General features: G+C 49.4%; 49 protein-coding genes, 1 tRNA gene and 1 riboswitch. Of the genes, 32 read left to right on the plus strand and 18 right to left on the minus strand.

The window, feature by feature from the left end:
• Positions 1-6 precede the first annotated feature (6 nt).
• Both PXY01_RS11565 and PXY01_RS11570 read left to right on the plus strand, forming a co-directional pair.
• A tRNA-Met gene (locus tag PXY01_RS11565) sits at positions 7-83 on the plus strand.
• Positions 84-239: 156 nt separating this feature from the next.
• Entirely contained in the window at positions 240-1,502 is a 1,263-nt protein-coding gene (locus PXY01_RS11570; protein ID WP_127570034.1) for an MFS transporter, read from the plus strand.
• 79 nt (positions 1,503-1,581) lie between these two features.
• Here PXY01_RS11570 and lplA read toward each other — a convergent pair whose 3' ends face one another.
• Together lplA and PXY01_RS11580 are read right to left on the minus strand one after the other, a co-directional pair.
• Entirely contained in the window at positions 1,582-2,595 is a 1,014-nt protein-coding gene (gene lplA / locus PXY01_RS11575) for a lipoate--protein ligase (RefSeq protein ID WP_127570036.1), read from the minus strand.
• A gap of 84 nt (positions 2,596-2,679) precedes the next feature.
• A complete protein-coding gene (locus PXY01_RS11580) occupies positions 2,680-3,588 on the minus strand; it encodes an ArsR/SmtB family transcription factor (RefSeq protein ID WP_127570037.1) in 909 nt (302 codons plus the stop codon).
• A 216-nt stretch (positions 3,589-3,804) separates the two neighbouring features.
• On the opposite strand from PXY01_RS11580, the gene arfA reads away from it, so the two are divergent.
• From arfA to PXY01_RS11645, 13 genes are all read left to right on the plus strand, one after another.
• Positions 3,805-5,310 (plus strand): arabinosylfuranosidase ArfA, encoded by a 1,506-nt coding sequence (arfA, locus tag PXY01_RS11585; RefSeq protein ID WP_127570039.1) that lies wholly within the window; start codon positions 3,805-3,807, stop codon positions 5,308-5,310.
• A gap of 200 nt (positions 5,311-5,510) precedes the next feature.
• Positions 5,511-6,386 (plus strand): AraC family transcriptional regulator, encoded by an 876-nt coding sequence (locus tag PXY01_RS11590; protein ID WP_164744390.1) that lies wholly within the window; start codon positions 5,511-5,513, stop codon positions 6,384-6,386.
• Between the two features lie 67 nt (positions 6,387-6,453).
• Positions 6,454-8,256, plus strand: coding sequence for a sensor histidine kinase (locus tag PXY01_RS11595; RefSeq protein WP_164744391.1), 1,803 nt, complete (start codon positions 6,454-6,456; stop codon positions 8,254-8,256).
• Positions 8,249-9,796 (plus strand): response regulator transcription factor, encoded by a 1,548-nt coding sequence (locus PXY01_RS11600; RefSeq protein WP_127570042.1) that lies wholly within the window; start codon positions 8,249-8,251, stop codon positions 9,794-9,796. The genes PXY01_RS11595 and PXY01_RS11600 overlap by 8 nt, the downstream gene beginning before the upstream one ends.
• 298 nt (positions 9,797-10,094) lie before the next feature.
• The gene (locus PXY01_RS11605) at positions 10,095-11,051 is read left to right on the plus strand and encodes an ABC transporter permease (RefSeq protein WP_127570044.1); all 957 of its coding nucleotides are present in this window, start codon (positions 10,095-10,097) and stop codon (positions 11,049-11,051) included.
• A gap of 15 nt (positions 11,052-11,066) precedes the next feature.
• A complete protein-coding gene (locus tag PXY01_RS11610) occupies positions 11,067-11,972 on the plus strand; it encodes a carbohydrate ABC transporter permease (RefSeq protein ID WP_127570046.1) in 906 nt (301 codons plus the stop codon).
• A gap of 88 nt (positions 11,973-12,060) precedes the next feature.
• On the plus strand, positions 12,061-13,776 hold the full coding sequence (locus PXY01_RS11615; RefSeq protein WP_127570048.1) for an ABC transporter substrate-binding protein: 1,716 nt from the start codon (positions 12,061-12,063) through the stop codon (positions 13,774-13,776).
• Between the two features lie 209 nt (positions 13,777-13,985).
• Positions 13,986-14,573 (plus strand): TetR/AcrR family transcriptional regulator, encoded by a 588-nt coding sequence (locus tag PXY01_RS11620; RefSeq protein WP_127570050.1) that lies wholly within the window; start codon positions 13,986-13,988, stop codon positions 14,571-14,573.
• Between the two features lie 29 nt (positions 14,574-14,602).
• Positions 14,603-15,463: an aminoglycoside phosphotransferase family protein gene (locus PXY01_RS11625; protein WP_127570052.1), complete on the plus strand. Its 861-nt coding sequence runs from the start codon at positions 14,603-14,605 to the stop codon at positions 15,461-15,463.
• 22 nt (positions 15,464-15,485) lie between these two features.
• Positions 15,486-17,267, plus strand: a complete 1,782-nt coding sequence (locus PXY01_RS11630) for an ABC transporter ATP-binding protein (RefSeq protein WP_127570054.1) — start codon at positions 15,486-15,488, stop codon at positions 17,265-17,267.
• Positions 17,264-18,976, plus strand: a complete 1,713-nt coding sequence (locus PXY01_RS11635; RefSeq protein WP_127570056.1) for an ABC transporter ATP-binding protein — start codon at positions 17,264-17,266, stop codon at positions 18,974-18,976. The genes PXY01_RS11630 and PXY01_RS11635 overlap by 4 nt, the downstream gene beginning before the upstream one ends.
• Positions 18,977-19,194: 218 nt before the next feature.
• Positions 19,195-21,024 carry a UbiD family decarboxylase gene (locus tag PXY01_RS11640; RefSeq protein ID WP_127570058.1) on the plus strand — a complete coding sequence of 610 codons (1,830 nt, stop codon included), beginning with the start codon at positions 19,195-19,197 and terminating at the stop codon, positions 21,022-21,024.
• 375 nt (positions 21,025-21,399) lie between these two features.
• Complete coding sequence (locus tag PXY01_RS11645) at positions 21,400-22,713, plus strand: homocysteine synthase (RefSeq protein ID WP_127570060.1); 1,314 nt, start codon at positions 21,400-21,402, stop codon at positions 22,711-22,713.
• A gap of 93 nt (positions 22,714-22,806) precedes the next feature.
• Here PXY01_RS11645 and PXY01_RS11650 read toward each other — a convergent pair whose 3' ends face one another.
• The 4 genes from PXY01_RS11650 to PXY01_RS11665 all read right to left on the minus strand — a co-directional run bounded on the left by PXY01_RS11650 (position 22,807) and on the right by PXY01_RS11665 (position 25,660).
• A complete protein-coding gene (locus PXY01_RS11650) occupies positions 22,807-23,568 on the minus strand; it encodes an SGNH/GDSL hydrolase family protein (RefSeq protein WP_127570061.1) in 762 nt (253 codons plus the stop codon).
• A gap of 246 nt (positions 23,569-23,814) precedes the next feature.
• Positions 23,815-24,399, minus strand: a complete 585-nt coding sequence (locus PXY01_RS11655) for a thioredoxin family protein (RefSeq protein WP_127570063.1) — start codon at positions 24,397-24,399, stop codon at positions 23,815-23,817.
• Between the two features lie 122 nt (positions 24,400-24,521).
• Entirely contained in the window at positions 24,522-25,211 is a 690-nt protein-coding gene (locus PXY01_RS11660) for an AIM24 family protein (RefSeq protein WP_127570065.1), read from the minus strand.
• Positions 25,208-25,660 carry a hypothetical protein gene (locus tag PXY01_RS11665; protein ID WP_127570067.1) on the minus strand — a complete coding sequence of 151 codons (453 nt, stop codon included), beginning with the start codon at positions 25,658-25,660 and terminating at the stop codon, positions 25,208-25,210. The genes PXY01_RS11660 and PXY01_RS11665 overlap by 4 nt, the downstream gene beginning before the upstream one ends.
• Before the next feature lie 261 nt (positions 25,661-25,921).
• On the opposite strand from PXY01_RS11665, the gene PXY01_RS11670 reads away from it, so the two are divergent.
• The 6 genes from PXY01_RS11670 (at position 25,922) to PXY01_RS11695 (ending at position 32,772) form a co-directional block, all read left to right on the plus strand.
• Positions 25,922-26,395: a hypothetical protein gene (locus PXY01_RS11670; RefSeq protein ID WP_127570069.1), complete on the plus strand. Its 474-nt coding sequence runs from the start codon at positions 25,922-25,924 to the stop codon at positions 26,393-26,395.
• Positions 26,396-26,838: 443 nt separating this feature from the next.
• Positions 26,839-27,345: a MauE/DoxX family redox-associated membrane protein gene (locus PXY01_RS11675; RefSeq protein WP_127570071.1), complete on the plus strand. Its 507-nt coding sequence runs from the start codon at positions 26,839-26,841 to the stop codon at positions 27,343-27,345.
• A 398-nt stretch (positions 27,346-27,743) separates the two neighbouring features.
• Complete coding sequence (locus PXY01_RS11680) at positions 27,744-28,148, plus strand: hypothetical protein (RefSeq protein ID WP_127570073.1); 405 nt, start codon at positions 27,744-27,746, stop codon at positions 28,146-28,148.
• A 1,030-nt stretch (positions 28,149-29,178) separates the two neighbouring features.
• Positions 29,179-29,949: an ATP-binding cassette domain-containing protein gene (locus PXY01_RS23445; RefSeq protein ID WP_444980859.1), complete on the plus strand. Its 771-nt coding sequence runs from the start codon at positions 29,179-29,181 to the stop codon at positions 29,947-29,949.
• A 384-nt stretch (positions 29,950-30,333) separates the two neighbouring features.
• A complete protein-coding gene (locus tag PXY01_RS11690) occupies positions 30,334-31,530 on the plus strand; it encodes an ABC transporter substrate-binding protein (RefSeq protein WP_164744392.1) in 1,197 nt (398 codons plus the stop codon).
• Positions 31,531-31,653: 123 nt separating this feature from the next.
• Entirely contained in the window at positions 31,654-32,772 is a 1,119-nt protein-coding gene (locus PXY01_RS11695) for an HNH endonuclease (RefSeq protein WP_127570079.1), read from the plus strand.
• A gap of 208 nt (positions 32,773-32,980) precedes the next feature.
• Here the strand turns inward: PXY01_RS11695 and PXY01_RS11700 are convergent, their stop codons facing one another.
• Both PXY01_RS11700 and PXY01_RS11705 read right to left on the minus strand, forming a co-directional pair.
• Entirely contained in the window at positions 32,981-33,730 is a 750-nt protein-coding gene (locus PXY01_RS11700; protein ID WP_127570081.1) for a beta-1,6-N-acetylglucosaminyltransferase, read from the minus strand.
• Between the two features lie 216 nt (positions 33,731-33,946).
• Positions 33,947-34,921, minus strand: coding sequence for an aldo/keto reductase (locus PXY01_RS11705; protein ID WP_127570083.1), 975 nt, complete (start codon positions 34,919-34,921; stop codon positions 33,947-33,949).
• A gap of 235 nt (positions 34,922-35,156) precedes the next feature.
• On the opposite strand from PXY01_RS11705, the gene PXY01_RS11710 reads away from it, so the two are divergent.
• Genes PXY01_RS11710 through PXY01_RS11720 form a run of 3 tightly spaced genes read left to right on the plus strand, consistent with a single transcriptional unit; the run spans position 35,157 to position 38,879 of the window.
• Positions 35,157-36,839, plus strand: a complete 1,683-nt coding sequence (locus tag PXY01_RS11710; protein ID WP_127570085.1) for an ABC transporter ATP-binding protein — start codon at positions 35,157-35,159, stop codon at positions 36,837-36,839.
• A gap of 2 nt (positions 36,840-36,841) precedes the next feature.
• Positions 36,842-37,948 carry an ABC transporter permease gene (locus PXY01_RS11715; protein ID WP_127570087.1) on the plus strand — a complete coding sequence of 369 codons (1,107 nt, stop codon included), beginning with the start codon at positions 36,842-36,844 and terminating at the stop codon, positions 37,946-37,948.
• A gap of 1 nt (position 37,949) precedes the next feature.
• Positions 37,950-38,879, plus strand: a complete 930-nt coding sequence (locus PXY01_RS11720; protein ID WP_127570089.1) for an ABC transporter permease — start codon at positions 37,950-37,952, stop codon at positions 38,877-38,879.
• 102 nt (positions 38,880-38,981) lie between these two features.
• Here the strand turns inward: PXY01_RS11720 and PXY01_RS11725 are convergent, their stop codons facing one another.
• Positions 38,982-39,608, minus strand: a complete 627-nt coding sequence (locus PXY01_RS11725; RefSeq protein WP_127570091.1) for a DUF1796 family putative cysteine peptidase — start codon at positions 39,606-39,608, stop codon at positions 38,982-38,984.
• 130 nt (positions 39,609-39,738) lie between these two features.
• On the opposite strand from PXY01_RS11725, the gene PXY01_RS11730 reads away from it, so the two are divergent.
• The 3 genes from PXY01_RS11730 to PXY01_RS11740 all read left to right on the plus strand — a co-directional run bounded on the left by PXY01_RS11730 (position 39,739) and on the right by PXY01_RS11740 (position 41,814).
• Complete coding sequence (locus PXY01_RS11730; protein WP_127570093.1) at positions 39,739-40,131, plus strand: hypothetical protein; 393 nt, start codon at positions 39,739-39,741, stop codon at positions 40,129-40,131.
• A gap of 46 nt (positions 40,132-40,177) precedes the next feature.
• Positions 40,178-40,957, plus strand: coding sequence for an FkbM family methyltransferase (locus PXY01_RS11735; RefSeq protein ID WP_127570095.1), 780 nt, complete (start codon positions 40,178-40,180; stop codon positions 40,955-40,957).
• A gap of 167 nt (positions 40,958-41,124) precedes the next feature.
• The gene (locus PXY01_RS11740; protein WP_164744393.1) at positions 41,125-41,814 is read left to right on the plus strand and encodes a CAP domain-containing protein; all 690 of its coding nucleotides are present in this window, start codon (positions 41,125-41,127) and stop codon (positions 41,812-41,814) included.
• Positions 41,815-41,935: 121 nt separating this feature from the next.
• Here the strand turns inward: PXY01_RS11740 and PXY01_RS11745 are convergent, their stop codons facing one another.
• From PXY01_RS11745 to PXY01_RS11775, 7 genes are all read right to left on the minus strand, one after another.
• Entirely contained in the window at positions 41,936-43,072 is a 1,137-nt protein-coding gene (locus PXY01_RS11745; protein ID WP_127570096.1) for a Ger(x)C family spore germination protein, read from the minus strand.
• Complete coding sequence (locus PXY01_RS11750) at positions 43,069-44,595, minus strand: spore germination protein (RefSeq protein ID WP_127570098.1); 1,527 nt, start codon at positions 44,593-44,595, stop codon at positions 43,069-43,071. The genes PXY01_RS11745 and PXY01_RS11750 overlap by 4 nt, the downstream gene beginning before the upstream one ends.
• The gene (locus PXY01_RS11755; RefSeq protein ID WP_127570100.1) at positions 44,592-45,674 is read right to left on the minus strand and encodes a GerAB/ArcD/ProY family transporter; all 1,083 of its coding nucleotides are present in this window, start codon (positions 45,672-45,674) and stop codon (positions 44,592-44,594) included. The genes PXY01_RS11750 and PXY01_RS11755 overlap by 4 nt, the downstream gene beginning before the upstream one ends.
• A gap of 237 nt (positions 45,675-45,911) precedes the next feature.
• On the minus strand, positions 45,912-47,177 hold the full coding sequence (locus PXY01_RS11760; RefSeq protein ID WP_164744394.1) for a glycosyltransferase: 1,266 nt from the start codon (positions 47,175-47,177) through the stop codon (positions 45,912-45,914).
• A complete protein-coding gene (locus PXY01_RS11765) occupies positions 47,174-49,336 on the minus strand; it encodes a glycosyltransferase (RefSeq protein ID WP_127570104.1) in 2,163 nt (720 codons plus the stop codon). The genes PXY01_RS11760 and PXY01_RS11765 overlap by 4 nt, the downstream gene beginning before the upstream one ends.
• 46 nt (positions 49,337-49,382) lie before the next feature.
• The gene (locus PXY01_RS11770; RefSeq protein ID WP_127570106.1) at positions 49,383-50,342 is read right to left on the minus strand and encodes a GDP-mannose 4,6-dehydratase; all 960 of its coding nucleotides are present in this window, start codon (positions 50,340-50,342) and stop codon (positions 49,383-49,385) included.
• Positions 50,343-50,350: 8 nt separating this feature from the next.
• Entirely contained in the window at positions 50,351-51,385 is a 1,035-nt protein-coding gene (locus PXY01_RS11775) for a mannose-1-phosphate guanylyltransferase (protein WP_127570108.1), read from the minus strand.
• Positions 51,386-51,591: 206 nt separating this feature from the next.
• Positions 51,592-51,770: riboswitch (cyclic di-AMP (ydaO/yuaA leader) on the plus strand.
• A 6-nt stretch (positions 51,771-51,776) separates the two neighbouring features.
• Here PXY01_RS11775 and PXY01_RS11780 point away from each other — a divergent pair.
• Entirely contained in the window at positions 51,777-52,433 is a 657-nt protein-coding gene (locus PXY01_RS11780; protein ID WP_127570110.1) for a 3D domain-containing protein, read from the plus strand.
• A gap of 133 nt (positions 52,434-52,566) precedes the next feature.
• Here the strand turns inward: PXY01_RS11780 and PXY01_RS11785 are convergent, their stop codons facing one another.
• Entirely contained in the window at positions 52,567-53,454 is an 888-nt protein-coding gene (locus tag PXY01_RS11785) for a polysaccharide deacetylase family protein (RefSeq protein ID WP_246027896.1), read from the minus strand.
• A gap of 153 nt (positions 53,455-53,607) precedes the next feature.
• Here PXY01_RS11785 and PXY01_RS22350 point away from each other — a divergent pair, with 153 nt between their 5' ends.
• From PXY01_RS22350 to PXY01_RS11800, 4 genes are all read left to right on the plus strand, one after another.
• Complete coding sequence (locus PXY01_RS22350; protein ID WP_164744395.1) at positions 53,608-53,781, plus strand: hypothetical protein; 174 nt, start codon at positions 53,608-53,610, stop codon at positions 53,779-53,781.
• A 79-nt stretch (positions 53,782-53,860) separates the two neighbouring features.
• Positions 53,861-54,889: a glutathionylspermidine synthase family protein gene (locus PXY01_RS11790; protein WP_127570112.1), complete on the plus strand. Its 1,029-nt coding sequence runs from the start codon at positions 53,861-53,863 to the stop codon at positions 54,887-54,889.
• Complete coding sequence (locus PXY01_RS11795; RefSeq protein ID WP_246027897.1) at positions 54,852-55,031, plus strand: DUF350 domain-containing protein; 180 nt, start codon at positions 54,852-54,854, stop codon at positions 55,029-55,031. The genes PXY01_RS11790 and PXY01_RS11795 overlap by 38 nt, the downstream gene beginning before the upstream one ends.
• Positions 55,032-55,484: 453 nt before the next feature.
• Positions 55,485-56,144: an SGNH/GDSL hydrolase family protein gene (locus PXY01_RS11800; protein ID WP_127570116.1), complete on the plus strand. Its 660-nt coding sequence runs from the start codon at positions 55,485-55,487 to the stop codon at positions 56,142-56,144.
• A 52-nt stretch (positions 56,145-56,196) separates the two neighbouring features.
• Here the strand turns inward: PXY01_RS11800 and PXY01_RS11805 are convergent, their stop codons facing one another.
• Positions 56,197-57,453 (minus strand): methyl-accepting chemotaxis protein, encoded by a 1,257-nt coding sequence (locus PXY01_RS11805; protein WP_127570118.1) that lies wholly within the window; start codon positions 57,451-57,453, stop codon positions 56,197-56,199.
• Positions 57,454-57,671 lie beyond the last annotated feature (218 nt).

Consider the following 57,671-nt stretch of genomic DNA (forward strand, 5'->3'; position numbering starts at 1 on the left):
TATTGTCGCGGGGTGGAGCAGCTCGGTAGCTCGTCGGGCTCATAACCCGAAGGCCGCAGGTTCAAATCCTGCCCCCGCAACCAAATTTAACAGTTAGAAGCCACCAAACATGGTGGCTTTTTTGACGTTTCAACATGAATACGTTCAATATCTTCTATTGACTGTGGTCATGATGGAATACTACACTAACGAGAGATAGGATACAAGCTGAGCTGGGACTCGGGAAGGGATATACAGCCATGGATCAACAACGTTTACACCGACGTCATCATGATGTCATGAAGCTGGGAATTGCGATGAGTCCTCGCGTATGGTTCAATGCGCGGATCGATATTATGGCGACGATGTTGTTCTCGTTGTTTAATGTTGTGATGAATCAGTTTTTTATGCCGTTCGCAATTCGCGAAGGGGCGAGCAATCTTCAGGTCGGCTTGCTGTCGGCAGCGCCTGCAATTGGACTTATTTTCTCGCCTTTATGGGCGGGGTTGATCGAACGGACTCGCAAGCCATGGCCATTTTATTTTATACCCAATTATATTGGAAGATTGCTGCTAATTTTTCCAGCATTATATTCTCATCCGACCGTATATGTCGCTACTGCTATTGGATATCAATTATTAATGGGCATTCAAGCTCCTGCCTATGCCTCGCTCGTATCCCGAATGTATCCGGGAGATGTACGAGGACGATTAATGGGTTATGTTCGGGTAGCGATGGGGGCTTTAATGATACCACTCGCGTACATCGTCGGCAGCTGGTCAGATGCAGCTGGGCCTATGGGGCCGCTCCTAACGGCTGCGGTATTCGGAATCGTGTCGCTTGCATTGTTCAACACGATGCGGCTTGGCAAACAGCCTTCTGCTGCAAAGCCCGAGTATCAGAAGGTGAAGCGTTCCGTTAAGGCAACATTGCGAGAACAATGGGAGCTGGTGAAAGGGAATCGTATACTGGTCGTATTTTTGCTGGCTACGACCTTCTCTGGTTTTGGCAACATGCTGTCAAATCCGTTATATCAAATTATTCAAGTTGATGTGCTAGAACTGTCGAATGTCCAGATTGGGATGGGACGGATTTCGTATTATTCGATTCTTCTTCTTACATATTTATTCGCAGGCTGGATGATCGATCGTTTTGACATTCGCTATACTTTGATGGCCGGAATAGGCGCATATGCGGTCGTACCGATGATCTATGGCTTGTGGGGGACATATGGAGCCGTTATTATTGGCAATGGCATTCAAGGGCTGGGAGAGGCAATATGGGATCTCGGGATTCTGTCGTTTGTATCGCGCTTAGTGCCTGGGCGAGAGGCAACTGTATTCGGGATGCATCTGATGCTGTTCGGTTTCCGCGGAACGCTTGGCCCTCTGCTTGGGGCGGGGCTGTCCGAATCGGTTTCCTTATCTACGCTGCTTATAATAGCGTCTATCTGTGGCTGGATCGGTACTGTTCTGTTCGTGGCAGGCAGCCGTCAGCGGTCTCGAAAAATTCAGGTTAGCTAAACAAGAAGACAACGGCTTGGAACAGATGAACGACGTGTCGTTCGCATGCGCCAAGCCGTTTGTCTCTTTATACCCATGGTTAGACCAGCTTCTGCTCCTTCAACAGCAGCAAGTCGATGAATTGCTCCTTTGTTACGTTACCGAAATAGTAGCTTGCTTCGATTCCTTCAAGTGCTGATCGAATAGCGGTTTCTTCGTAACGTATTCCGGTTAGCCGCTGCTCGATATCGGATACATCGCCGACGCCGAAGAAATCACCGAATATACGGATTCCGCCGATATGTCCGTCCTGTACATCAAGCCGTACGTCAATAATGCCCGCAGCGAACTTGTACGCATTCTGGATGTTACATTTCGGCGAACGGCCAAAGTTCCAATCCCAAGTACGATAGCGTGACTCGGACAACTCTCGAATCGCTTTCCAATCCTCTTCGGTCAGCCTATATTGAGGGACGTTTGAAGGCTCCATGCCGAAGATGCGGCGCAGCAGCTCGTCCCGGAATTGCTCGATTGTCAGTTCCTGCTGTAAAAATTCAGTAATGTTCGCAACGCGGGAGCGAACGGACTTGGTTGATTTGGATTCTATCTTCATCGGCTTCACTTTGAGCGCGGAAGCGACATGCTCCATCTCGGAATTGAACAGCAGCGTTCCATGGCTGAACATTCTACCACGGGTTGCGAACATCGCATTGCCGGATACTTTGCGTTCGCCAACCTGGATATCGTTGCGTCCGCTCAGCTCCGCATTGACGCCAAGCGCCTGCAGCGCATCGACAACAGGCTGTGTAAATTTACGGAAGTTGTGGAACGACTGGCCGTCATCCTTGGTTAGAAAGCTGAAGTTTAGATTGCCTTGATCGTGATATACGGCACCGCCTCCTGATAGACGGCGGACGACATGAATGCCGTGCTCCTCTACATATTCGGAGTTGATTTCCTCGATTGTGTTTTGATTTTTGCCAATGATGATGGACGGTTCGTTAATATAAAATAGCAGGTAGCTGTCCGTCATCGGCAGCTGCCGAAGCACATATTCCTCAATGGCCAAATTAATGGTCGGATCGGTAATGCCTAAGTTATCGATAAATAGCAACGCTGGTTCCTCCCATACGATTCCTCATGGTGCTTGTACGTTATCGTATCATATTTAAGCGGGTCATTTCTAATTGGCTTGGTCTCACTCCCTATAGTAAGTGCGGAACACGATATCCTGATCATAATTGCCGAAGCCTCGGCCATATAGCGTCATGCCTCCGACGTGTACCGCATCCTCGTCGACTGCGAAGCGAAGCGTCCATTGATTGCGTTCCAGCTCGATATCACGAAGTCCGACGGATGACAGCTTCATACCATCGATGAAGGTGCCCTCCTCGGTAATACGAAGCACTTTAAGGAAGCCATATTGGTTAATATGGTCCGGCCACCAGTCCGGCGTAAAGGAGCCTCGTCCGTTGCCGGAGTCTCCAGGACTAGTCCAGCTGCCAAGCGAAGTCCGGTTCAACTCGAACCGAATATCACTGGGCCAATTCGGGTTCGTACCGGGAGCTTCCGATGACAGCTCCATTGAAACTTCAATTTCAATAAGCTTCTGGGAAGCAAGCAGATAGTTCGGGATCTTGTATTCGACGAAGCCTTTGCCGAACCATAGGATATTGGCATGCATTCGTTCAGGAGAGAAGAAGTAACGCGGATCGTCAAATTGCCCGATATATTGTGATTTTGTTGCGAGTCCGCAGGTCGGATGAATGTCAAAGGACGTATAGTGCCCGATTGGAATCGACACCTCGTGCATGAACCGGGGAGATTCCTCTGAATGCGGCAGTGTGATTTCGATCCGTTCCTCGGCTAAGGAATTAAGCTTGTGAGTACCGCCGTTTCTCCGTACCATATCGGAACGGATAAGACCAGCCTGTTGAAGCTTGCGGATATGCATTGTCACAATGGCTGGGCTTAATTGCAGCCGCTCGGCAATATCTTTGTTGTTCATCGGTTGATCAGCAAGCAGCTGTAAGATCCGAAGCCGGACCTCACTAGCTAATGCTTCGTATAGTGGAAGCCATTGGGCATCAGTGTTAGCTTTGATCATAAATGATACTCCCCCAGACCTGAATTGGACGGCAATCAAGCATATATAATGCGCTTAAATTAATATAAACATAAATTCAAAAAAAGAAAAGAGTATATCATGAAAAAAGTGTTGCATACAGGCGGGTGATCGTATTAAATAAGGATATGGATTAACTTGTGCTAAATACAATTAATAATTTCATTAATTCAAAGATTTTGAAAGGAAGTATTGCACATGACTGTTAAAGCGAAGATGATTGTTGACAAAGATTTTGCAATTTCCGATATCGATAACCGGATCTATGGTTCCTTCATTGAACATCTCGGTCGTGCCGTATATGGCGGTATTTATGAGCCTGGCCACAAGGATGCCGATGAGCAGGGCTTCCGCAATGATGTACTGGAGATGATCCGTGAGCTGCAGGTGCCGATCGTTCGTTATCCTGGCGGTAACTTTGTATCCGGTTACAACTGGGAGGATACGGTCGGTCCGAAGGAACAGCGCAAACGTCGTCTGGAGCTAGCTTGGCGAGTGGTCGAGACGAATCAGTTCGGCTTCAATGAATTCGTCGATTGGGCGAAGAAAGCGAACTCGGAAGTGATGATGGCAGTCAATCTCGGTACACGCGGTATTGATGATGCCCGTAATATTATCGAATACAGCAACCATCCGGGCGGCTCCTACTGGAGTGATCTGCGCCGTTCGCATGGGTATGAGCAGCCGCACAATATTAAAACATGGTGCCTTGGCAACGAAATGGACGGCCCTTGGCAAATTGGACATAAGACGGCGACGGAGTACGGACGCTTGGCGCTTGAAACGGCGAAGGTCATGAAATGGGTCGATCCGACAATTGAGCTGGTTGCTTGCGGAAGCTCGGGGCTCGGCATGCCGACGTTCCCAGAATGGGAATCGACCGTGCTGGATCATACGTACGATCACGTAGAATATTTGTCGCTGCACCAATATTACGGCAACCAAGAGAACGATACGCCGACGTTCCTTGCCCGTTCGCTTCAGATGGAAGAGTTCATTCGTACAGTAGCGGCTACTTGTGATTATATGAAAGCGAAGAAGCGCAGTAAGAAGAAGATGCTTCTCTCCTTCGATGAATGGAATGTCTGGTATCATTCGAATGACGCCGACAGCAAACGGGAGCCGTGGGACATTGCACCTCCTCAGCTGGAGGACATCTATAACCATGAGGATGCGCTCGTTGTCGGTACGATGCTGATTGCTATGCTGAAGCATTCAGACCGGGTCAGAATGGCGTGCATGGCGCAGCTGGTTAACGTAATCGCGCCAATTATGACATCGAATGGCGGCGGGGTATGGCGTCAGACGATCTTCTATCCTTACCTGCATGCGTCGGTATATGGACGTGGCAAAGCGCTCGTGCCGCTCGTTCAATCGTCGAAGTACGATACGAAAGAAATTACCGACGTTCCACATCTGGAGTCGATCGCGGTACACAATGAAGAGAAAGGCGAAGTGACGATCTTCGCGGTTAACCGCCATCTCGAGGAGCAGCTTCCAATCGAGATCGATCTGCGCAGCTTCGGAGCTTGCTCGATTATTGAGCACATCGTCATGGAGAACGACGATCTGAAGGCTGTGAATACGGAAGCGGATCCAAATCGAGTGAAGCCACATAACCGCGGTAACGCAGCAGTGGACGGATCAACGATTCAAGCGAAGCTGCCGAAAGCGTCTTGGAATGTAATTCGCGTGAAAGTGTAATACACAGACTGAAGGGCTATCCTTCCAGCATCAGCTGGGAGGGTAGCCTTTGTTGTTGATATGAGGTTAGCAGCGCAGACTTCCGGACAATGAAAGGAGGAAGATCGGCTCACAGTGCTACCGCTGGTGGTTAATCATAACTATTGAGAGGGAAGTCTAGGAGACTAAAGTACGGATATGGTATGCTTAGGCACGGAGGGATGATGATGAAAGCGGACGAGGCGGGTACGAAGACATATAGAGAGGCACCCCTCAAAGGAAAAGTTCATTACTGGCTTGCCGCTGTGCGGCCATCCTTGCCGATCTACGTGGAGAGTCTGGGCTACAATCCGGTTCAGGAAACGATCAATCGCCATGCAGGTTACCCGTGCTTTCATTGGCTTCATACCGTGCAAGGAGAAGGGATCATCGAGGTGGCAGGGCAGCAGATGACGCTCCCGGTCCAAACGGGTTTTCTGCTTTATCCGCATATTAAGCACAGCTATAGGCCAAATGGTGGCAGCTGGTCGACAGAATATGTTACGTTCGATGGGCCTCAAGCGGCGGCGATAATGACGACGCTTGGCTTTCGACATTCGGAATGGTTCCGGTGGGAGAAAGGGACTGAGCTTGACGATCAGCTGGGGCGAATGCTGGGGGAGGTACAACGAGAGGATGATCGGTCGGGTCTGGATGCCTCCAGCGGTTTGTACCGGTTCTTGCTGCTGCTCAAAAAATATGGACAAGTCCGCACTGGCTCCTCGCTGTTTCATCATATGGAGAAACTGAATCCGCTGCTTACTTGGCTGGACGAACGATATGGCGATCCGTCAATCGGCTTGCCGGAGATGGCCGAGCAGCTTCATGTAACTCCGCGATATTTGAACATGTTGTTCCATAAAGCGCTGGGCATGACGGCGTATACGTATTTAATTCGATTAAGGCTGACGAAGGCCAAAGGGCTGTTGTCCGGCAATGAGCACAAAAGTGTTCATCAGATTGCGCAGGAGGTCGGTTATCGGGACGCCAGCCACTTTATTGCTGTATTCCGCAAGTCAGAGGGCATGACGCCAGAACAATTTCGCAGGCTCCATTAATCAATGTCATGTATAATAAGGGACAAAATTCGCCGCCATCTAATCTATGCGGTACGAACAGGCAGGTATGATGATGTATCGGTTGCTATCGAGTTGGCTGAACAATATGAAAATACGGTCCAAGCTGTTTCTGTCGCTGCTGCTCGTCGTAGCTGTGCCGGTTCTGATCGTTGGTCTGTTTCTTACGGTTGAATTCCGCGAGAAGGTGCTCGATGATGCGGTGTCGCAATCGTTGAATAACGTCTATCGAATAAAACAGCGTACCTCTGAGCTTATGTCGGTGCCGATTGAAGCATCGAACACGCTAATGTATGACGAACAGCTGAAGCATATCGTGACGACGAAGTATGAACGGGCGATCGATGTGTTTCTCGCATACCGGGATTATAGTGCGTTCCGTAATTTGTTGAATTTGCATACGGAAATAAGCAGCATCAGAATATATACAGAGAATCCAACGCTGCTGGACAACTGGGAGTTTATGAAGCTGACCCCAGCGACAGCGCAGTCGTTCTGGTACATCGCGGCGAAGCAGGATTCACTTGCGCAGTGGTACTTTATCGACGAAGAGACGAGCCCAGGTGTGAAAAGACTGAGCCTCGTCCGCAGGGTCGATTTTATGGAATACCGGACAAGCGCAGTGCTAGTTATTTCGTTGAACCGTACAGAGCTTGCCTCGATACTTATGAATGAGCCGTTCGATACGATGATTATCGACTCGAACAATTATGTCGTTGTCTCGACCCGCAAGTCAGATGAAGGCAGCGAGTTGACAGACGTCAACATTCGACATTTACTTGATGAGAACGGCGACGGAACCTATAATACCGTCGTTGATGGCAGGCGGTCAAAGGTTGTTGTCGAGTCGTTACATCCGTCATCAAGCCGTAATGGACTGCGGATTGTATCGGTCATTCGGATTGACAGCATCGTGAAGGATGCTAATCGGATCAGCTTTCTTGGCCTTGGCACGATGCTGATTAGTTTTATCGTAGCTATCATTATGATTTCATTTGTATCCAAGCTGTTGTCGAACCGTCTTCTTACGTTAAGTCGGGAGATGAACAAGGTAGCTTCAGGTAATCTAAAAGGATCGCTGCGAATCGATGGTAACGATGAGATCGGCCAACTGTCTAGACAATTCAACGCCATGATGAAGAGTATTCGCGATCTTATGGAGGAAGTGAAGGAGACTAATCTACAGCGCAATAGGCTGCAGATGAAACAAAAAGAGATTAAGCTGCGGATGATGGCGAGCCAGATTAATCCTCATTTTCTGTTCAATGCGCTGGAGTCGATTCGGATGAAAGCTCATATGAACAAACAGACAGAGATCGCTCAGACCGTGAAATTGCTCGGAACGCTAATGCGTAAAAATTTGGAAATTGGTGGTTCAAGCATTGCTCTTAGCGACGAGATTGACATCGTTCGCTGCTATTTGGAAATTCAGCGGTTCCGATTCGGAGACCGTCTTGTTTTTGAGCTGGATATCGCTCCCGAATCGATGTCGCTGCGAGTCCCGCCGCTTATCGTGCAGCCGCTCGTCGAGAATGCGGTTGTTCATGGGCTTGAGACGAAGGAAGAGGGAGGGTGCGTAATCATTCGTACGCGTGTAACCGATAACTTCAAGAAGCTCATCATCGAAATTGCGGATAATGGGCAGGGCATGGAGGAGCAGCGGCTACTTGAGCTTCTGGAGTCGCTTGAGGATATGGAAGACCGTGAGGGCTACCGGATCGGGATGAGGAATGTGCACCAACGGTTAAAGCTGATGCATGGAGATGCGTATACTTTAACACTGGAAAGTACACCTGAGCAGGGCACATTCATCCGGCTGGAGCTGCCAACAAGGAGTGACGCAGATGTATAACGTGATGATTGTAGATGACGAACCAACGATCCGAGAAGGGATGACGACGCTGATTGAGTGGGGGACGTACGGGTTTACCGTATGCGGCACAGCAGCGAACGGCAGAGAAGCGCTGGCGAGAGTAGAGGAGCTGAAGCCGGATCTGATGCTCGTCGATATTCGGATGCCGGGCATGAATGGACTGGAGCTGATCGAGCGGATTCGGGAAAGCAACGATCGCTGTCATTTTTTAATATTGAGCGGGTATTCTGACTTCGAGTATGCACGAAAAGCGATCGGTTTCCGTGTAGATGGATATTTGCTCAAGCCAGTGAATGAAGAGGAGCTCTGTCAAAGTCTAGAACGGATACAGGAAAGTTTGATCGCCGAGAAGGAAGCGCAGCGTCAGCATGACGAAGAGGTCGCTTGGCGAGGGGAGCAGATACTGAAATCGATCATATCCGGTGCAGCGGGAGATAGCTTGACGGACGAGCTGTGGAAGCCGATCGCCAAGCGGTTGTCCATTGAATGGCCCGGCTACCGGGTGGCGCTGGCAGAGATTGATCCCGGTGAAGACAACGATCCGGGCAAGATAAGCTTATTGAAGCGGAAATGGAGCAAGGAGCTTCAAGCCGGTAATCAGGGGTTTGTCTTCCTAATCGAGCCGTATATCGGAATATTGCTGCGTCAAGAAGCGGGAGTCAGCCTGACCGACACGGAGCTGCTTCGGCTGCTGCTTTCGAATGGATATACGGAAGAGGTGTTCGTGTCGGTCGGCGGTGCGGTATCTACATTCCGGCATGTTAAGCAATCGTATGACAGTGCGCTTGCAGGGCTGAAGTATCGGTTCGCGCTTGGTACGGGTGTCATTATGAATGCGGACGAGACAGCTTCTAAGGAGCTGGGAGAGCCGTCTGAGCTGCCGATTGAAGACTTGGCGGAGCAGTTATTCTATGCGATGGATATCGGGAATATGAAGAGTGCGATTCAGACCGTTGAGACGGCTGCCGCTCAGATGGCTGGAACGCTTCTGCCCGAGGAGACGGTGAAATCGAATTTTGCCCATATGTTGTCCACTGCATTAAATAAGCTTGTCAACGCTAACCCGCGGATCTATACGTCAATCCAATCGTTCGCGCCGGCAATCTCGGATATATTCCGCCAGAAGAGCATGAGTTCGCTCATAGAGCATATGAGCCGGATGATCGATGATGCTGTTCGTCAATCAGCTACTGAACACGGATCAGAGACTAAGATTAAGCAAATTGAAGATTTTATCCGGCGTCATTACCGGGAGAATTTGAAGCTGGAGACGTTGGCTGACCTGTTCAACTACAATAGCAGCTACTTAGGTAAGCTATTTAAGACGCATACGGGGGACCATTTTAATACGTATCTCGATAAGGTCCGAATTGACCATGCGAAGGAGCTGTTAGCGCAAGGATTGAAGGTGCATCAAGTAGCGGAGATGGTCGGATACGGCAGCGTTGATTATTTTCATACAAAGTTTAAGAAATACGAAGGAGTTTCGCCGTCAGTCTTCAAGGGCGGCAAATTGTAACGCTAGAACGATATCATTAACCGCGCGGCGATGCCGTGCGGTTTTGTTTTGATGCGGGAATGTCGGATATGTACCGGATTTTATAGCGGATTTATCGGGTAGGTTTGCAGGCGTAAGCTGGTGTACGATAAAGTCACAAAGATGTTTGGAACCGCTTACAGCACAGTGAATACGCTATTTTCCATAATAGGATGGAGAATGGGCTGGCGAAATTTTATATGATTTTTGCACGAATCTATCGGGTGTGAAACGGCTATAACCATCCCTTATGATGGAGACATACAAAAGGAGGGTTAGTATGGAAGCGATATCAAACACCAACAAAAAGCCCGGCGGACTGAAACGGAACAGCTTCTTGTTCAGGATGTTTCAGCAGAAGTACTTATATTTGATGTCCATTCCGTTCGTCATTTGGGTATTTGTATTTAACTACCTGCCAATCTGGGGCTGGACGATGGCATTTCAGAAATTTAGACCGGCGCGCTCGTTCTGGGATCAAGAATGGGTTGGCTTCAAGCATTTTGTCGATCTGTTCTCGGACGACCGGTTCTTCCTTGTTATGAGAAATACGCTCGCGATGAGCTTCATGAGCTTGATTGCGGGCTTTACGATTCCGATTCTGTTCGCAGTGCTGCTGAACGAGCTGCGTAGTCAGGTGTTCAAGCGGTTTGTGCAAACGGTATCGTATTTGCCTCACTTCGTATCGTGGGTCGTCGTAGCAGGTATCGTCACGAAAATGCTGTCGATCGACGGAGGTGTTGTTAATGACCTGTTGATGGGCTTGAATATTATCGACAAACCGATTCAGTTCATGGGTGAGCCGAAATATTTCTGGTCTATCGTTACGGCGTCGGATGTCTGGAAAGAGATGGGCTGGAACACGATCATTTATCTGGCCGCTATTACAGGCATTGACCCTGAGCAATACGAAGCAGCTCGTGTTGACGGCGCAGGACGCTGGCGTCAAATCTGGCACATTACACTGCCAGGCATTCGGACGACGATATCGGTTCTGCTCATCATGTCGATCGGCCATCTCATTCAGATCGGCTTCGAGAAGCAGTTCCTGCTCGGCAATCCGCTCGTCATCGATTATTCGGAAGTATTGGATCTTTATGCTCTCAATAACGGTATAACGCAAAACAGATACTCATTCGGTACGGCCATTAGCATCTTTAACTCGGTCGTTAGTATAATCCTTCTCTTCGTAGCCAACGGCATATTCAAGCGGGTGACGAAAGAAAGCATCATGTAAAGGAGGATGCCATCCATGGCCAAAACAAGAAAATCACTGATGAGCACGTCGATGAGCGACAAGCTGTTCGACGGCACGAACGTCGTCGTGATGTGCATCATTCTTATCGTCACGCTTTACCCGTTCTTGAATGTGCTCGCGATTTCGCTTAACGATTCGAACGATACGGTCCGCGGCGGCTTAACGATCTACCCGCGTGTCTTCACGTTCAAAAACTACGAAACGATATTTGCGTATCAAGGCCTAGTTACCGGCTTTTATATATCCGTTCTACGTACAGTTGTAGGTACACTGCTCGGATTGATCAGCGGCTCCATGCTGGCGTTCGTATTGGCACGTGTTGATTTCCAAGCAAGAAAATTTCTTTCAACGTTTCTTGCAATGACGATGTACGTATCCGGCGGTCTCATTCCGGTATACATGCTGATGAGAGATTTGCACCTGATGAATTCCTTCTGGGTATACATCTTTCCAGGTCTTGTCAGCGCGTTCAACGTCTTCATCATCCGTTCGTTCATCGACGGCCTGCCGTATGCACTGCAGGAATCGGCGAAGATCGACGGAGCGAACGACTTCACGATCTATTGGCGGGTTATTCTGCCGCTATGTAAGCCGGTGCTTGCCACGATCGCGCTGTTCCTGGCAGTCGGACAATGGAACTCTTGGTTCGATACGTATCTGTATAACGGCAGTACGCCTAGTCTGACGACATTGCAATACGAATTGACGAAGGTGCTCCAATCGACGACGAACTCGACCGATTACCGCGGCAAGAACATGACTGAGCTTGTGACGAGCGTATCGCCGGAATCGATTAAGATGGCGATTACGATCGTTGTATCGCTGCCAATTCTCGTCATCTATCCATTCCTGCAGCGTTATTTCGTCAAAGGTATGACGCTTGGCGCGGTTAAATCTTAATTGCTTCATTATGGTATTAACGAGGACAGATTGCCTGTCCTGTTATACAATATAAGATTCATGATTTATAAAGGGGAGGGACCTTATTATGAAACGCAAGATTCTAAAAGGAACTAGCCTGCTGCTTGCGAACGTTATGCTCGTATCGGCGCTTGCAGCTTGCGGTTCGTCCGACAAAGAGGAAGAGAAAAAGCCTGAATCGGCAGACAGCGGTACGGCGACCGATGCAACAGCGCTTGATACGACGCCGATTACGTACACGATGCTTGCAGCTGACGCAAGTCCAGACTGGAACCAAATGCAGGATGAAGTAGGCAAGCAAATTACAGCCAAAACCGGTGTTACGCTCAAAATGGACTTTGCTACCGATGAGAATAAAGTTTCGCTCGTTGCAGCAAGCGGCGAATATCCGGATATCATCTCTGCTAAAGGCAGCGCGAACCTGTTCGTTGATTCGGGCGCAGTGCTGGAGCTGTCCGATCTGATCGACAAATACGGTCCGAACCTGAAGAAGGTATACGGTGACTATTGGAACCGTCTGAAGTGGAGCACGGAAGACGAAGGCATCTATGTCCTTCCGACATATGATGGCGTGGGCAATACGTATTTTGATGCAGGCGGCGCTTTCAGCCTCCAGCACCAGGCAGTAGAAGAAGCGGGTTATCCGCAAATTAAAACGGTTAAAGACTATGAGAAAGTAATCGCGGACTATATTGCGAAGCACCCTACGAATGAAGACGGCCAGAAAATGTACGGCTTGTCGCTGCTTGCCGATGACTGGCGGATTTTGATCTCTGTAACGAATCCAGCATTCCAGGCGACGGGCGCATCGGACGACGGCGAAATCTATATTGATCCAGAGACGTATCAAGCAACGTTCCACTACCGCCGTGCGGAAGAGAAAGAATATTTCCGCTGGCTGAACCATATGAACGATATCGGTCTGCTCGACCCAGAATCGTTCGTACAGAAAGAAGACCAATACCAATCCAAAATCGCACAAGGCCGCGTTGTCGGTGTTATTGACCAGAAGTGGGGCTTCCAGCAAGCAATCGACACGCTTAAGAAAGACGGCAAGTTCGGCGCAACGTACGGCTTCTACTCCGTACAGCTGGATGACAGCACGATTGACCATACGTTCGAGCCTACGGGCTTCATGGGCGGCTTTGGCCTTATGATCTCGAAGGACGCGAAAAACCCAGAGCGCATCATTCAAATGCTCGACTACCTTGCATCCGATGAAGGTCAAGTCCTCATTAACTGGGGAATCGAGGGCAAGCATTACAACGTAGAGAATGGCAAACGCGTTATTCCACAAGACATTCAAGATGCGAAAGTGAACGATGCTTCCAACTTCAAGAGAACGACGGGTATCGGTCTCTATAACAACTACGCTCCTCACTACGGTGACGGCGTACTCGATTCGACGGGTAACTACTACACGACGAACTTCCCTGAGCAAATCCAAAGCACATACTCGGAAGAGGACAAAAAGGTGCTTGCTGCTTACGGTATATCGACGTGGAAAGACTTCTTCCCATCGGAAGAGGAGTTCAAGGCTAAGCCTTGGGGTGCTGCATGGAACCTGCCGCTTCCTAGTGATTCCGATGCGAACATCATTTACAACAAGCTGAAACCAATCGTGAACAAGCGTATTCCAGAGATCATTCTGTCGAAGCCATCTGAATTCGATGCGAAATGGGACGCGTTCATGGCTGAGATTGAGAAAAATGATGTAGCGAAATACGAGGAAGAGTACACGAAATATATTAAAGAGCGCGTAAAACTGTGGAGCGGCGAATAAGCTTGCATCACGCGATAGAGTAAGAATAAGGGGCGGTTCATCAGTCTGTGACAACGGACGGATGAACCGCCCTCTTCTATTTAATTGCAGGGATAGCGTGGTTGTTCATATCTAAAATTGCAAAAATGAAAAATAATTGTTGACATAAATAAACATAAATAATAACATTCGTTATATAACATATGTTATTAATGTTATGGAGGTGCTGTATGCCCCCTAAGGCGGAAGTAACGAGAGAGATGATCATGAATGCTGCTTTCGAGCTCGTAAGGGAAGCAGGCTTGGAGATGCTTACGACCCGCCGCATTGCGCAGCGGCTGCGATGCTCGACCCAGCCGATTTACAGCGTATGCGGGAGTATGGAAGAAATTCGTAAAAGCGTGTTCGAGAGGATTACTGAGTGTGTCAGAGTTTATATGACGGAGTATAACGATAGTCACAAATCAGCTGCACTGAATCTCGCACTTGGCTTCATGCAGTTCGCTCAGAAGGAGAAGCATTTATTCCGAGCGCTTTATCTGACCGGATATCTGCAATACAATTCCGACAAGGATATGCTGCTTGGCGGGTACATTCTAGGCGCGGAGGCTCGGGACCAAGCTTTTCGGAGCGGCAGTCGCATTCATAAGCTGTCGGCTGATAGCAAGAAGAACGTCTTGATGAAGTTATCGATCTATTTAATCGGAATCGGCACGATGCTAAATACGAATGCGATGCAGCTGGAGATGGACGAGATTGCGAAGATGGTGACCGAGATGTATGAAATGCTGCTGAAGAATGAAGGAAAGCTAGAGTAGCGGAATCGAACGATTGGAGGAGATCGGATATGAACGAGATGCTGGGCAGCAAGCTTGGGGAAGGCGGATGTGCTGAGGTCTATGAGTGGGAGGACGGCAGCAAAGTAGTAAAGCTAGCGAAACCCAATACGGATGCTTATTTGTTACAGCGTGAGCTACGCAATACGAGAATTGCTTGGGAGAGCGGTCTGCCAGTGCCCCGGCCGTACGAATATATTGAGGTCGATGGACGGCCAGGTGCCATATTCGAACGGATCGAAGGTCAATCGATGCTGCAAGGCTTATTGGGGATGCTGATGCAGCGTAATCGACAGGAGACGAAAGTCGGACAGCCTCCGCTCTATCATGAAGTGATTGCGATGACGGTCCAGCTGATGCATCGCATTCACGTTCTGCCGGGTGCGGAGCTGCCGTCGCAAAAAGACTATATTACATATAGAATCCGGAATCAGGAGCACTTGGACGATGAAGAGAAAGAAGCCGTTATCGAGCTGCTGGAGCGTCTGTCCTGTAAGCGGCAAATGTGCCATGGTGATTTTAATCCGGGTAACATTATGATTCGTTCTAACGGAGAGCAAACCATTATTGACTGGAATGATGCGGTTTGCGGCAGCCCCGAAGCGGACTTGGCTGACTTTATCATCAACATTAGGTACGGAATGCTGCCGCCCGAGCTCGGTATTCCAGCTGGCGCGCTAGATGCCATTCGCGAGCCGTTCATTGAACGATTCATAGAGGAGTACAGCCGCATATCAGGCATTACCTACTCGGACGTTGAACCTTGGATTGCAATCATTGCAGCCCGTAAGCTGAACTCAAACGGAATCAGCAATGCCGAAAGGCAGTTACTTAAAGCTGAGATAAGACGACGAATAGCTTTCAAACGATAATCGCGACATTCAGGGGGCAGTGATGAATCGACCCGCATTAGAATCCAATATAACCGTGAAATCGTATCGATGGGCGCTGGCGTTTCTGCTGCCCTATAAGAAGCAGATAACACTTCTAATGGTATGCAGTGTGTTGGGAGTAGCGGGTGAAATGCTGACGCCGAAGGTCATCCAATATATTATTGATCATACGGTGAAGGAAGGTAATTTCCAAGCCTTCTACGGCTTACTTAGCCTGCTCGTTGCCGTTAACCTGCTCATGCTTATCGCCAAGAATGCACGTAACCTGCTGCAGAGGGCAATCGGAGCATTCGCTTCACGCGACATTCAGCGCGATATATTCAACCATCTTCGTAAGCTTGGTTTTGCACACTATGAACGGCATCCGGCAGGAGAGACGCTGTCGATGTTCAACTCCGAGGTTGTAGCTGTCCAGCGCATTTACAACCAGTATTTACCTAGTATTGTGGATAATATGTTGTACGTCGTTGCCGCGGTCTCGCTGTTAGTCGGTATTAACGGTTGGCTAACACTCATTATGGTGCCGACGTTCGGACTATACTACTTATTTGGCCCTTATTTCGAACGGAAGGCGGCGCACTATGGCAATCTATCGGGTCAAGGGCGAATAGCCTTCAATCAGAAAATATATGAGAGTGTTTCGGGCTTTCGTGAGTTTCGAGCGTTCGGGGCGCAGCGCTGGTATCATGAGCGTACTTACGCAGAGCATAAGGCATGGTCGCGCGACTATTTGCTTGCGGCGACATTCGGCTTCGCCCGCGGCAGCTTTCGCCGCTTCACGTTCTATGTAGGAGCGATAGCTGTGTTTCTAATCGGCTATTACATGCTAAAGCATAACTACGTGACGCTTGGCGGCTTCGTTGCCTTCACGCTGTTGTACATGTCGACGATGTTCAAGCTAACGCTTCTTGTTACACAATTGACAGAGCAGCGTCTCATCATTCATCAGACCGCTCCGCTGTATAAGTTTATGCATAAACCGATCGAGATCGAAGATCCGGACGATCCGATCGAACCTGCACAATTGTTAGGAAGTCTAACGTTCGAGGGGGTCGAGTTCGGTTATCCCGGGCAGCCGCCGGTTATTCGAGGCTTTGATCTTAATATTCAACCTGGTGAGAAGATCGCATTCGTCGGTCCAAGCGGAGGCGGGAAGACAACGTTGTTCAAATTAGTCGGACGATTCTACGATCCGACAAGCGGCACAGTGAGGCTCGATGGTATCCCGCTGCATTCCATGTCACTTGAACGGCTTCGCAATTCGATTGGTTACGTATTCCAGGAGACGTATTTATTCGGGTCGTCTGTGAAGGATAATATCCGATTCGGCAAGCCGGATGCAACAGACGAGGAAGTGATAGCGGCAGCGAAGGCTGCTTATGCGCATGACTTTATTATGGAGCTGCCGGAAGGTTATGAGACAGAAGTCGGAGAACGCGGCATTAAGCTGTCTGGCGGTCAGAAGCAGCGGATTGCGATTGCCCGAATGTTCATCAAGCAGCCGGTCGTCATCCTGCTTGATGAAGCGACCTCATCGCTTGATAACGTCAGCGAGCGGGAGGTCCAGCAGGCGCTCGATCGTTTGTTGGTTGGCAGGACGACGATTGCGATTGCGCATCGGCTGTCGACGGTGAAGCATTTTGACCGGATCGTTTACTTGCATGAGGGGCGCGCAGCAGAAGTCGGCAGCTACGAGGAGCTGATGGCGCGAAGAGGACTGCTGTATGCGTTGGAGCTTGGGCAGACAGGTGAGGAAGTCAGAGAAGAGGTGAGGGCCGAATGAAGGTTTGGCCATTTATAGCTCGCAACTTGCTGATGGTGAGACGGAACTACTTGCTTGTGCTGCTGTTTCTTGTGCTGGAATCGTTGGCGAATTACTCCATCGTATATGTGCAGAAGATATTAATCGACGACGTGTTCACTAGCGGCCATTATAGCTTGCTTCCTGGCATCATTGCCGTATTCGCTTGTGCCGGGCTGGTGCATGCGCTGATGTTCACGATGACGAGTCGTTATCTCGTATCGAACGAATTCGCGATCAGCCATTCGCTGCTGCGCACCATGCTTGGAGCTATGGAGAACGTGCCGGTTGAGCGGTTCGGCAAAGACCGTAACGGCAAGTATGTATATACGATGACGCAGGATTTGTTCCAGGCGGCCAGCTTTCTCGGTTGGCAGCTGCCAAGGGGCGGGCAGGAAATATTGAACTTGTTCATATTAATCGGAATTATTGGCTTTGCAAGCCCGGTACTGCTGCTTATGGTGCTTATCATGTGCGGCTTCTACTTGGCGGCAGGCCACTATTTCTCACCGAGATTGAAGGAAGCGGCGAAGAAGGTATCTGAGCGGCGGACTGCGCTGCTTATTCAAATCGAGGAAGGCGTCGCTTCAACTCGCGAGGTGGTTGCTTTTCACCGGCTGAAGTGGGAGGAGAAGCTGTACAATAAGCTATTTGACCGTTTCTTCGAGCAGTATCTGGAGGAAGGAAAGCTCATTAACCGACAGATGCGTTGGAGCGATCCGATGAAATGGGGCATCGGTCTCATTGTGCTTGGTTACGGCGGCTATGAGCTGATGCACGGTCGAATGTCGATTGGTACCTTCGTGGTCGTCTTTCAGTTTGCTACGCAAATGTCTGACTCATGCTACAATGTTTTTCAATTTTTCATGGGCTTCTCCAGTCAGATCGCTTATATGGAGCGGGTGAACAGTATTATTACAATGGAGCAGCATGACCGCGTCACAATGAGGCTGAACGAGCAGCCGCAGCTGCTTCGCTTCGACAATGTTCAGTTCCGCTATTCCGAAGAGCTGCCGGATGTACTTAGGTCGTTCAATGCGGAGCTTCCGGCTGGGCGGAAGCTCGCCTTCGTCGGTTCTTCCGGCAGCGGCAAGTCGACGATAGCGCAGCTGCTTATCCGGTTCTACGAGCCGACACAGGGGAGGGTCACGCTGAATGGTATTCCGATTCATGAGCTGGATCGTCAGCAGTGGACGGATGGGGTGGCGATCGTGTTCCAAGACCCTTATATGTTTCCGGATACGATACGCGCCAATCTGCTGCTAGGACGAGAGGGCTTGTCAGAGGAGGATATGGTGGAAGCCTGCCGGATCGCTCAGATCGACAGCTTCATCGAAGAGCTGCCAGAGGGATACGACACGCAGGTCGGTGAGCGCGGCATTAAGCTATCGGGCGGACAACGCCAGCGGCTCGCGATTGCGCGAGCCATCCTTGGCGATCCGTCGATTCTTGTGCTCGATGAGGCGACCTCAGCGCTTGATCTTGAGACGGAACGAAGACTGCTTGCCGCGCTTGATAAGCGCAGAGAAGGGCTGACGACGATTATGATTGCGCATCGACTGTCGACAATCGAGAACGCCGACCGTATCTATGTCGTTGACAGCGGTCGTGTGGTCGATTACGGCACGCATACGGAACTGCTTGCACGTCCCGGCGGCGTATATCGTGAGCTGCTCACGGCGAAGCAGTAAAGATAATGAATCCCTTTGTTCAATGAATAGAGGGATTTGTCATTATGCGGCTAGCGCAGCATGAGTGAAGAGCAAGCACAAAATACACTGCAGGAGCAGTAAGTGGTTTGACACAGTTGCTAATTCGTAATACCTTGATTCTATAGACATGCGTCTGTTAGAAGATCGAGAATGAACGTTAGGCGCTAGCATATGATCGATAGAATGGAGCATTCAACATGTATCGCAGTCTGGAGCATTGTATTACGGATTTGGAGAAGCATGGTCATCTTGTGCGTATTCGCGAAGAGGTCGATCCGCACCTGGAGATGGCCGCGATTCATTTGAAAGTGTATGAAGCGGGAGGCCCTGCCTTATTGTTCGAGAATGTGAAAGGCTCGAGGTTTCGCGCGGTATCGAATCTGTTCGGTACGATTGAACGAAGCAAGTTTATTTTTCGCCAGACTTGGGAGGCGGCGCAGAACGTTATCGCGCTTCGCAACGACCCGATGCAGGCGCTTCGTAATCCTTTCAAGCATGTTGGCACAGGTATGGCCGCTTGGAAAGCGCTGCCGGCAAAACGATCTGGCAAAGCGCCGGTGACGGCGCAGGAAATTCAAATTTCAGATTTGCCGCTTATTAAGCACTGGCCGATGGATGGAGGAGCATTCGTCACGCTGCCGCAGGTATATTCGGAGGACCCGGCTAAGCCGGGCATTATGAACTCTAATCTCGGCATGTATCGCGTACAGCTTACCGGTAACGATTATATGACGGATCGGGAGATTGGTCTGCATTACCAAATCCATCGGGGAATCGGCGTCCATCAGGAGAAGGCGGCCCGTAAGGGCGAGCCATTGAAGGTAAGCATATTCGTAGGCGGTCCACCCGCTCATACGTTGTCAGCGGTCATGCCGCTGCCTGAGGGGTTAAGCGAGATGACCTTCGCGGGGCTGCTTGCGGGGCGTAGGTTCCGCTATAGCTATATCGACGGCTATTGTATTAGCCACGACGCTGACTTCGTCATTACCGGTGAAATTTATCCCGGTGAGACGAAGCCGGAAGGACCGTTCGGCGATCATCTAGGTTATTACAGTCTGACACATGAATTTCCTGTAATGAGAGTGCACAAAGTGTATGCGCGGCAGAACGCGATCTGGCCATTTACGGTCGTCGGTCGTCCTCCGCAGGAGGACACCTCGTTCGGAGAGCTGATCCATGAGCTTACCGGTGATGCGGTGAAGCAGGAAATTCCGGGCGTTAAAGAAGTGCATGCAGTAGATGCCGCAGGCGTCCACCCACTTCTGTTCGCTATCGGCAGCGAGCGGTATACGCCTTACAGCCCAGCGAAGCAGCCGATGGAGCTGCTCACGATTGCGAATCGTATTCTCGGAACGGGTCAGCTGAGCTTGGCGAAATATTTGTTTATTACGGCGGAGAATGAGCGACCGCTCAGCACGCATGATGAGGTCGATTTCTTGACCTATATATTAGAAAGAATCGATCTGCGACGGGATATACATTTCCAGACGAATACGACGATTGATACGCTCGATTATTCTGGTACAGGACTTAATAGCGGCAGCAAGGTCGTCTTCGCGGCATATGGAGATCAGAAGCGGGAGCTGTGCAAGGAGGTACCGGATGTGCTTACGAGCATCCGCGGCTTCGACAATGCGAGGCTCGTCATGCCGGGCATCGTATCCGTCCAGTCAGCCGCTTTCACCGATTATGCGTCCGCGGAGCAGCAAATGCGCGGCTTTAGCGAGGCGTTGGCAGCTGCAGGGCCGCTATCTTCCTGCCCGATCATCATCGTATGCGATGACAGCACCTTTGTAAGCGAGACATTAAGCAACTTCTTTTGGGCGACGTTCACTAGAAGTAATCCTTCACACGATATTTACGGCGTGAACTCCAGCTATGATTTTAAACATTGGGGCTGCGACAATGTCATTATTGATGCGCGCGTCAAGCCACATCAAGCGCCGCCTCTCGTTGCCGATCCGGCTGTCGAGAAGCGGATCGAGCGGCTGTTCGTTAAGGGAGCTGAGCTTGGCGGGTTGCTATAAGGCTGCGGTCGTTTCGTCGCGGCATCGGGGGAGGCGGAGGGACGCTCTGCTGCAAGGAATCCAATCGGGTTATTCGGAATAATATGTCACAATGACCGCTGCCTGTGAATAGATTACAGGAAATCGCAAAAGCGGTTATTGTCAAAAACAAAATTCCAACGCTTGACATTCTTGTTGCTTTTACAGACAATGTGAGTAGGCTAAGCTGCCGTTCTAGCCCGGAGTAAAATGTATATCTCGTTGACCGGACACACTGGAGACGAAATCGATGAATAGCCGTTATCGGCATGCACTGATTTCGTCTTTTTTGGTTTATGCGGCGGCGGCTTGCAAGCTCTAATACCGAATTTCATACTTTTAGGAGGATGTTTTTGCATGTCTAATGAGCAGAAGAAGTGGCGCCCCGAGACGCAGGCGGTACATGCCGGCCAAGAGATTGATCCAACGACGCTATCACGCGCAGTTCCGATTTATCAAACAACTTCCTACGGCTTTCGTGATACGGAGCATGCGGCTAACTTGTTTGGGCTGAAGGAATTTGGCAATATTTATACGCGTATTATGAATCCGACGAGCGACGTGTTCGAGAAGAGGGTAGCGGAGCTGGAAGGAGGCGCAGCTGCACTTGCGGTAGCATCCGGTCAAGCAGCGATCAGCTACTCGATCTTCAACATTGCCGGCGCCGGCGACGAGATCGTATCTTCCGCAAGCTTATATGGCGGAACGTATAACTTGTTCTCGATGACGCTGCCGAAGCTCGGCATTACGGTGAAATTCGTCGATCCGTCCAATCCTGAAAATTTCCGTGCTGCCATTACGCCGAAGACGAAAGCGATCTTCGCAGAATCAATCGGCAACCCGAAAGGGGATGTGCTGGATATCGAGGCAGTAGCCGCTATTGCTCATGACAACGGCATTCCGCTTATTGTGGACAATACGTTCCCAAGCCCGTATTTGCTTCGTCCTATTGAGCACGGCGCCGATATTGTCGTTCACTCCGCAACGAAGTTTATCGGAGGTCACGGCACCTCGATTGGCGGCATTATTGTCGACGGCGGCAAGTTCGACTGGGCGGCAAGCGGTAAATTCCCAGGCCTGACGGAGCCAGATCCTAGCTATCATGGCGTCGTCTATACAGAAGCGGTCGGACCGATTGCTTACATTATTAAGGCGCGCGTCCAACTGCTGCGCGACCTCGGCGCTTCGCTTTCACCGTTCAACTCGTTCCTGCTGCTGCAAGGTCTTGAGACGCTGCATCTACGTATGGAGCGCCACAGTTCTAACGCGCTGGCGGTTGCGCAGTTCCTGGAGTCGCATGAGTCTGTAGAATGGGTGAGCTACTCGGGGCTGCCGAGCCATCCTTCCTATGAGCTGGCGCAGAAATATTTGCCTCGCGGTCAAGGCGCGATTCTGACCTTCGGTATTCGCGGCGGCCTTGAAGCGGGACGTAAGCTGATCAACTCCGTAAAGCTGTTCTCGCATCTGGCGAACGTCGGCGATTCGAAGTCGCTCATCATTCATCCAGCCAGCACGACGCACCAGCAATTGACTGAGCAGGAGCAAGCGGCAGCTGGCGTAACACCGGGCCTCATTCGTCTCTCAATCGGTACGGAGGCGATCGAGGATATTATCGAGGATCTTGACCAAGCGATCCGTGCGGCTGTATCGACTTCTGGTCAACCGGAATAATTCATTATTATCATTAATATAAAGCGAGCAAAGGGATATCCGATACGCAGCTAATGCTGCGGTATCAGATATCCCTTTTTTTTACTAGGGGGTTCAGTTCAAGTGCAGCGCCGAGAAGCCGATTGACGCGAGTATGATGTGCCCAAGCACGGTCGGGTGAATATCATTTGGTCTGACGAATAGCTTTTGGTTCTCGCCGAACGCGTTGTATGCATTAGCCAGTGTAACATTGTATGGCGCTAATGCGCTGACCAGTGTAGCAATATTAGGATTGACCACCGTCGTCAGGAGAGTCGTAAATTGAGTGTGCATCGGATCTGACACTTGTGCAGGATTGTAAATATTGTAGACCGCAATCGGAGCATTCGTATATTTGCGCACTTCAAGTATGGAGTTCTTAATATTGCTGATCATCGTTGGGAGTACCGTGCCAAGCGCTTGCTGCAGCTTCACCGGATCAACGGTGCCGTCGGCTTCCTTAGCGGCGCTGAGTGCGCCAAGCAGGTCATTGTTGCCGATATTCATCGTCACGTAGTCAGCTTTCTGCAGTGAAGAAATATATTTCGAGTCTGTCTGTAAAGCGGTTAGCAGCTCTCCAGAGGTCATTCCTGGAACCCCGAAGTTCGTTACCTTCAGATTAGCGGATCCGCCGAGCAGGTATGGAAAAGCGAGTAAGGATGGCTTGTCGTTATTAGGGCCCAGATTGTACCCATACGAGATAGAGTCACCAAGCGCGACATAGGACTTCTGGGGTGATGAAGCTTGAGCTTGGACATCGAGTGCAGCAGCGAAGGAGGAGAAGAAGAAAGCGGTTACAAGTAAAGCTGCGAAAAAGGAGCTGAATAACTTTTTCATCTTAATTTCCCCTATCTATAATAATATTTTTACGGCTTTTATTATTAAGCTAGAGGGATAAAAAGTCCGTCGAACATTGTCGCCAAAGGATATTCTTAACAAAAATTTATTTAATAGTAAGTGAAAGCTTGTCACGTTTATAACTGGCATAGCTGCCTTCACAGGGGTCAATAAAAAAAGATATTCCTCGACCGGTACAAGCCCGGAGGAGGAATATCCCATCGTATTTCATACGAATCTACAAACCTACAGAACTAAATCGCAAGCCTCGACCGGCATCCAATGCTCGTCTTGGCCGTCCCATTTGACATTACAGCCGATCGGGTTCGTCAGCGGTACCGTAATCGGTAAGCCGTTCGTATGCTCGGTCAGCGCGTTGTCGAGGTCGTTCACCGTCATTTTGTCAGATTCTCTTGGATTATCAATCCCGCGTCCCGTATAGACGAGCTTCCGGTCCTGGTCGAAGACATAGAAGTGCGGCGTCCGAAGCGCGCCGTAAGCCTTCGCAATCTCTTGCGACTCATCCCGCAAGTATGTCCATGGGAAGCGATGCTCATCCATTCTCTCCACCATATGCTCGAACGAATCAAGAGGCTTGGTGCTTACACTGTTACTGTTAATACCAACGAACTTAACGCCGCGGTCTGCGAACTTGATCGCCGTCTGGCGTGTAATTTCGTCTGAGCCGACAACATAAGGGCAATGATTACATGTAAAAAAGATGACTAGCGTCTTGGCGTCAGCGAAATCGGCGAGCGTATAAGTACGGCCATCCGTTGCCGGTAGCGAGAAGTCCGGCGCGTGCTGACCAATCTGAAGTGTGAATGACATTTGAATTCCCTCCTTTATCGTAAGTATACGGAGTGAATGAAGTGCAGCACAATGTACGGATTTGATTATTTTCTCCATTTCTCGTCTCGAACGACTTCGTAACTGCTATTCGCTTAACAGCATTATTTAATATAGACGCTGCCGAACGGAAGTACCTCGCGAAGAATGCGCTTAATGATGCCGCCGTCTTGAAGCTGAGCTTCCAGTTCTGCGTCGCGCGAGCCTGTCTGAATAAGAACGGGGCCGCTCCCGCTCAGCTCCCATTGCACATTCATATGCTGGCTGGCTAATTGGTTGCCATACACGGACAACCGGATAGCAGCCGTGCCCGGGTAAGCAACAAGCGCGTCTGCCTCCACGAACAGCGGCTTGTCCGGTTGAAGCTGCAGCGTCATCAGATCACCAGCTGTAATGACGCCGAGCGTTCCCGGTCCTGTGAAGCGCATGCGTGTCAGCTCTTTTGTAATCCAGGCATTTTTCAGCTTCTGAACGATCGATTTCATTTGGATGCCATCTGTGAAAAACATCACGTTCCGCAGGTCGAATAACAGATTGCTCTTCTCGTCGATCTCGACCGTTTCCAACGAACAGCTAGGCGGCAGGCCGACGACGAGCTCGGACGGTCCTTGGAACAACGATCGGATCATTTTGCGTTTGCGATACATACCGGCCAAATTCATGATGCGGTCCTCCCGGTGATGAGGCAGGCCTTGAAAAGCGATGACAGACTTTGGGTGAAGCAGATGCAGCTTGTCCGTTTCTTCAAGCGACACATGCACATGACCAAGCCGTTCGGGTGTAACGACCTTCATCCGTTAATCCCGCCTTCGCGGTACAATTTATGCCGGCGCCACGATACATACCGCCATATCCGAATCGCCAAGAAGTAAGCAGCGAACAATCCGGCTAAGATCGCTCCGGCCGTATACACCTTATGCTGAAACGTTTCCTTCTTATGCTCGGCTTGCTCGATCTGTGCTTGCAGCGCAGCATTCTGTTCCATTAATTGTTGATTTTGTGCCATCAGTTCCTCTTGCTTCCGGGCTAACTCCTCCGTCGCCTGCTGCGATTGCTCAAGCTGATTCGCTAGCTCTTCATTTGCTTCTTTATATTTCTGCTCGATTTCATTAATTTTGTCCGGTGCCTCGTAAATATCTTGGACTTTGCTGAAGAAGCTGGCTTGAGCGGACTCCGTTGCAAGTGTATAAGCGATTATGACCAATAGGCCGATAATTCCTGTCGTGCGTATAAGGGTACGCATAGGACAACCTCCTGTCCTGTTAATGAAATAGGATACTTCTATAATACCGCGAAATGGGAGAAAAGTTTCAGCTTTAATATTACCAGGTTGAATAGAATCCAGCTTAATGCAGCAGCTATTTATGAAAATGAGATTTTTTACAAAGAACAAAAAAAGGTAAAAAAGTCCCTTTCATTAAGGAGGGATGTTTTGGTATATTTCTCATCAACGGAAAGTTATTGTATAAAAAGTTACAATTTTCAATTTTTTTGAATACGGGGGATGGAGTGTCTGAAATCAATTCAACCGCATCATAAATATTTGAAAGAAAAAAAACAGTATTTGATCGAGATAGGTGATATAATTCCAAATTTTTTGATAGACAGTACTAATCAACTTTATATGTATGATCTAATTAAGCGGAAGCATTTGATGGTAGCGTGCTTAAGTACCGAATGCTCCTCTTGTGAATCGGCAATGGAAGCAATGCTGGCGTTTTCATCCAAAAACCCTGAGGTTAACCTTGTAGGATTTATTCATACGACGGATGAATTATTTATTCTATTAGAAGAACACTTCAAGAATCAAATTCCAGTATTTCGTATTTCTAAATCTGTTATGAATGAAAAGTTAAAAGTATATTCATTTCCGTTGGGATTTACGTTGAACGAACAAGGTCAAGTGCTACGCACCGAGCCTTGTGGAGCAGAGTTTGTTTTTGAAATGCTGAAGTTACCTCTTAGAAAGCTCATCTAATATTGAATGGAGGGTAATGATGGTTAGTCTGAGTGATATATTTAAAAGAGCTAGAGAAGAAAATAGTACAATCCGCGAAATCAAGAATGAATATTCAGGAAACGTTTAATATTCCATTTTCCGATACGGGCAAGAGGACAGTTTATGCTGTAATTTCATTTAGCTGCGGTCATTGCATCGAATTGATTCCATCACTCTCCGAGCTTAATCGGTTCAATCGATTCAGACTTATTACAGATGGGGATGATAACGACAATCAAAATGTAGCAGTTGAATATAACTATACGTTCCCTATTTATTCATACAAACTGCCTTTGGACCGCGTACATATTAATCACACCCCAGCGTGCTTGGTTGTCGATGAAAACGGGGACGTAGAAAGCAATAAATTTACGCCTAGTATTTCTGACATGATCGCCTTATTACAGGAGATTGGATGATTTATGCTTATATCCGTCTTTATTAAAGTGCTGATCGGGCTGGTTTTTTCTTTATCTTCATATTCCAAAATAAAATCTTCGAATGAGATTGAAAATGATTTAAGACTGATCTTGCCGGCACCCTTATTAAAGGTCGGAGTTCTCTTAGTCATTGGCGTGGAAATGGTAATCGCATCAAGTTATTTGCTGGACTTTTTTTATTATTGGAGGGAAGTCGCTACCATATTCTTGCTGTTGTTTTTCATATTGTTTATTTTCTTTAAGAAAAGAGTGACAGGAACCGCGGAATGCACATGCTTTGGTCATGGAAATCCATTAAATAAATTTCCTATTTATAGAAACTCTATCCTTATCCTGCTTACTGGTACTAATCTTGCTATCAATTATAAGGTTACAATCGAAGCCGGAATCCTCTTGTTTTTGTCGGCAGTCGTTACCTTCTTGGCGATGAATATACGCGAAGCGGTTATCGCGTTTAAGACGGTGAGAAAAATTCATGACCATTTATAGCTATGGGATAGTTGCGTTAGCAGCTTTAATAATCGTAATGATGATACTCAGAATTTATATATACATTAAAACTAGATCAATGGAACTGGAGTTGTTTCATAAGTTGAATGGCGAAGATCCGTCAGCAGCCTTGCTCATTATAGATTACAAAACGCCGCTCTTTAAAAAAGTAGATGAGATTTTGTCAGTACATGAAGTACCTTTCTTGAGAATTATATTGATTGCAAAACCGTGGCTTATGAAAGTCAAAACTAAAGCGTGGAGAAATGAACGGATACATATACTAGATCCTGATCTCGTACAGACTTCAGGATTTATGAGATTGATGTACCGTAGGTTTAACAAACCAATTCAAATAACGAGTCACACAATATCCATGTTAGCTAAGGAGCATTAATGTGAGTATTAAAGCCAGTTTGCTTGTCGCGGAAGAAATAACTTTCGATCCCGAAAACAGATGCCATTCTGTAAGAAATGTCCTGAATGGCATTGCAGTGACCATGTTTCCAACAGCGATGATTACGGACATTCTAATAAAATTTATGTTCTCGGACATGAATTACAACAATACGGGAAGCATTCATGTATATGCTCCAGACGGTATACTGATCGTTAATAGTCCGATTCTAGAGATAAGGAACTATCGGAGCCAAGTCGCTGTTCCTGGCATGGAAGCCCGAGTTCAAATGCGGTATGCCGTTACAGAGGAGGGTACCTACTTTTATAAATTGATGGTCGATCAATCAGTTATCGCTGAGTATCCTTTGTATGTTCATTTAAGAGGTCGGCAAGATGGTTCGTAAAATAAATCTCTCGCTTTATTCGAACCTATTCACGATAGCAGTAAAGAACCAGAAACTAAATACATTAATTTTCATCCTTCTTTCTTTAGTAGAGGCCGTTATTCCTATCATCCAAGTTTATATTATCCAAAGTCTAATCGATGGGATCGTAGAGACACTTTATGGTGATGTTTCGATATCTCAAACTTTAATTACGGCTTCCGTTCAATTAGTTATTCATATGACAAGTTATATAATTGCCAGTTATAAATCGCTTGTCAAAACCAAATTAATACAAACGGCTACTTATACATTCGATCATTCCATTATCAATAAATTAATGGAGCTTCCATTAATATTTTTTGAGAAAACCGACAACTACAATTTAATAGATAGAGTTTCCAATGGTATGGGAAACAAGGCGATTACTGTTCTGATTATGATAATTGATATCGTCAAATATTCCATTACATTAGTTGGATATTCTTTTCTTCTATTTAAGCTACACTGGTCTCTCGTATTCATATTAATTGTGTTATTAGTACCGTCGTTATTTTCAAGTTTATCGATATCCAAGGCGCAATATTCTCAAGCATTTTGGCAAACGCATAATTTAAGGAGAAGTAATTATCTTCTTGGTTTGTTTAGCAATCGGATCGTGCAAAAAGAGATAAAAATTTTTGGTCATGGAAAGTACTTGATAGAGCTGTGGAAATCTTTCCTCTGGCAAACGTCAAATGAACAGTATCAACTTGAAAAAACAGCAATTAAAAAGAGAGGCTCTATAACACTTCTTAATCAAGTTATTAATTTTATTTATGTATTAGTCATATTATGGTTTGTTGCGCAGAAGTATATATCTGCGGGGGAGTTTGTCGCATATTCTTCACTGCTGGCCGTCTGTATTAGTAATTTGGAATTAATTGCTCGTAATTTTGAGACTATTGGAAATTATAGTTTGGTAATGCAAGAATACGTTGATTTTAATCGACTCGAGACGGAGCAACCAGCTGCTACAACGATGGACGAGAAGCCTGTATACGCGGAAGGGATTCAATTTAACAATGTGAGTTTCAGATATCCCAACGGTACCTTCGATGTACTAAAAAAAATTTCGTTCTCCATCAAGCCCGGGGAGACTGTGGCTGTTGTCGGCGATAATGGCTCCGGAAAGAGCACGTTAGCCAAATGTTTGACCGGACTATTTACTCCATCGGCTGGCTATGTTAGTTACAACAAGATAGATATTAGAAGGTTGCCAAAGTCAGAAGTGTTCAAAAGAATTACAGTAATGTTTCAAGATTTTGCAAAATATGAACTGACCATTAAGGAAAATATTACATTGTCCCATCCCTCGGGAGAGGATTCGGACATATTTAACCGAGTAGTTGAACAATCTCATCTGATAGATCTCATGCAGTCGTTTCCGGATCAGGAGTTAACCAAATTAGGACCATCCCTTAATAACGGAACGGAGTTATCAGGTGGGCAGTGGCAAAAAATTGCGTTTGCAAGAGCTTTATTTAAACAAGCTGAATTGGTTGTACTGGATGAACCGACGGCAGCAATTGATCCAATTTCAGAAGCAGAGCTTCTTAATAGTATTGTTAAGTATTGCAAAGATAAGATGGCGCTCATAATTACGCACCGTCTAGCGATTTGTACTGATGTCGATAAAATTATTGTGCTTCATGATGGTGAAATCGTCGAAATGGGGAGTCATGAACAATTGATCGCATTAAATGGAAGGTATTCTAGAATGTTTAAAGCGCAGGCTGATCATTATTTGAAAGGAGGTGATATTTATGTGCGGAACTATTGAAGAATGCACGAGTAATCCATGCGGGGACAAAAAAATAAAATACAAGCATAGATATACTTGTTCGCCTGTCGTTGTGACGGTTACCTGTTCTGTATTCGGACAAATGAAGCCATGTGATGGATACTGTTCCCATTGTAGCGTATATGTCGATTCGGAATATGTTTCATGCTGTTAATTAATAGGAAGGGGAGGATTTTCCTTCCCTTTCCTTTTTGCTTTTATTAATGAAAAGTTTAAACATAACAATGATCGAGGTACTGTAAAGATATGAAAACTAAGCTGCTTTTAATCATAATGCTCACTTCTTTAATACTTGTTAGTTGCTCGAACCGTCCTCAGGAATCGGGCAAGACGGTAACGTTAACTATACTGGGTACGAGCGAAATGGTATTTAATGAACAATACGGCAATGTATTTTTAGCTACGCATCCTAACTATGATCTTCGATTCATATCTGCTGCGGATTATATTCTGAACGGGGTCGAACCTATAGAGGCTTTTAACCAATTGATGGATAAAGAGAAGCCGGATATCGTGTTGCTGTCCAGCAATGATTATACTTATTTGACGGGCAAGGAAAAATTAGCGCCGCTGAATAGTTATATCAACAAAAATAGACATAACATTTCGGACATTACACCTGGGATAATGGATTTCTTGAAGAATGATGCGGGCGAAATATTTGGACTGGCACCTACATTTACAGGTACGGGACTATACTACAATAAGAAGCTGTTCGAAGAAAACGGTGTTCCTCTGCCAACTAATGGGATAACGTGGGATGAGCTCTTTATACTGGCGCAGCGATTTGCCGGTAGTAATAACGAAGGAGAAGTATTCGGATATTACAGTAACGATGTCGAGAATCCGTTTATGATGGCGCTTAATATCGGTCAAAATAAAGGATTAACCTTGTATAACGGGAAGACGTTCGCTTTAGGTACTGAACCATGGAAGCATGTTTTTCAACAAGTGGCGGATTGCTTCAAGGAACGAATTTGTTGGGACCCTAGCCAAACAGACTCAATGCCGACAACAGACCGGGGAGCGATCGAGAAGCGAAGTTATCCTTTCCTTCAAGGCAATGTCGCATTAGCGTTGGACAGTTCGTATCTTTACTACTTGTTGAAATCGAACCAAGAACGTTATAAGGATTTGGATTGGGGTCTTGTTACGATGCCGGGAAGCGGGGAGCACCCCGTGACAGGAACGAATATATATCTCACAGACATATTTTCGATTCCTTCCGATTCTATTCAGCAGGATGAAGCTTGGGAATTTATTGAGTATGTAACGGGCGATCAATACAGCCGACTGCTTCCGCGATTAAATCCGGACGATTTGCCTGTGCGGTTAACGGAAGAGAGGAAGAACGACGAGACGTCCGTTTTCTATGCATTCGATCGTATTAGCAATCATTTATACGACAGTTTGCGGCAGTTGTCTTCGTCCGCCATACAGAAGCTGGATGAGACGGGCCGCGCTAATATGAACAATGTCATTATGGGTCAAATGACGCTCGAAGAAGCGATTCAAAACATTGAATTCGAAATAGAAGCTAAGATGAGTCAAGCAGAATAGGGATATTGGCCGATCGGAATGGTTCCGGTCGGTCATATTTATTTATCGCTAATAAGAACGTTGTACAGTATTCTGTTCCTTGCGGTATGCGGGGATTTTGGTTAACATGAAGGAAAGTTAGGTGTGGTTAATGTCCGGGGCAGCATTATGGGGAACGGAGCGGGAATGGGCATGAATATGATCAAATGCGCCGATTGCAGCGTCGAGAAGCCGCCGGAATCGTATCCGAAGCGGTCCGGGCGCGGGACGCGGCGCAGTATATGCCGCAGCTGCCTAAGAACGCGTAAGCGGCTCAAAGCCGATGCGGCGGCTCGGGAAGAGGAGAGCGAAGAACGTCTAGGAGCGCAAGCGCTTTATAAGGATGAGAGGGAAGAGGCTGTATGGCCTGCAGCAATTGAGCAGGCCGCATCGCAGGAAAGCGGTGAGGAGAAGCAGCGTTTGCGTGATGTGACCAAGGAGGCTGATGCCGATCCGCGCCACAAGAAGCGAAAGCGCACACGCCGCCGGAAGCACGGAGGTAAGGCGAAGAAGGCGCCGCAAAGCGGCGAGCTGATGGTCGAAGGCGATAGAACTGACGCCGGTCGAACGATCGGCGATGAGGCGGAGCCTGCTGCTGAATTCGTTAAAGCTGCGGACGGTACGATAGAACCCGAATCTGGGGACATTGATTCGGCAAGCCCGCACGGGGAAGCGGAAACCAGCAAGGATGGTGATGAAGCGAAGCCGGCTAAGCGCAAGCGCAAAAGAAAACGGCGCCGCAAAGGAAAGCGTGCTGTCGAGAAGGATACGGAAGCGTTGGAGCCGAAGCGGGCGGCCGTGAGGCCGCCAGATAAGAAGATTATGCCGTTTAAGGGTCCATTCGTATTTGATTCATCGCTGCTAAATGACAAAGGCACGGGCATGATTCGGCTGCGGGGACGCCGCGAAACGGGCAAGCGCTGGCATACCGAGATTGAGAAGGATATCGCGGTACGAATGGTGAACGAAGGCGCAGCGGGCATTATTCATCCGAGGCTTATTCATAAGCTGTATACGAAGAGCGATTTCAGACTTCTTATTTTGCAGCGAGACAATTATGTTTGCCGTTATTGCGGCCGATACGGCGATACGATCGATCATGTCTTACCGAAGTCGAAGGGCGGACTATCGTCGCCGATGAACTGCGTGTGCGCTTGCAGCGAATGTAATCTGCTTAAGGCGGATAAGCTTCATTTTCCGTTTTCGAATGAAATAGATGGATGAAAGCATTACGACGAGGACTGCCGCGGAAGCGAACGGCCTGCGTCGTTTTTTGCCTGCGGACAAAATGAAAACACCTCCAAGCTGTCCTCCGCATCATACGATCTGGAGGCATTTCTTGTTGGTGTTTTGATTTGTCTCACGTTATAGGGGCAGTTCCGTTTAATCGATTAAACAACTACCTGCTGTAGTATATCAATTACGGTAGAATCTACCGAAGCATCAAAATTACGGGCAATGCCGTTGAACTCATCATATTGATTAGATCATCCGTTACGAGAACCCTTGGGCGAATAACGCCTTGTCCATTGGTGTAATCCTCCATAATCATGTAACGCATGTTGTTATTTTGGACCATTGGAGCCAATGAAGAATAGCTAAGAACGGTTTGAAAATAGGATTCATCCGGTACAAACGAATCTTTATAGAATGCTTGCAAAGCTATAGCCTGCTCTGAATACAGCGAGTAGATCGCGCACTCGCGATTAAGTATTTTCCACTGTGACCCCTCGTATATCGTTATCTGAGGAAATAGATCTTGGAACGGCGCCGTTCGTTCTGCGACTGCAGTAACGATGCCGTCATTTTCGGTGTACAGTAGATTGTGTTTAAATGCTTGTCCTATAGATCGAGGGATATAGTTTACAAAACTTTGATCTAAATTCCGGTCAAGGAAGCCCCTTATCGTCTGTTGATTGGCAAGAGCAAAATCTTGGCCGCTTAAAATAATATAGTGCGTCCATGGTAGATCAAGATCAAGCAAAAGTTTTATGGCTTGCAGCTCGATTTCTACCAACGACCAGTCGCCCCACGCAGCGTTAATTGGTGGCAAAACGTATAGGTTTGAGCATTGCTTAGACAGGACATTTACAAGGTCATGTGTATCTTGGGGAGCTTTAGCGTCCACATGCACGGCATAGTGATTATCCTTGTTGTAAATGGCTTTCAGAAGCCTGGACAAATGCTCCGATTACCGTGACTCATGATGCAATATGCTATTCCTGCCAATTGTGTGCCCTCCATGTAATGAATTGATATTCGGCGGTTCAGATTCTGCACTTGCTGTACAGTATCATTGCGATGATCTAAGGTGAGTCAGGATCGATGTAAGTCAATGATTACATTATGGTGTCTTCAGTCTACAATTTGCAACATCCTCTTTACGGTGGTTGCGGCCTTAATTTAACCGATATACAGCGAATGGTTCGCCATACCGGAGCGGAGCGCTCAGCGTATCGAGCTCGTCGATCAGCTCGGCAGCCGGCTGCAGCTCTACGCTGTCGAGATTCGCTTCAAGCTGCTCCGCGCTGGTGGCGCCGACGATGACGGTTGCAACGGCCGGACGCTGCATGAGCCAGCTTAGCGATAGCGCCGCTGGGGTGCAGCCCGCTTGGCTTGCAAGAGCGGCGACGCGCTCGCCTAGCGCGATTCGATCCTCGGTCAGAAATCTGGCGAACCCGGGATCTTTGTCAGCGCGGGAGCCGGCCGGCAGCGCTGAAATACCTGCGTACTTGCCGGTCAGAATGCCGCCGGCGAGCGGGAAGTAAGGGATGATGCCGACGCCTTGATCGAGGCACAGCGGGACAAGCTCGGTCTCCGGCGTCCGATCGGCAAGCGAATAGCTTGTCTGCGTTGAGACGTAACGGTTAAGGCCGAGCCGCTCGCTCGTACCGAGCGCCTTCATAAGCTCCCATGCAGCGTAGTTGGATGCGCCGATGTAGCGGACTTTGCCGGAGCGAACCATATCGTCTAGCGTTCGCAGCGTTTCTTCAAGCGGTGTGTTAGGATCGAACGTATGAATCTGATACAGATCGACGTATTCGGTTCGAAGGCGACGTAGGCTGCTCTCCAGCTCGCGCATCAGATGATGGCGGGACGAGCCACGGTCATGAATGCCTGGTCCGCACGGCAGCCCGGCCTTTGTGGCGAGAATGGCCTCATGCCTGCGTCCTTGCAGCGCTCCGCCGATAATCCGCTCGGATTCGGTAGCGGCATAGATATTTGCGGTATCAATAAAATTGATGCCGCGGTCTAGTGCGAGATGAATGATCGCTTTGGAGGCTGCTTCGTCTGCCCGCTTGCCGAAGGCATTCGTGCCAAGGCCGAGCGCGGACAATTTCAATCCACTGTTCCCCAGGTAACGGTATTGCATAAGATGGCTCCTCCTCAATAGACGATTGGTTTAAGCTCTATGGATCGGGTCCCATTATAGCGAGTCGCACACTAGGGTGCAAGATCGTCTCATTGGCTGGCGTGCTGCGGTGCATGGTGCACAACGGGCCGGCATTCTTTTGTAACCGATTCTGAAAAAAGGTCCAGCGCATTGAGCCGCTGCGAGGAGACTTCTATAATAGCGGTAAAATGAGCGAAGGGACGCGGTGAGTCTCATGAGCATCCAGCATGCGTCAAGCGGCGATTCTGTATATGCAGCAGCTGATAATCCGGCTGAATATTCCGTTGAGATGTCGGGCATTCGCAAAACGTTCGGAAGCACAGTCGCGCTAGGCGGCGTTGATCTGAACGTGGCGCGAGGCGAGATTCATGCGCTGCTCGGCGAGAACGGGGCAGGCAAAAGCACGCTGATGAGCGTGCTTTTCGGCATCTATAGGCCAGATGCCGGAACAGTGAAGGTAAGCGGCTGTGAAGCGCGTATTCGCTCGCCGAAAGAAGCGTACGGATATGGTATCGGGATGGTGCATCAGCATTTTCGGCTCGTCTCCTCCATGACAGCCTTGGATAATATTGTACTCGGGGAGGCTGGTGGATTCGCTGATCTATGGAGAGGGGGAGCTTGGAAACGGCGCAAGAGTGCGGAGATCGCACGGTTGTGCGAGCAGTATCGGCTGTTCATTCCGCTGGACCGTCCGGTTTGGCAGCTGTCGGTTGGGGAGCAGCAGCGGATTGAAATCATGAAGACGCTGTATCGGCAATGTAATGTTATCGTGCTGGATGAACCGACAGCTGTACTGACGCCGCAAGAGGCGGACGATTTGCTCTTAACGCTGAAGGAGCTGAAAAAGGACGGTAAGACGGTCATTCTTACGACTCATAAGCTGCGTGAGGTTATGGCTGCATGTGACCGGATATCGGTCATGCGGCGAGGAATGATGGTGCGGACGGTGCGCACTGCGGATACGAATGAACGGCAATTAGCTGAATGGATTATGGGCAGGGAACGGGAGGAAGAGCGAGCGGAATTGTCATCGCAGCGGCCCTTGAACCAAGCGGACGGCAAGCCGCTGCTGAAGCTGCGCGGTGTGCAAGCGCTTGGCGATCACGGCGAGCCTGCGCTGCAAGGGTTCGACCTTTCCGTGCATAGAGGTGAGATTGTGGGCGTTGCCGGCGTCGCCGGGAACGGGCAGAAGGAGCTTGCCGAGGTTATCGCCGGAAGTCGGCCGCGCGTTGGCGGCGAGCTGTGGTTGAATGGCGAGCTGATTCGTCAAGCATCGATTAAAGGGATGCTTCGACGCAGCGTCGGGTATGTGCCGGAGAATCGAATGAAGACCGGCTTGGCAGGTGGTCTCGATGCAGTGGACAATCTTCTCATGAAATCATACCGCAGCCGAGAGCGGTCTCTCTTCGGCTTTATGCGCCGGAAGGCAAATGCGGCTTGGGCGGAATCGTTGGTTGAACAGTTCGCCGTTCGGATGCCGGACGTTGCAACGCCGGTGCGAATGCTGTCCGGGGGCAATCAGCAGAAGCTGTTGTTCGCCCGGGAGCTGGAGCGGCGGCCGCTCCTTATGCTGGCAGTACATCCAACGCAAGGGCTGGACGTCGGCGCAGCGGACGCTGTGCATCGGCTGCTTCGGCGGCTGCGAGACGAAGGAAGCGGCATTCTTCTGATTTCCGAGGATCTCGATGAGCTGATGAGGCTCGCAGACCGGATCGTCGTTGCTTATAACGGAGCGGCTAATGGCGAGTTTATAGCGGCAGAGGCGACGCGTACAGACATCGGCCTGCGGATGGCCGGATTGGCGGAGAAGACAGCTGTAAAGGAGCAGAACGGTCGGCTGCAAGCGATAAGGCTGACAGCCCCGGCAGACGGGCGATCATCTGAGGGAGGGCGATAGATATGAACGGTAAAGCGGTCGTCATACCGGGCGGTAAGTATCGGCTGGAATGGAGCAAGCGGGGCGTCTCTCCTGCTTCTGGGTTTATCGTCTCTATCGGATCTGTGCTGCTTGCCCTGCTGTTCAGCAGTGTCTTAATCGCTCTGAACGGACTCAATCCAATCAACGTGTTCGAGACGATGGGACGCGGTGCGTTCGGCTCGGCGAGCGGCATCAGCGAGACGCTTGTCAAAGCGATTCCGCTCTTGCTGTGCGGTCTTGGCGTTTCCTTCGCTTACCGCATCTCGATCTGGAACATCGGGGCGGAGGGACAATTCATTGCGGGGGCGATTGCGACGACTGCCGTCACAATTTATTGTCCGGGAATGCCGCATTGGACCTACCTCCCGCTCATGTTCGCTGCAGGCGCGGCGGCTGGCGGCATATGGGGGCTGCTGGCGGCGGTGCCGCGGACGCATTTTCAAGTGAATGAGCTCATTTCTTCCTTAATGCTGAATTACATAGCGCTGCTGCTGCTCGATTATTTCGTATATGGCCCATGGAAGGACCCGGCAGGCTTCAATTTTCCCGGTACGCCGATGTTCGAGACGTGGATGCAGCTTGCAACGCTCGGAAGCGGCCGGCTGCATCTTGGGCTGTTCATCGGCCTTGGCGGCGTGTTCTTCTATTGGCTCATCCTGAATCGGATGCGGTGGGGCTACGAGCTGCGGCTGCTTGGCTCCAATCCGGAAGCAGCGCGGCATGCGGGCATATCCGTCACGAAGCAGATTTTGCTCGTCATGCTCATTAGCGGCGGTCTGGCAGGTGCCGCAGGGATGGCGGAAGTATCGGGTGTCTCCCACCGGCTGATGTATTCGATCTCGCCAGGCTACGGCTATACGGCGATCATCGTCGCTTGGCTCGCCAAGCTGAATCCATGGGGACTGATTGTCTCGTCGGTGCTGTGCGGCGCCGTAATCGTCGGCGGCTACAGTGTGCAGATGATCGGACTTCCCGCTTCGATGTCGCTTATCGTGCAAGGGGCGATTTTATTATTCCTTATTGGCGGGGAACAGCTGCGCAGCTACCGGATTCGGCTGCGCCTGGCGACCCGGACGGGAGGAGAGTAGCATGGACTTTGTTACAACGCTTCTCGCTGCTGCTTTGTCCGCCGGCACACCGCTGCTGTTCGCAACGCTTGGGGGCATTCTGTCGGAGCGGTGCGGTGTCATTTTTCTAGGGACAGAAGGGGTCATGCTGATGGGGGCTGTCGTCTCCATCATCACGTTGTCGCGCACCGGTAGCTGGCAGCTTGCGATCGCGATGGCGATGTTCGCTGGTGCGGCATTCGGCGTGCTGCATGGTGTGCTGTGTGTATCGCTGAAAGCGAACCAGACGTTGTCTGGTATGGGGCTGACGCTGCTGGGCACCGGACTAAGCGCTTTTCTCGGGAAGCCATACGCGGGACTGCCCGTTCCATCCGGCATACCGAGGCTGAATATACCGATGCTGGAGAACGTCCCGCTGCTGGGCGATTTATTAGGGAGGCAGAATGTGCTCCTATGGGCAAGCCTCGTGCTGGTGATCGTCATGCAGGCTTATATTTTCCGTACGGGCTGGGGGCTAAAGCTGCGCGCCGTCGGAGACAGTCCGTCTACGGCAGATGCAATGGGCATTCGTGTGGCAGCTGTTCGATACGGGCATATAGCAGCGGGGGCGATGCTGATGGGGCTGGCCGGCGCTTATCTTGTGCTCGTCTTCTCTCCGAACTGGATGGAAGGAATGACGGCCGGAAGAGGCTGGATTGCAGTAGTACTAGTAATATTCGCGCGCTGGAACCCGGTTCGTGCGCTGCTCGGCGCTTATTTGTTCGGTGCGTTCGAGGCGCTCGGCTATCGGATTCAGACTGTTACAGCAGCAATACCTCCATATTTTCTGAAAATGCTCCCATACCTCATTACGGTACTTGTTCTCATATTCATCGGCTGGTATAACCGCAACAAGCCGTCCGGCCAGCCTCAATCGCTCGGTGTGTCTTATTATCGAGAGCAGCGAGTCTGAGTCGTACTTGAGTTAAAAACCGCTGAAGCGTATAGCATATTCCGGGATACGGATGTGCCGCGATCAGCGGTTTTTCGTTATTCGCCCCTGCTGCATGCACTTCTATCCCGTATATTTCACATGCTGCAGCAGTTGACGCCAATAATGATCGTTCGCGTTCCAAATGTCGACCTGGCTCGGAAGCGTAACCGCGCATGTATGCTTATGCGTCCAGTGATCCTCGATCAGCCCGGGAACCGGATTGTGATTAACGAGCAGAATATGAAATTCATGCTTTACGATGGCGCTAAGCGCCTGCTCCAGCTCTAACGCTTCATGCGGATAGCCGCCCGTTCGAATGAACAGAATGCGCTTGCAGGTTGCCGCCTTATGCAGAAAACGTTCGATCCGCCGATCCATTTTTTTGCGGAAGGCATCGTAATCGGTCAAGCTCGTCGCACTGTTGCGTTTCAACGGAAAATCATGGACGATGACCATTCCGTTCGCCAAATCTCTTAACAGCAAAAAATCGCCGAAAGGACCTTCGCTTACGAGATTATGGCGAAGTCCGAAATCCGCAAACCTTTTGTTGATCATCTGAGTGACATCCTTGAGATGATCGGTATGGACCCAATCCAGAACGCCGGTGTATGGCCGGATTCCGTTGCGTTCGAGCTGGATGGAGGGCAGGCAGTTCATGCCAAGACTAAAGATCGCATCGTATGAGCCGGCAATTTCTTTCAGCTCCATATGCAGACCTCCTTTCTTTCAGACTGTTAATCTATCCTATGTCAGCAAGTCTATGCCCGTACGGGCAATCGCGGCCAAGCATATACTAGATAGAACAATAGACAGGAGACAGTTGAAGACCGAGAGGAGAATGACGTACAAGATGAAGGAGCAGGCGGAATTTAGGCTGGACAGACATCAGATCGTCCCTTTTCTGTTGACCGAATGGGAGCTGCCGATTGCACAGCTAACGTTGACGACGAGTAAGCCGGGTTGTAACGTTCGGCTCACGTTCGAGATCGGCTGGAGCAAGCCGATTACGGCTGATCTGGGTGAGATGGAGATCGTCATCCGTGCCTCGTCCAGCTCGGGACCCGAGCTGTTCCGCATTTCAGAGATGTGTCATTGGCATGCCATGATGACGATGGATTGCGATGTAGCTGCACAAGAAGCCGGAGCGCATACGTATTGGCTGAATGCATGTTCAGCCGGCCGCCGGGCGATCCTTGACGGGCCTGTCATTATGCGTGCCATTGTGCTATAGCTTGGATTCCAGATTCCCCAGATTCCCATAAGGAGGAAAATAAAATATGACGAATAAATCAACGTATCTTCGGTTGCCGAATCATCCGCATCCATTCCTGTTAACAGGCAGCGCGAGCGATCAGGTGTTGGCCGGGATTGAGAAAAGCGGCGGTTATTATGAGCCGCATGTTATGAATGCTTTGCAGCATATACTGAAGCCGGACAGCGTCTGCCTTGATATCGGGGCTAATATCGGGGCGATTTCGATAGCGATGAGCGCTTATGCCAGACAGGGACGCGTGTATGCGTTCGAGCCGTCAGCTATGAACTTTCATTATATGTCCTACAATGCACAGCTTAATGGCGGAGGAATTATTGAGCCGGTGAGGCTCGGGGTATTCGACCGCAATATGGAGATGCAGTTCTCGTATATCGATTTCGGCGGCGCGTGGTCGCATCTGACGACGGAGCATGCGGAGCGGGGCATTCAGGAGACCGTTCAATGCGTTCGAATTGACGATTGGGCTGAGCAGAAAGGGCTGAAGCGGCTCGATTTAATTAAGCTGGACGTCGAAGGTGCTGAGGTGCCGGCGCTGCGCGGGATGGAGAAGACGATTTCGGCCTTCAAGCCGGACCTGATCGTCGAGTTTAATCCCGGGGCTCAGCTTACGATTTTTAAGGAAGACCCGGCTATTCTATATCAAACATTGAGGAAATTATATCCTCATCTGTACATTATCGACTTTAATTATACGGTTCCTCGACTTGCTTCTTATGAACAACTGATGGCGATGTTCGTTGGCGGACGTGAGGTTGTCGATTTGTATTGCACGTTTAAAGGCTGAATGTTCTGAAAAAGGTGAGAAGTGGTCTGAGAATCCTCTAATCTTTTCCAGAAACTGATTCATGCTTGTCTTATCCCCCCGTGATAAGATAGATGGCATCGAAAAGGAGACGACTTGTATCGCTTCTTGTTTCGAACGACATTTACCGATCCGGGGAGGACGAAAACATGAACATGCAGTATATTCGCAAGACGATTGCAGGCGCCGTTATCGCAGGTATGGCTTTCGCAGGCTTCGGAGTCGCGGGACAGTCGGCTTCCGCAGCACCCGTCGTTACGACGAAATATACAACGATTACGACAGGCAGCTTGAGCGAGTTGCAAAAAATCGCCGCACAATATGGTATTCAATTCGATTGGAATCAAATATGGAGCCAATATAACGGAGGAACGGTGACGAAGCCAAGTACGGGCACGACTGCGCCAAGTACGGGTACGCCGAAGCCGAGCACCAGCACGTCCACGCCAAGTACAGGTACTTCTACGAGCGTTAGCGCTTATGCGCAGCAAGTGGTTAATCTCGTAAACCAAGAGCGGGCGAAGGCAGGCCTGTCCGCGCTGACGAGCGACTCGCTCCTTACGAAGGTTGCTGCTGACAAAGCGAAGGATATGTACACGAACAATTACTTCAGCCACACGTCGCCAACTTACGGCTCGCCATTTGACATGATGCGCTCCTACGGCGTGAAATACTCGTATGCAGGCGAGAACATCGCGAAGGGTCAGAGGACGCCGCAGGAAGTTATGAACGCGTGGATGAACAGCGCCGGCCATAAAGCGAACATTTTGAGCAAAAACTTTACGAAAATCGGCGTCGCTTACTACAACGGCGAATGGGTACAAGAATTTACGGGCTAAGTGTCCATCTATATAATGAAGAAAAAATTAATGATTGGTAATGATAGGGCTATTCCGTATTATACAGCGATCTCTTCCCGGTTTTCTGCTGGGGAGAGATCGCTTTTTTATGGAATCAGCATCAAGGTGAAAGCTTATATCTACCAGAGTATACGATTTGTACATTAACATTGATATTTCGTAAGGAATCTTTGTTAAGCACAGTATCGGATGCAATCCGCTTCCATTCATCAGGATTTTTGCGAAAAAGAAATTCTCCCAGATTATAAATATCTATTTTCTTTTCGAACGCATTTTGAAAGGTATGCCTAATTTGTTGTTCGATTTCTTTTTGAGCCAACTGCGTAAGTTCTTGCTCCGTAATTTTTGTATGTATCTCGTTTACTCCAGCCTTCACCCTGATGGAAATATCGAAATATGCTTTGTCATATTTAACCCATGATTTTACATTGTATTCGGGTTTTTCAGCGACGAGAACTGCAACGAGCTTATTATCAGTAAACAAGTTAATGGGAAGCCGAATGGTATGTTTATTCAGCCATGGCATTCCTTTTATTTCTTCGAGGCTCATGCGTGCGTAGTAGTTATCCTCATCGTATATTTGAATGCCTGAATATCTAAGCAACTCATGCGGTTTTTGATTTTCTTTCCACTGACCCTTTCGGATAGAAACTTCTGGTATGTAGCTTATCTTCGCTTTTTCGTTTGAATCCAGAACAAAATTTTGAATACGGATCGGAGCGAGAATTGAACGCTGCCGATAATTTTGTTCGGGGTTATGCAGAATCGATGCTTTTGGCGATAATCTGAAAAATGGAGTCGCAACTAAGATCTCATCGAGAGGGTCGCGCGTACTGAATACCCACGCTAAGTACCTGATCTCACGATATCGGTTAATCAGTTCCAGCACTTCACCGACTTTTCTTTCCTTCAATAACCTTTCGCTAAACAATATGGCAGAGATTTGTCCCCAGTTTAACCTTTGTTGCGAAGTGCTGTATAAATCATTCGCTGCGTCTGTAAATGAGATACCTATTCCTTTACCGATCCAGACCGGGGGCTGTTCCGCCTTCTGTTGCCCTTCCAATTTGGCGACTGTCGAGTAATCGAGCATTTGCGCATAAATGATGTACTGACCATCCACATAGTCAATTCCAACGGCCGTTGCATAATTCATGTTTTGCAATTCATATTTACTCCAGCATCCGGTGAGAATGCAGGGGAGCAAGAGAAGAGCGGCACATTTGTGTACGTTCATGTCTGACCATCCCCTTGGCGTGTGGAATCTTGAGTGTTTAGCATGTCAGGGCGGGTTTTCCGCCATTTCCAAGGTAAACGAAACAACGCATTGGAGAAATCTTTGAATGGAGGCGAAACCGGTGCCAGGTAAGGCAAACCGCATGAATGTAAAGAAGCTAGGTGAGTTATTACAATAAACAATGCAAGTAAGAAACCATAGATCCCCATAATCGATGACAAAGCGAACAGAAAAAAACGCAAAATGCTTATTGTCCCAGACAGTGACTGGCTGGATAAAGTTGATCCGAATACTTGCGTAATTGCACCTATAACAACGATGCCGGGTGACAAAAATCCTGCACGAATAGCCGCATCTCCTAGAATGAGCCCTCCTACTACCGTAACCGTAGACCCAACTGCAGTAGGCAATCGAATACCGGCTTCCCGCAATATTTCCAAAAAGATGAGCGCGATTAACATTTCACCTGTCAAGCCAAGAGGAATACCTAGCCGGTTAACGCCAATTGTTGCAAGAAGGTAATAGGGCAGTTGGTCTTGATGATACGCAAGAATTGCGACCCAAAAACCAGGTAGCATAAGCGATACGCATAATCCAAGCAAACGAAGCGTTTGTCCAAACGTAGCAGACAAAGCAGTAAAGTGAATGTCTTCTGGTGTTTTCAGAAGCAGGAACAAATTGGCCGGAGCAATCAAAGCAGCTGGGGTACCATCCACTAACAGCGCTACACGTCCATTCATCATGCAGTTCACGGCAAAGTCTGGTCTTCCCGTATAGCCCATCAAAGGAAACAATGCTTTGGTCGGTTCCATTAGCTCTTCCAGTTGAGTGGCGCTGAATACACCGTCAATGTGAAGGCGATCCAATTTCGTCTTGATTTCTTGGACAATTTTCGGATCAACAATGTCTCTCATATAGAGAATTGCAATGTTTGTTTTTGTTCGGACACCTACTGTTTTCGTTTCGTATACCATGCTGGTTGACTTGATTCGTTTTCGAATTAATGCGACATTGACGCCGAGTTCCTCAACAAAACCGTCTTTCGGCCCGCGAATGGAGACTTCAATATTGGATTCTTCGGGCTGACGTGCCGGCTTTTTCGATATGTCGAGGGAGAACAATAAAGTTAGCGCCGGAATAAACAACAGCAATTTTCCTTCAAAAATCTCCGTTTCGGATTGCTGCTCCCACTCTTCGGAAGAAATGCTCTCAAGCTGTAATTGGCTTGACTCTAGAATTTCCTGATTGTTGTGAAAACCGAGATTCTCATAATACCGAGTCAAGTGAGGAAGCACCACATCCTGAATGAGCTGCTGATTGTCACATAATCCACTGCAATACAATGCAACGATCCTCGATTGATCGTCCCCAGCTACTAATTTATAGACATGATGACTTACATCACAGCACATCTGAAAATGTTGAATAAGGTTTTGCTCATTCAGAGGCCGTGAATCGCGCGGCACTTTTAGTTTAGATGACTTTCCGTCCTTCGATCGATTATTTTTGAAGAAATTCCTCATCTTCTCTCACATACTCCTTTATGCCGTGTTGAAATAAATATTCCCGAGATGTACACGAGCATGGCGCCAAGGGTAAAGATACAAAACGAAGGGAAGTAATATCGACTAAGCAAATCTTGAAATAACATATCGCTTATCGGCAACATTGTCGCAACCAGCATACCTAAGGCACCCAGGAACATAGGCAACGACCTATACTTTTGCAATTTCCACAGCTCGCTTAATAGAAACAGAGAAAGGGAAAGTCGAATATACATACCGGATAACCATTGGTAAATCGAAAAAAAATCAACATGCTCGACATATTCGCCTAGTCGAACCATCCTCCATTGTGCGTATGATGGATATCGTTGATGTGCCGCCTCATCAGGCCCAAACATGGAAATTGAACCTATTATAGGATCCGCCATAAGCCCGCATAGTAAGACGCACATCACCATTAAGCTTTTGAAACCCGGCTTCTTTGTTAATTTGTGCTGAAATAAGATAAGCACCATCAACTCCAACAATCCCCCAGCCGCGTACGGAACACCTTTCCAAATTGGAGGTGTTCCGTTCTCTAACAGGGGCAAAAGCAGGGTGTAGTCTTTATATTGAATGTTTGTAGCCATGACAAGACTGCCTAGAATAATAACAAAAGGCAACAATACTCCGCTAAAAATTGCAATGGTGCGAAGCCCTTGAAATGCCGCAAAAAAACATCCAATTAGCGTTGTGCCAGCAAGAACAAGCATAGGGGTTTGAGGCATATACGTTGCAATCGTCCATGTTGTAGTATCCTTTAAGGAAATGAACCCCATAAACCATACAAGTACACTGTGTAGAGCCATTAAGGCTGCTGAGAAAAATGTTCCGAAGTGTTTCGTTAACCAATCCTTAACATGCATGCCGTTCATGTTGTTTAGGATAATGCTCAGAATGCCGACCCATATTGGTGAACAGATTAATACAAGAATCACTACAAGCCAGGCATCTCGTCCCGATGCACCAAGCAGCAAAGGGGTGATGATAACATGGTTGAGCAAACCTACTGAAAGCAAAATGATTATGTATGACTGTAACACTGAAATTTTTTGCATTAACTCATCGCATCTCCATAAAGTTCCGTCTTTAATTTTGTAGAATGAACTTCGAAGCATTTATTCCCATATTGTCTCATTAAGAACGCATTTGTATACTGGATTCGTCTTTGTGAGAGAAGTGTCAGCGTTCGCCTTTGTTTTCGGATTCTTACCATTGGACGGTATTATATGAATTCAGAAGAATCCGAAAACAACAGCGATCGGAAGAACATTCGTATGCGAAAGCGACACCGACTACAACAGTCCGAGCTGCGTCAACCGCTGGCGCATGGCGGCGCCGGCAATGGCTGGATGGTAGCGGGAGAAGATAGTCCGGGCGGCAGCTGCGCCAAGGTGGATGCCAGTTTGCCTGTCGCGAGCAAGAAGCTGCATGTAATAGGCCGCTTGCTCTAAGTCTGGATCGGCCCATAGGCTTCCAGCGCGATAAGGGCCAATCGTGTCGGAGATCGGAGTTAGCCTAAAGCCGACGGGGAAGCCGTTGCTGCTGTTCAGAAAGTCGGTGCTTCCCGACCAGTTCGTTGCAATGGCAGGCTTGCCGCGAACCATCGCTTCTGCGATGCCGAGTCCGAAGCCTTCCGACCGGTGCAGCGAGACGTATGCATCGCATTCGCCGATAAGCCCGCTTGTTTGCTGCCGCGTCATGCTGGCCTCAATAATATAAACGTTGCTGCAGCCGACGATTCGTTGTTTTAAATGCGCAAGCGCCGCTCCGCCGTGGTGTGCATTGTTCGCTTTCAGTACGAGACCGACCGATGGATCGCTGCCGCCGAATGCGAGCAGAAAGGCATCCAGTGCCCCGAGCGGATTTTTACGTTCAATGAAGCTGTGCGTATCGAACATGGTCATAAACAAATATCGTTCAGCTGGCAGTCCGTAATAGGCCCGGCCAGGCCGGAACCCGTCATCGGGTACGCAGCCGTAAGGCATCGTCAGTACAGGGATCGGGCTTCTTGCTGCTACAGCATCCCTTACGAATTGCGATGGCGTCCATATTTCGTGAAAATAGTTCCAGTGCGTTGTCCATTCATCCGGAAGCTCCATCAGCTCCCAATGCCAGTAGCCGACCGTAAATTTACGCTCGACTATACGATGGCCGTATTTGCCCAGCACATGCGGGAGCATGTCGGGATTAAACTGAAGCACCGTACAGCGATAAATCGGCTCATTCCGTTCAAGATGTACACAGGATTCATCGGACGGCATATTAAGGGACAAGGCATCGCACGAAATAATCGATGTCGGGACGCCGGCTGTCAGCATCGACGAGGCTTGCAGCCTGCAAGCCTCGCCAATGCCGGAGTCAGACCGGCTGAACCCGACGAGCTGCACGCCGGGCAGCCCTTCATATACAGGCTGTTGGACGGCAGGAGCGAACGCTCTGCCAACGGCATGTCGCTGTTTGCCGTTTCTCCTTAACGAACGGCGTGTGAAGCGCGCTGCCTTACCTCGTGTCCTCCCTCGGCGGCGAGCATGCTTTAATCTGTTTCGCTGCGCTCTCATAATGACATCAGCCGTTGCTTTATTCGCGCCGCCGCATGATCCCACGTAAATCTTGCGTGCATGTCAGCGGCTGCCATGCGTCCCTTCTCTGCCGCTTCCTCCCGGTGCTCCGTCACATGAAGCATCAGATGGCGCAAATGCTCGGCGTCCGGCTCGGCCCAGCTGAAGCCGGTATAGTAGACGCATCTCGCCTCGGCAGGAACAAGCCGCTTGACGCGAAGAGGATATGCGTTCGACTCATTCATAAATTCAGTCTGGCCGCTCCAGTTCGTCGCGATGACTGGCAGACCGCAAGCCATGGCTTCCATAATCGGCATTCCCCAGCCTTCACCGCGTGTCGGCAGCAGGAAGCAGTCGGCTGATCGGTACAGGCTGCTCATCCACGCGGACGGAATTTTATCATTATGAAGGACTAAAATCCGGTCTGCGGCAGAGCCGAGCCTTAGCTTGCGAATTTCGGCCGGAACATCGATGGACGAATCGTTGTTCATAATTTTGCAGACGAGCAGCACGTCATCCCGATGATAGAATGTAGACGCGAACGTTTCCAGCAGAAGCTCTGGCGCTTTGCGCTCGCCCCATTCGAATACGGAGAGGAAGGTGAATTTATCCGCGAACCTCTTGCTCCGTATACCAGGGTGAAAATAATCGGGGTCGAAGCCGAGCGGCATGACATGGATCGGCACGCGAACGCCGCTTTCCCGGAATGTCTGGGCATTGAAATGTGTCGGTACCCATATTTCATCCATCTGATTGCTTTGCTGCACCCAGTCACCTGGCAACCCGTTTACTTCAAGCATCGTATAGCCGATTTTATAACGACCCGTATTTTTGTAGAAAACATCTCCTTGCCCATATACAATCTGAACGCCGTCGCCCGCGTAAGGGCGTTTCTTGAACAAATTAATTCGCATATCGTGGCCGGTGTCGGGCTCGTCGATCGGCATAGGTGTTCCTTCTCCATACAAGTATTGGTACGAGACCTTCATATGGTTGCGGTCAAGCGCCAGCATTAAGTTTTTGGACGATTCCGAATAGCCGAAGATCGGCAGATAAGCGACCGAATGCCAGTTTACGCCGCGCTCATAACGCGCCTCTAATGCGGCATGCCATTTCGTCCGGAACACCTCTTTGGAGCGGTTATACATAGCCCAGAAGTCAACGCCGTTCACGCGAGTCGAAGTATTGTGATAATGGTGCAGCGTTACCCTTCCGTCGCAGACAACCCGATACCCGGCTGTAATAGCCTTCAAGCAGTAATCCGTGTCTTCAAAGTAAGAGAAATAATCCGGATCGAGAAAGCCGATGCGCTGAATCACTTCCCGTTTGATATAGGCGCATGCGAATATGACACCTTGAACGTCACGGATACCGTTGTATTGGCGGACGTCAGCTTCTTCTCCACCGATCTGCTGGCCTTTTAAATTATCAGGCAAAATATAGGAGCCGGCATGGTGAAGCTGTCCTTCCGGGCCGTGCAGACGGCAGCCGACAATACCGATGTCATGGGACTGGTAGGCGGTTTCCTGCATTTTGGACAACCAGTCTGCTTGCTCGGTCAAAATATCATTGTTCAGCAGTACGATATCGCTGTCCGGGCGGGCGTGAGGGAGCGCAGCATTGTTACCAGCTACAAAGCCGATATTGACGGGATGCGTAATAAGCTTTATCCAAGGGATGGTACGCAGGTAGTCCACCGTACCGTCTGTGCTGCCGTTGTCGAAGACGATGACGTCTATCATTCCTGGCTGAAGCGTACGCTCCAATGTTTCGATACATCTGCGCGTATAGTCCAATCCGTTCCACGTTAGAATGAGGATCGAGACGGGCCGGGCAAGTGGACGCAAGTCGGCTGTTGGACGATCGGGATCGGACAGGCCGGGATTAAAGGTGCCGTATTGAGGATCTCGCTCATAGCGTTCCCATACGGGGATGCGAGATCGGATCGGCCAAGCTCTACGGAGTCTGTTGTTCCGCCGGCTCGAACGCTTCCGACGGCGCAGCCATGCGCGTCGGCGCCGACGCGAGGCGGATGGTATCCGTCTGCCTAAACGGCGTGCCCGCGCGGCCGTCCGCCTGCTTCGTGAACGCGCTCTACCGCTTAGTGAGCGGCGTTGTCTTCTCTGCTTGCTCCGTTGTAGTGCTGTAGCGGTTGCCATTATAGATCATCCCCCCTTAGTGGTTTGTCAAACCTGCTTAGGACGATTAGGTATTAGCCAGCTCAGTACGCCAGTAATTGAGCAAATCCAACATCGTCTGCTCGAACGGAATTTCCGGCTTCCATCCGGTATGGCTCATAAACTTAGAAGCGTCCCCGAGCAAAATTTCGACGTCGGAGGGGCGCATGCGTGCGGGGTCCTGCTCGACCTTTACTTGCACGGTAGACATCGATAGGAGTAAGTTGAGCATTTCTTCGATAGTTACGCAGCTGCCTGAGGCGATGTTGTAGCATTCGCCCGGTGTTCCTTTCTCCAGCGCCAGCCAGTACGCTCTGACGACATCCCGTACGTCGGTAAAGTCCCGTTTCGCCTGCAAATTACCAACATGGATGACAGGAGGGCGCAGGCCAAGCTCAATTTCAGCGATTTGTTTAGCAAAATTAGAAGTGACAAAATTTTCTCCCCGCCGCGGGCCAGTATGATTAAACGTTCGGGTGCGCACGACCGGAATACCATAGCTTCGGAAGTATTGGTACCCCAAATAGTCCTGCGCTACTTTGCTGACGGCATAAGGGCTGAGCGGACGAATCGGATTGTTCTCATTGATCGGCACCTCATGGACATGCACCTCGCCATATTCTTCGCTGGAGCATGCAATTTGGACCTTCGTCGGCAGATTGAAACGGCGGATTGATTCGAATAGATGAATTTGGCCGACGACGTTGTTATGGATCGTATCGATTGGGGAATTCCAAGAGGTTGGGACAAAGCTTTGCGCCGCGAGATGGAATACGTAGTCCGGTCTTTCAGTGTCCATTAATTGCTCGACAGAAAGCGGGTCGCGCAGCTCGCACTCGATGAGCCGGACGTGAGGAAGAAGGTGCTGGATATGATTCATTCTGCTCCGCTGACGAATCGTACCGACGACTTCGACGCCTTCCTTCAGCAAAAACTCTGCCATGTGGCTGCCGACAAAGCCGCTAATGCCGGTTATTAAAGCTTTCAATTAGATCATCACCTCGAGGATTGATTAATCCAATATTTCAGGCGGGGCTCTTCGGATCGGTGGCAGACGAGCAAGCCATGCGCAGTCGAGACGACGATCAGGTCGGATACGCCTATTAGAAGCGTCTCGGTCTCGGCATATATGGTGTTACCTTCGCTGTCTACCAGACGGACCGGTCCTTGTTGCACGTTGCCGGAGCTGTCTTGCGGCATATGCCGGCGAAATGCCGACCAAGATCCGATATCGTCCCAACCGCAATCGACTGGAATGCACCAGATGGACTCAGCCTTCTCCATAACGGCGTAATCGATGGATAGCTTTGGCATGGCGGCATAGGCAGAGGATGGATTATCTGGGTAATCCTCTAGAGGCTTCCATAGCTGCGGAGCGGATAGCGCGATGTGATAAGCGATCGTCGACGGCCTCCATACGAAAATACCGCTGTTCCACAATACATTGGGTTTCGAGAGCAATTGGACGGCAGTAGCGGCATCAGGCTTCTCCAAAAACCTTGCGACGCGGTGAACGTGAAAATCAGCATCCGGTGCTTCATAATCGCTCAGTGGTAAAGCCTCAAGCTCCATGTAGCCGAATCCGGTATCGGGACGGCTAGGGCGAATGCCAAGCGTCACGATGGCCCGCGGCTCTTGTGCAGCTTGGGCAGCACGGTCGATTGCAGCAAGAAAACGAAATTCATTGTGTATAAATTGATCGGCCGGTACGAATACGATCGGGGCATCGTCATCTCTTGCAAGCATCGAATGAGCCGTGAAAGCTATTGCTGCGGCTGTATCTTTTTGTTCCGGCTCGATAATTGTTTGCTCCGGACGAAAGCCGGGCAGCTGACTTGATATGATCGGCATATAAATACTCGGGGCTGCAATGAACAGACGATTCTCTGGTACAAGCTTTCGGAAGCGGGCGACCGTTTGCTGCAGCAGTGTTTCGCTTGTGATGAACGATAAAAACTGCTTCGGCACGCTCTCGACGCTTCGAGGCCAAAATCTTGTTCCTTTGCCGCCGGCCATTATGACAACATTCATTGAAATAGACCACCACCTCCAGTCGCGAGACGTACCGTACCGACATACGAAGGGTGCAGTTCTCACGCAAATGTTATGCCGTTGTATTCAGATGCGAAACGATCACGTAACGGCATTTGTACGGGCTGACGGAATGCCTTGGAGGGCTTGCGATTGCGGCGTTAACCATGATTTACCTGTTTCGGTGCCTTGCTGGGTGTGGTATTGTTTAACGCGAGCCGAAACTAACGTGCGGGGGAGATTTTTGGAGATCGTTCAGCATCAATGTATGAGGTGCTGCAACTCATTTCCTCGGGGTGAATCGCTGGATATGACGTCCATGCGTAGGGTGACTCCTCATCCGAATCCGACAACTAACCTCGTAGGCGTATTTACAGGAGGATAATTGGATATGACTTTGGTTAACAAACGCTTGAAACAATGGGCACGAACGGCTGCAGCTGCAATAGCGGGCATTTCGATCGCCTGGTCGGCGGCGTCGGCCGACGCTGCTTCGATTCACATCGCTTCGAAAACGACAACATTCTGGACATTGGCTAAGTATTATGGACTTTCTATAGACCAGATTGCTTCTTCGAATCCGAATGTGAATCCAAACAATATTGCAATTGGACAGCGGCTCGTCATTCCGGCGGCGACCGCAGCGAAGACGATGGCAGCGGCTGCTTCTGTGAAAGCAGCTTCGATCGGCAACGGAGAAATTATTGCTGGAGGCAAAACGTACGGCGTGCTAAAAACGGTTCAAGCGAAGGCTACTGCTTACACGTCGGCGGCATCAGAGAACGGAGCTTGGGGCGCGGTTGATTATTTCGGCAATCCGCTTAAGGTCGGTACAGTCGCAGTCGATCCGAGCCAAATAAAGCTCGGAAGCAAGCTGTATATCGTCGGGTATGACTATGCTGGGCTTCCAAGCGGCGGCATGCTTGCAACGGCATCGGATGCAGGAAGTGCGATAAAAGGAAACCGTATCGACATTTTCGTCAACGGCACAACTACCCAAGCGAAAAAATTTGGCATTCAGTATGTGAAGGTGTATGTGCTGAAGTAACATTCGAGATTATACAAAAGGGATGTCCATATCGGCCGCCTGCAGTGCGGCGTATGGGCATCCTTTTTGTTTTGGGCATGCGAGCTCGCGAGAGCGTAAGCGAAGGCTGCGGTGAATAGGTGCCGAAAGGCACCTATTTTCTTCCCGCAGAAGAGCCGAGCAGCTCCGGGATCGTTACGAGCTCGTAGCCTTTGGACTGGAGCAGCCGGATGATGCGGGGGAGCGCTTCGACTGTGCCGGACAAATCTTGAGTTGGACCGCCGCCAGCATGCTGCAGAATGATTGAGCCGGGCTGAATCGTTCGGCGGATATTCAGGATAACGTTTCGGCTGCGGAGGCTTCGCCAATCGACAGAATCGACATCCCAATTGACGACGACATAGCCGTTGCGTTTCGCCCACTGAAGCTGTTTCGGCCGTACTTCTCCGTACGGGGGGCGGATGAAGCGTGGGCTGTATCCGATAAGCGGCTTCAGCACAGCATCTGTACGGACAATTTGGCGGCGGAATTGCTCTTGCGACAGCTGCGAGAACAAGGCATGGCTGTAGGAATGATTCCCGACGGCATGGCCTTCCTTCGCCATTCGTTTGACGAGCGCTGGATGGCGGGCGGCCAGCGATCCAAGAACAAAAAATGTGGCTTGGACATGATGACGAGCCAATACGTCGAGAACCTTGCCAGTATAGCGAGGGTCTGGTACGTCATCGAACGTCAGTGCCGCTTTTCGTTTGTTGCGGGGGCCGTGCGTGACGAATACACCGGGGTAATGCTTCTCTAGCGTGACCCAGCTTATGACGGTCCGCCGTCTAGGTGCAGACACTGACACCGATTCAGCCCCTTCTCCGGCAGATGTCAACGCTGGCTCCGCAGCTGCTGCCCACGCATAATCATTGCGATGTTTATGGGCAGGGCGGACTAGGAGCTCGTCGATATACAAAGGAGATGAGGCAGGCACTATAGGAACCATGATGTGAAGCAGCAGGATGACTAGCAGTAAACGCAGCAATGACGGTAGCTTCATTAGAGTTCTCCCTTCGGATCGGAGAGACTGTACAACGTACGATACTACTTCATTTTCCCCCTTATTCGACTAAAATATGTATGGTTCGTGAAACGATTGCTTCGTGTGGACGTATGACGTACATGTTGGTTGTGAGAGGAGGAGCGGGAACGAATGAACATGGTTGATCGAATGCGTCGACCTGAGAAGCTTACATACGCTGAATGGGACAATCATCTTCAGACAGTCGTTCGGACGGACTCCGTCTGGGACTTCCGGCAAAGGAGCTCATTCGTCGTCGGCATGGTATTACGGCAAGGGCTATCGCTCCAAATCCTCAGCAGTTGATAAGCAATCGGAATTTTATAAATCGCGCAGCGGAATTGGCAAAAGCAGCGGCTTCTTCAGCGGTGGAGGTTGACTGTTAATGATGAACGACAGGTTGAAAGCGGCAGGCCGAATGGCAGTCCCGTTATTGCACGCGCGCCAACAAATTTTCGCCGGGGAGAGGGAGCGGATTGTACCCTACCATTACATGTACGGCAGCCCTTATTGTTTGTCCGCTTTCGTTCCGTACACTCCGGAAGAAGTGGAAGTTGTCCGGGCTTCTTCGGAGACAGTCGACCGGATCTATCGCAGCGTGCTTAGATTCGTACAGCGTTCTCTGCCTGATGCATTCCTCATTCACCGTCTAGGTATCCATCCTGCTATCGTCCCTGCGGCTCGCTGCGAAGTACCATACCACGTGCTCTCGCGGCAGGATTGGCTGCTCGGACAGGAAGGGCCGGTATGGATAGAAAATAATACCGATACTCCGACAGGTGTGCCGGAGGCTGCATATCTGGCCGGTTCGCTGTTGGCAGAGTATGCTGCTGACAGGAAGAATCCGTCGGATGGAATGAATAAATGTTTGCAGCGAGCACTGAGCCAGATCGTCGGGCATTACCGCTCGCTCGGCGTTAACGGGAAGCTTGTTTTTAGTTCTTTGGATTGGCAGGAGCATCCGGAGGATGCGGCCAATACGGCTTACGTTATGGAGCAGGCAAAGCAGGCAGGATTAGAGGCCGAATTTGCGCCGTTCCGAGAGCTGGAAGTGGTTGAGGGGGACGGAATGTATTGGCGCGGAGAACGAGTCGGGATCTGGTATCGGCTGTATCCGCTCGAATTGCTGGCGGATGATCGAGACGAAGAGAGCTTTCCGATCGGCGAAGAGGTACTGCGGCTTGCAGTTGCAGGTCGACTTGGGCTCATTAATCCTGCGCAAAGCGCCATTACGCAAAGCAAAGGCTTTCTGGCGCTTCTATGGGCGCTTGCTGCGGCCGATGATGTGGAATATGATCCATCATATCCTCTAACTCCCGAAGATGCTGCATTCATTCGCCGCTATTTGCCAGATACGTATTGGACGCCGGTGGGCGATGATTGGCTGGTCGATCGTCGGTATCGCCGTGCTTAGTCTCGTTTATGTTCTGTTTGATCTGGCGACGCCTAAGTTTAAGATTTGTCAAGAAATCGCGGCAGGCAACAAGGCGGTCGCCCATTTGCTGCGCTCGATCATTGTCGGCGTTTCGCTCGTAATCGGCACCATTCTGATGTAGCTTCGAGTATAGAGCATGCGGCCCAAGGCTTGCTGTCATCATGCTCTTCTCATGTTTACTGGTATAATATACTAATTACTATGAATATTACTGGAAACTCAAAATCATTATCCCCAATCGTTATAAAGCCTGATACAATGATAGGTGTAGCTCAAGAGCTGCCGTTGCCATCAGATCCATTATGACGAGCGCAATTGTAATCGGTAGGCGTGCGAGGGAATGATGAAAGAGGAAACACTAGAGACTAGAGAATGAACTCGTCGGCTGCGTTTGAACGCTCGGGGGTTACTTGTTCTGTCGAATGAGAGCGCATTCATAGTTGGTTTTGACCTTGATCCGACATGAATGGGCAGCGATGGTGCTGCAGCTTATCAGTCGAATATTTAGGATTCCATGTGTAGCTGTAGGATTAACTTTACATTTAGCGCGATGTGCGAGAGGGGAACGTTGAGTATGCTTTTTAAACAACGAGACAGAATTGTACTTATCGGCGACTCCATTACGGACTGCGATCGGAGACAACCGATCGGCGAAGCCGGTGACGGCGGAGCGGGCAACGGCTACGTTGAGCTCGTAGACGCTTTCTTGCAATCCGCATATCCGGAGCTGAAGCTTCGGCTTATTAATGTCGGCACGAGCGGACATCGGGTACGTGATTTGCACGAACGTTGGGAAAGAGATGTCATCGACCTTAAGCCAGACTGGCTGACGATTATGATCGGTACGAACGATGTCTGGCGTCATTTCGACCGTGCGACAATGCCGGAGCTGGGAGTACCGATCGACGAATACGAGCGTACGCTCGAAGAACTGGTCGTTAGGACGAAGCCGCTTGTTAAAGGTATTGTGTTAATGACGCCGTTTCTTATTGAATCGAATCGTGACGACGCAATGCGCGCTCAGATGGACCGGTATGGAGCGGTTGTACGCGCCATCGCCGAGCGCAACGGTACACATTTCGTTGATACCCAAGCAGCGTTCGACGGCGTATTGAAGCACATTTATTCTGGTCAGTTGGCTTGGGACCGCATTCATCCGAATAAAGCGGGTCACATGGTTATTGCCCGTGCGCTACTAGATGCTGTTGGCTTTGATTACTCGAAACGCGCATAGTGCACAATATAACGAAGAGGCCCAGCTTCACCGGGCCTCTTAAGTGTACTCATTACATCTTGAAGATTTGAATCGTGCGCTGCATCTGCTGAGCGCCTTGCATCATTCGTTCCGCCTCTGCCACCACGGCTTGCACATGGCTGATTTGCTCGTTCATTGATGCTGACATTTGTTCCGTGCCCGCAGCTGACTGCTGAGTAATTGCAGAAATATTCTGAATGGCTGAGGAAATTCGCTTCGCACTCTCAAGCATCGCATCGCTTTCTTCGGAGAAGCGGGCAATTTGAGCAGCAATGAATTCAATGCTGGATGCCATCTCACCAAATATGCGCTCAGCTGATTCGATCGTCTCTGCCTGTACTTCTACCGCTTGCTCATTGATCACGATATTCTCAATAGCCTGTTTAATACCGTGTTCGATGCCTCTTACTAGCGTGAATACTTCCTTGGTCGACGTCGATGCCTCCTCCGCGAGCTTACGCACTTCTTGCGCGACAACGGCGAAGCCCTTGCCATGCTCGCCTGCGCGGGCGGCCTCGATGGATGCGTTCAGCGAGAGCAGATTCGTCTGCTCTGCGATCTCTGAGATCGCATGGGTAATTTTCGTAATGCCGGCTGCATCGCGGGCGAGCTCACGGACCGTCTCGGATACTTTGGTCGTTGCTTCGGCGTTGCTGCGCATGCTCTCCTTCTGATTGTTGACGGCTTGCACTCCCTGCTTCACGAGAGAGAGAGTTAGCTCAGAACGCTCGTTCATTCCTTTGACAGAATGTGCGTAAGCGCTTACTTTTTCTTCAATGTCACGAATCGAATCGGTCATATCAGATACTTCTGACGAAATTTCGTTAGCTCCGACAGCCAGTTCGTTGGATGATGCAGCGACTTGCTCCATCGCAATCTTCATCGTTTGGTTTTTATCGAATATGCTTAGGCTTGTTTCATTGACCTGCCGTGAAATGCTGGCCGTCTCGGTAATGATGTCGCGCAGCTTGTCAATCATGCTGTTAAAAGAATGGCCAAGCTCGCCGAGCGCACCGCTGGACGTATCGACACGCTGCGAGAAATCTCCCTTCGCGATACTGGATGCCGCTAACCGCAGCTCATAAGTCGCTTCATTCATTGCATTCTCAATGAGTTTAATGATGGGCAGTACCGCGATGGCTAGGACGATCGACACGAAGATGGATAGTACAATGGACCCTCCTGCTTTGGCAGTCAAGATGAGTAAGGCAAGGGTAAAAAGGAGAACAATAGAGTAGCAGCCGACTAAAAGCTTGTTTCTGACGGATAATGCGGAGAAACGCTGCATATAAGACCGCTCCTTTTATGTTTAGAATATACATATTATAGCACCAAAGTAGATATCGGTCTATGGAACTTGTCGAAATGAGGAAAGTCCTATTAATCTTATAGTAAATTTGGTCTATTTAATATAGTAATTAAATGCAAACGTTGTTGAAATAGTCCTAATTTTGTCATATAATGTTCTTCAGGTCCTGCTTGAATATTATAGGCCTATCATAATTA

Source organism: Paenibacillus xylaniclasticus (genome assembly GCF_004001065.1).
In the GTDB taxonomy this organism is placed as follows: Bacteria; Bacillota; Bacilli; order Paenibacillales; family Paenibacillaceae; genus Paenibacillus_T; species Paenibacillus_T xylaniclasticus.

What these genes read in the sequence shown, in the direction of transcription:
- PXY01_RS11635 (WP_127570056.1), top strand. Translation starts at nt 17,264, where the DNA reads ATGAAGGTTTGGCCATTTATAGCTCGCAACTTGCTGATGGTGAGACGG.
- PXY01_RS11650 (WP_127570061.1), bottom strand. Translation starts at nt 23,568, where the DNA reads ATGAAAAAGTTATTCAGCTCCTTTTTCGCAGCTTTACTTGTAACCGCT.
- PXY01_RS11675 (WP_127570071.1), top strand. Translation starts at nt 26,839, where the DNA reads ATGCTTATATCCGTCTTTATTAAAGTGCTGATCGGGCTGGTTTTTTCT.
- PXY01_RS11620 (WP_127570050.1), top strand. Translation starts at nt 13,986, where the DNA reads ATGCCCCCTAAGGCGGAAGTAACGAGAGAGATGATCATGAATGCTGCT.
- PXY01_RS11615 (WP_127570048.1), top strand. Translation starts at nt 12,061, where the DNA reads ATGAAACGCAAGATTCTAAAAGGAACTAGCCTGCTGCTTGCGAACGTT.
- PXY01_RS11730 (WP_127570093.1), top strand. Translation starts at nt 39,739, where the DNA reads ATGACGTACAAGATGAAGGAGCAGGCGGAATTTAGGCTGGACAGACAT.
- PXY01_RS11735 (WP_127570095.1), top strand. Translation starts at nt 40,178, where the DNA reads ATGACGAATAAATCAACGTATCTTCGGTTGCCGAATCATCCGCATCCA.
- PXY01_RS11765 (WP_127570104.1), bottom strand. Translation starts at nt 49,336, where the DNA reads ATGGCAACCGCTACAGCACTACAACGGAGCAAGCAGAGAAGACAACGC.
- PXY01_RS11715 (WP_127570087.1), top strand. Translation starts at nt 36,842, where the DNA reads ATGAACGGTAAAGCGGTCGTCATACCGGGCGGTAAGTATCGGCTGGAA.
- PXY01_RS11785 (WP_246027896.1), bottom strand. Translation starts at nt 53,454, where the DNA reads ATGAAGCTACCGTCATTGCTGCGTTTACTGCTAGTCATCCTGCTGCTT.
- PXY01_RS11605 (WP_127570044.1), top strand. Translation starts at nt 10,095, where the DNA reads ATGGAAGCGATATCAAACACCAACAAAAAGCCCGGCGGACTGAAACGG.
- PXY01_RS11590 (WP_164744390.1), top strand. Translation starts at nt 5,511, where the DNA reads ATGATGATGAAAGCGGACGAGGCGGGTACGAAGACATATAGAGAGGCA.
- PXY01_RS11630 (WP_127570054.1), top strand. Translation starts at nt 15,486, where the DNA reads ATGAATCGACCCGCATTAGAATCCAATATAACCGTGAAATCGTATCGA.
- PXY01_RS11710 (WP_127570085.1), top strand. Translation starts at nt 35,157, where the DNA reads ATGAGCATCCAGCATGCGTCAAGCGGCGATTCTGTATATGCAGCAGCT.
- PXY01_RS11645 (WP_127570060.1), top strand. Translation starts at nt 21,400, where the DNA reads ATGTCTAATGAGCAGAAGAAGTGGCGCCCCGAGACGCAGGCGGTACAT.
- PXY01_RS11720 (WP_127570089.1), top strand. Translation starts at nt 37,950, where the DNA reads ATGGACTTTGTTACAACGCTTCTCGCTGCTGCTTTGTCCGCCGGCACA.
- PXY01_RS11610 (WP_127570046.1), top strand. Translation starts at nt 11,067, where the DNA reads ATGGCCAAAACAAGAAAATCACTGATGAGCACGTCGATGAGCGACAAG.
- PXY01_RS11595 (WP_164744391.1), top strand. Translation starts at nt 6,454, where the DNA reads ATGATGATGTATCGGTTGCTATCGAGTTGGCTGAACAATATGAAAATA.
- PXY01_RS11600 (WP_127570042.1), top strand. Translation starts at nt 8,249, where the DNA reads ATGTATAACGTGATGATTGTAGATGACGAACCAACGATCCGAGAAGGG.
- PXY01_RS11795 (WP_246027897.1), top strand. Translation starts at nt 54,852, where the DNA reads ATGATTGGCTGGTCGATCGTCGGTATCGCCGTGCTTAGTCTCGTTTAT.
- PXY01_RS11580 (WP_127570037.1), bottom strand. Translation starts at nt 3,588, where the DNA reads ATGATCAAAGCTAACACTGATGCCCAATGGCTTCCACTATACGAAGCA.
- PXY01_RS11755 (WP_127570100.1), bottom strand. Translation starts at nt 45,674, where the DNA reads ATGCAAAAAATTTCAGTGTTACAGTCATACATAATCATTTTGCTTTCA.
- PXY01_RS22350 (WP_164744395.1), top strand. Translation starts at nt 53,608, where the DNA reads ATGAACATGGTTGATCGAATGCGTCGACCTGAGAAGCTTACATACGCT.
- PXY01_RS11655 (WP_127570063.1), bottom strand. Translation starts at nt 24,399, where the DNA reads ATGTCATTCACACTTCAGATTGGTCAGCACGCGCCGGACTTCTCGCTA.
- PXY01_RS11790 (WP_127570112.1), top strand. Translation starts at nt 53,861, where the DNA reads ATGATGAACGACAGGTTGAAAGCGGCAGGCCGAATGGCAGTCCCGTTA.
- PXY01_RS11570 (WP_127570034.1), top strand. Translation starts at nt 240, where the DNA reads ATGGATCAACAACGTTTACACCGACGTCATCATGATGTCATGAAGCTG.
- PXY01_RS11705 (WP_127570083.1), bottom strand. Translation starts at nt 34,921, where the DNA reads ATGCAATACCGTTACCTGGGGAACAGTGGATTGAAATTGTCCGCGCTC.
- arfA (WP_127570039.1), top strand. Translation starts at nt 3,805, where the DNA reads ATGACTGTTAAAGCGAAGATGATTGTTGACAAAGATTTTGCAATTTCC.
- PXY01_RS11625 (WP_127570052.1), top strand. Translation starts at nt 14,603, where the DNA reads ATGAACGAGATGCTGGGCAGCAAGCTTGGGGAAGGCGGATGTGCTGAG.
- PXY01_RS11780 (WP_127570110.1), top strand. Translation starts at nt 51,777, where the DNA reads ATGACTTTGGTTAACAAACGCTTGAAACAATGGGCACGAACGGCTGCA.
- PXY01_RS11760 (WP_164744394.1), bottom strand. Translation starts at nt 47,177, where the DNA reads ATGAGAGCGCAGCGAAACAGATTAAAGCATGCTCGCCGCCGAGGGAGG.
- PXY01_RS11640 (WP_127570058.1), top strand. Translation starts at nt 19,195, where the DNA reads ATGTATCGCAGTCTGGAGCATTGTATTACGGATTTGGAGAAGCATGGT.
- PXY01_RS11660 (WP_127570065.1), bottom strand. Translation starts at nt 25,211, where the DNA reads ATGAAGGTCGTTACACCCGAACGGCTTGGTCATGTGCATGTGTCGCTT.
- PXY01_RS11800 (WP_127570116.1), top strand. Translation starts at nt 55,485, where the DNA reads ATGCTTTTTAAACAACGAGACAGAATTGTACTTATCGGCGACTCCATT.
- PXY01_RS11725 (WP_127570091.1), bottom strand. Translation starts at nt 39,608, where the DNA reads ATGGAGCTGAAAGAAATTGCCGGCTCATACGATGCGATCTTTAGTCTT.
- PXY01_RS11775 (WP_127570108.1), bottom strand. Translation starts at nt 51,385, where the DNA reads ATGAATGTTGTCATAATGGCCGGCGGCAAAGGAACAAGATTTTGGCCT.
- PXY01_RS11805 (WP_127570118.1), bottom strand. Translation starts at nt 57,453, where the DNA reads ATGCAGCGTTTCTCCGCATTATCCGTCAGAAACAAGCTTTTAGTCGGC.
- PXY01_RS11740 (WP_164744393.1), top strand. Translation starts at nt 41,125, where the DNA reads ATGAACATGCAGTATATTCGCAAGACGATTGCAGGCGCCGTTATCGCA.
- PXY01_RS11690 (WP_164744392.1), top strand. Translation starts at nt 30,334, where the DNA reads ATGGTATTTAATGAACAATACGGCAATGTATTTTTAGCTACGCATCCT.
- PXY01_RS11665 (WP_127570067.1), bottom strand. Translation starts at nt 25,660, where the DNA reads ATGCGTACCCTTATACGCACGACAGGAATTATCGGCCTATTGGTCATA.
- PXY01_RS11745 (WP_127570096.1), bottom strand. Translation starts at nt 43,072, where the DNA reads ATGAACGTACACAAATGTGCCGCTCTTCTCTTGCTCCCCTGCATTCTC.
- PXY01_RS11750 (WP_127570098.1), bottom strand. Translation starts at nt 44,595, where the DNA reads ATGAGGAATTTCTTCAAAAATAATCGATCGAAGGACGGAAAGTCATCT.
- PXY01_RS11670 (WP_127570069.1), top strand. Translation starts at nt 25,922, where the DNA reads ATGGAGTGTCTGAAATCAATTCAACCGCATCATAAATATTTGAAAGAA.